The sequence below is a fragment of the Komagataeibacter diospyri genome, assembly GCF_006538165.1.
GTDB lineage: Bacteria > Pseudomonadota > Alphaproteobacteria > Acetobacterales > Acetobacteraceae > Komagataeibacter > Komagataeibacter diospyri.
This window is the reverse complement of sequence record NZ_BDLU01000063.1, coordinates 115,343-173,013: the sequence shown is the minus strand read 5'-3', so window position 1 is coordinate 173,013 and position 57,671 is coordinate 115,343. Positions and strand designations below refer to the sequence as shown.

At 62.8% G+C, this 57,671-nt stretch carries 44 protein-coding genes and 2 tRNA genes (1 of these 46 cut by a window edge); 7 read left to right on the top strand and 39 right to left on the bottom strand.

Annotated elements, in window-relative coordinates; all coding sequences use genetic code 11:
• Positions 1 to 11: 11 nt before the first annotated feature.
• Complete coding sequence (gorA, locus tag MSKU9_RS14720) at positions 12 to 1,412, bottom strand: glutathione-disulfide reductase (RefSeq protein WP_141262219.1); 1,401 nt, start codon at positions 1,410 to 1,412, stop codon at positions 12 to 14.
• Between the two features lie 135 nt (positions 1,413 to 1,547).
• Entirely contained in the window at positions 1,548 to 2,426 is an 879-nt protein-coding gene (locus MSKU9_RS14715; RefSeq protein WP_141262128.1) for a ferredoxin--NADP reductase, read from the bottom strand.
• A gap of 295 nt (positions 2,427 to 2,721) precedes the next feature.
• On the opposite strand from MSKU9_RS14715, the gene MSKU9_RS14710 reads away from it, so the two are divergent.
• Complete coding sequence (locus tag MSKU9_RS14710; RefSeq protein WP_141262127.1) at positions 2,722 to 5,169, top strand: helicase-related protein; 2,448 nt, start codon at positions 2,722 to 2,724, stop codon at positions 5,167 to 5,169.
• A gap of 108 nt (positions 5,170 to 5,277) precedes the next feature.
• On the opposite strand, the gene serS is transcribed toward MSKU9_RS14710, so the two are convergent.
• From serS to MSKU9_RS14670, 8 genes are all read right to left on the bottom strand, one after another.
• Positions 5,278 to 6,549: a serine--tRNA ligase gene (gene serS / locus MSKU9_RS14705; RefSeq protein WP_141262126.1), complete on the bottom strand. Its 1,272-nt coding sequence runs from the start codon at positions 6,547 to 6,549 to the stop codon at positions 5,278 to 5,280.
• On the bottom strand, positions 6,549 to 7,358 hold the full coding sequence (gene tatC / locus MSKU9_RS14700) for a twin-arginine translocase subunit TatC (protein ID WP_141302288.1): 810 nt from the start codon (positions 7,356 to 7,358) through the stop codon (positions 6,549 to 6,551). Before tatC ends, serS begins: the two co-directional genes overlap by 1 nt.
• Positions 7,359 to 7,365: 7 nt before the next feature.
• Positions 7,366 to 7,938 carry a Sec-independent protein translocase protein TatB gene (gene tatB, locus MSKU9_RS14695; RefSeq protein ID WP_141262125.1) on the bottom strand — a complete coding sequence of 191 codons (573 nt, stop codon included), beginning with the start codon at positions 7,936 to 7,938 and terminating at the stop codon, positions 7,366 to 7,368.
• Positions 7,939 to 8,028: 90 nt separating this feature from the next.
• Complete coding sequence (scpB, locus tag MSKU9_RS14690; RefSeq protein WP_141262124.1) at positions 8,029 to 8,691, bottom strand: SMC-Scp complex subunit ScpB; 663 nt, start codon at positions 8,689 to 8,691, stop codon at positions 8,029 to 8,031.
• Positions 8,691 to 9,533, bottom strand: a complete 843-nt coding sequence (locus MSKU9_RS14685) for a segregation and condensation protein A (protein ID WP_141262123.1) — start codon at positions 9,531 to 9,533, stop codon at positions 8,691 to 8,693. Before MSKU9_RS14685 ends, scpB begins: the two co-directional genes overlap by 1 nt.
• Positions 9,534 to 9,572: 39 nt before the next feature.
• Positions 9,573 to 10,547: an SPOR domain-containing protein gene (locus tag MSKU9_RS14680; RefSeq protein ID WP_141262122.1), complete on the bottom strand. Its 975-nt coding sequence runs from the start codon at positions 10,545 to 10,547 to the stop codon at positions 9,573 to 9,575.
• Positions 10,544 to 12,349: an arginine--tRNA ligase gene (gene argS, locus MSKU9_RS14675; protein WP_141262121.1), complete on the bottom strand. Its 1,806-nt coding sequence runs from the start codon at positions 12,347 to 12,349 to the stop codon at positions 10,544 to 10,546. The genes MSKU9_RS14680 and argS overlap by 4 nt, the downstream gene beginning before the upstream one ends.
• Positions 12,350 to 12,457: 108 nt before the next feature.
• A complete protein-coding gene (locus MSKU9_RS14670; protein ID WP_141262120.1) occupies positions 12,458 to 13,636 on the bottom strand; it encodes a deoxyguanosinetriphosphate triphosphohydrolase in 1,179 nt (392 codons plus the stop codon).
• A gap of 127 nt (positions 13,637 to 13,763) precedes the next feature.
• On the opposite strand from MSKU9_RS14670, the gene MSKU9_RS14665 reads away from it, so the two are divergent.
• Positions 13,764 to 14,129 carry a HesB/IscA family protein gene (locus MSKU9_RS14665; RefSeq protein WP_141262119.1) on the top strand — a complete coding sequence of 122 codons (366 nt, stop codon included), beginning with the start codon at positions 13,764 to 13,766 and terminating at the stop codon, positions 14,127 to 14,129.
• Complete coding sequence (locus tag MSKU9_RS14660) at positions 14,126 to 14,911, top strand: exodeoxyribonuclease III (RefSeq protein ID WP_141262118.1); 786 nt, start codon at positions 14,126 to 14,128, stop codon at positions 14,909 to 14,911. The genes MSKU9_RS14665 and MSKU9_RS14660 overlap by 4 nt, the downstream gene beginning before the upstream one ends.
• On the opposite strand, the gene MSKU9_RS14655 is transcribed toward MSKU9_RS14660, so the two are convergent.
• The 16 genes from MSKU9_RS14655 to MSKU9_RS14580 all read right to left on the bottom strand — a co-directional run bounded on the left by MSKU9_RS14655 (position 14,886) and on the right by MSKU9_RS14580 (position 38,685).
• Entirely contained in the window at positions 14,886 to 15,794 is a 909-nt protein-coding gene (locus MSKU9_RS14655) for an EipB family protein (protein ID WP_141262217.1), read from the bottom strand. The two genes, MSKU9_RS14660 and MSKU9_RS14655, sit on opposite strands and share 26 nt — an antisense overlap.
• Before the next feature lie 8 nt (positions 15,795 to 15,802).
• The gene (gene aspS / locus MSKU9_RS14650) at positions 15,803 to 17,599 is read right to left on the bottom strand and encodes an aspartate--tRNA ligase (RefSeq protein WP_141262117.1); all 1,797 of its coding nucleotides are present in this window, start codon (positions 17,597 to 17,599) and stop codon (positions 15,803 to 15,805) included.
• A gap of 134 nt (positions 17,600 to 17,733) precedes the next feature.
• Positions 17,734 to 18,825, bottom strand: a complete 1,092-nt coding sequence (gene mtnA, locus MSKU9_RS14645) for an S-methyl-5-thioribose-1-phosphate isomerase (protein WP_162851965.1) — start codon at positions 18,823 to 18,825, stop codon at positions 17,734 to 17,736.
• A 529-nt stretch (positions 18,826 to 19,354) separates the two neighbouring features.
• Positions 19,355 to 21,241: a molecular chaperone HtpG gene (gene htpG, locus MSKU9_RS14640; protein WP_141262115.1), complete on the bottom strand. Its 1,887-nt coding sequence runs from the start codon at positions 21,239 to 21,241 to the stop codon at positions 19,355 to 19,357.
• Positions 21,242 to 21,526: 285 nt separating this feature from the next.
• Positions 21,527 to 22,156, bottom strand: a complete 630-nt coding sequence (locus MSKU9_RS14635) for an NUDIX hydrolase (protein ID WP_141262114.1) — start codon at positions 22,154 to 22,156, stop codon at positions 21,527 to 21,529.
• Positions 22,153 to 22,611: a cupin domain-containing protein gene (locus tag MSKU9_RS14630; RefSeq protein ID WP_141262113.1), complete on the bottom strand. Its 459-nt coding sequence runs from the start codon at positions 22,609 to 22,611 to the stop codon at positions 22,153 to 22,155. The genes MSKU9_RS14635 and MSKU9_RS14630 overlap by 4 nt, the downstream gene beginning before the upstream one ends.
• A gap of 74 nt (positions 22,612 to 22,685) precedes the next feature.
• Positions 22,686 to 23,354, bottom strand: coding sequence for a hypothetical protein (locus tag MSKU9_RS14625; RefSeq protein WP_227002508.1), 669 nt, complete (start codon positions 23,352 to 23,354; stop codon positions 22,686 to 22,688).
• Positions 23,355 to 23,362: 8 nt separating this feature from the next.
• Positions 23,363 to 25,567, bottom strand: coding sequence for a beta-glucosidase (locus MSKU9_RS14620; RefSeq protein WP_141262112.1), 2,205 nt, complete (start codon positions 25,565 to 25,567; stop codon positions 23,363 to 23,365).
• Between the two features lie 222 nt (positions 25,568 to 25,789).
• The gene (gene bcsD / locus MSKU9_RS14615; protein ID WP_141262111.1) at positions 25,790 to 26,260 is read right to left on the bottom strand and encodes a cellulose biosynthesis protein BcsD; all 471 of its coding nucleotides are present in this window, start codon (positions 26,258 to 26,260) and stop codon (positions 25,790 to 25,792) included.
• Complete coding sequence (locus MSKU9_RS14610; protein WP_141262110.1) at positions 26,260 to 30,249, bottom strand: cellulose synthase subunit BcsC-related outer membrane protein; 3,990 nt, start codon at positions 30,247 to 30,249, stop codon at positions 26,260 to 26,262. The genes bcsD and MSKU9_RS14610 overlap by 1 nt, the downstream gene beginning before the upstream one ends.
• Positions 30,250 to 30,251: 2 nt before the next feature.
• Positions 30,252 to 32,666: a cellulose biosynthesis cyclic di-GMP-binding regulatory protein BcsB gene (locus MSKU9_RS14605; RefSeq protein ID WP_227001099.1), complete on the bottom strand. Its 2,415-nt coding sequence runs from the start codon at positions 32,664 to 32,666 to the stop codon at positions 30,252 to 30,254.
• Positions 32,653 to 34,890, bottom strand: a complete 2,238-nt coding sequence (gene bcsA, locus MSKU9_RS14600; RefSeq protein WP_141262109.1) for a UDP-forming cellulose synthase catalytic subunit — start codon at positions 34,888 to 34,890, stop codon at positions 32,653 to 32,655. The genes MSKU9_RS14605 and bcsA overlap by 14 nt, the downstream gene beginning before the upstream one ends.
• A 187-nt stretch (positions 34,891 to 35,077) precedes the next feature.
• Positions 35,078 to 36,052: an endoglucanase gene (locus tag MSKU9_RS18810; RefSeq protein WP_264371855.1), complete on the bottom strand. Its 975-nt coding sequence runs from the start codon at positions 36,050 to 36,052 to the stop codon at positions 35,078 to 35,080.
• A complete protein-coding gene (locus MSKU9_RS14590; RefSeq protein ID WP_141262108.1) occupies positions 36,049 to 37,128 on the bottom strand; it encodes a glycosyl hydrolase family 8 in 1,080 nt (359 codons plus the stop codon). The genes MSKU9_RS18810 and MSKU9_RS14590 overlap by 4 nt, the downstream gene beginning before the upstream one ends.
• Before the next feature lie 1,057 nt (positions 37,129 to 38,185).
• A tRNA-Glu gene (locus tag MSKU9_RS14585) sits at positions 38,186 to 38,261 on the bottom strand.
• 67 nt (positions 38,262 to 38,328) lie between these two features.
• Positions 38,329 to 38,685 (bottom strand): hypothetical protein, encoded by a 357-nt coding sequence (locus tag MSKU9_RS14580; protein WP_141262107.1) that lies wholly within the window; start codon positions 38,683 to 38,685, stop codon positions 38,329 to 38,331.
• Between the two features lie 48 nt (positions 38,686 to 38,733).
• On the opposite strand from MSKU9_RS14580, the gene MSKU9_RS14575 reads away from it, so the two are divergent.
• Together MSKU9_RS14575 and rpoH are read left to right on the top strand one after the other, a co-directional pair.
• Positions 38,734 to 39,705: an RluA family pseudouridine synthase gene (locus tag MSKU9_RS14575; protein WP_141262106.1), complete on the top strand. Its 972-nt coding sequence runs from the start codon at positions 38,734 to 38,736 to the stop codon at positions 39,703 to 39,705.
• A gap of 242 nt (positions 39,706 to 39,947) precedes the next feature.
• Complete coding sequence (gene rpoH, locus MSKU9_RS14570) at positions 39,948 to 40,850, top strand: RNA polymerase sigma factor RpoH (protein ID WP_141262105.1); 903 nt, start codon at positions 39,948 to 39,950, stop codon at positions 40,848 to 40,850.
• 175 nt (positions 40,851 to 41,025) lie between these two features.
• On the opposite strand, the gene MSKU9_RS14565 is transcribed toward rpoH, so the two are convergent.
• The 5 genes from MSKU9_RS14565 to argC all read right to left on the bottom strand — a co-directional run bounded on the left by MSKU9_RS14565 (position 41,026) and on the right by argC (position 45,960).
• Positions 41,026 to 42,315: an adenylosuccinate synthase gene (locus MSKU9_RS14565; RefSeq protein WP_141262104.1), complete on the bottom strand. Its 1,290-nt coding sequence runs from the start codon at positions 42,313 to 42,315 to the stop codon at positions 41,026 to 41,028.
• 85 nt (positions 42,316 to 42,400) lie between these two features.
• Positions 42,401 to 43,552 (bottom strand): ATP phosphoribosyltransferase regulatory subunit, encoded by a 1,152-nt coding sequence (locus MSKU9_RS14560; RefSeq protein WP_141262103.1) that lies wholly within the window; start codon positions 43,550 to 43,552, stop codon positions 42,401 to 42,403.
• Between the two features lie 77 nt (positions 43,553 to 43,629).
• Complete coding sequence (locus MSKU9_RS14555; RefSeq protein WP_162853827.1) at positions 43,630 to 44,811, bottom strand: phosphoserine transaminase; 1,182 nt, start codon at positions 44,809 to 44,811, stop codon at positions 43,630 to 43,632.
• A gap of 55 nt (positions 44,812 to 44,866) precedes the next feature.
• A tRNA-Leu gene (locus MSKU9_RS14550) sits at positions 44,867 to 44,950 on the bottom strand.
• A gap of 74 nt (positions 44,951 to 45,024) precedes the next feature.
• Positions 45,025 to 45,960, bottom strand: coding sequence for an N-acetyl-gamma-glutamyl-phosphate reductase (gene argC, locus MSKU9_RS14545; protein WP_141262101.1), 936 nt, complete (start codon positions 45,958 to 45,960; stop codon positions 45,025 to 45,027).
• Between the two features lie 97 nt (positions 45,961 to 46,057).
• Between argC and mazG the strand changes: the two genes are divergently transcribed.
• A complete protein-coding gene (gene mazG, locus MSKU9_RS14540) occupies positions 46,058 to 46,852 on the top strand; it encodes a nucleoside triphosphate pyrophosphohydrolase (protein WP_141262100.1) in 795 nt (264 codons plus the stop codon).
• Positions 46,853 to 46,957: 105 nt separating this feature from the next.
• Here the strand turns inward: mazG and MSKU9_RS14535 are convergent, their stop codons facing one another.
• The 8 genes from MSKU9_RS14535 to dusB all read right to left on the bottom strand — a co-directional run bounded on the left by MSKU9_RS14535 (position 46,958) and on the right by dusB (position 56,954).
• Complete coding sequence (locus tag MSKU9_RS14535) at positions 46,958 to 47,797, bottom strand: inositol monophosphatase family protein (protein ID WP_141262099.1); 840 nt, start codon at positions 47,795 to 47,797, stop codon at positions 46,958 to 46,960.
• 107 nt (positions 47,798 to 47,904) lie between these two features.
• Positions 47,905 to 49,215, bottom strand: a complete 1,311-nt coding sequence (gene hflX / locus MSKU9_RS14530; RefSeq protein ID WP_141262098.1) for a GTPase HflX — start codon at positions 49,213 to 49,215, stop codon at positions 47,905 to 47,907.
• On the bottom strand, positions 49,212 to 49,493 hold the full coding sequence (gene hfq / locus MSKU9_RS14525; RefSeq protein ID WP_141262097.1) for an RNA chaperone Hfq: 282 nt from the start codon (positions 49,491 to 49,493) through the stop codon (positions 49,212 to 49,214). Before hfq ends, hflX begins: the two co-directional genes overlap by 4 nt.
• A 125-nt stretch (positions 49,494 to 49,618) precedes the next feature.
• Positions 49,619 to 51,010 carry a nitrogen assimilation response regulator NtrX gene (gene ntrX, locus MSKU9_RS14520; protein ID WP_141262096.1) on the bottom strand — a complete coding sequence of 464 codons (1,392 nt, stop codon included), beginning with the start codon at positions 51,008 to 51,010 and terminating at the stop codon, positions 49,619 to 49,621.
• Positions 51,000 to 53,261: a sensor histidine kinase NtrY-like gene (locus tag MSKU9_RS14515; protein ID WP_370685936.1), complete on the bottom strand. Its 2,262-nt coding sequence runs from the start codon at positions 53,259 to 53,261 to the stop codon at positions 51,000 to 51,002. The genes ntrX and MSKU9_RS14515 overlap by 11 nt, the downstream gene beginning before the upstream one ends.
• Before the next feature lie 2 nt (positions 53,262 to 53,263).
• Positions 53,264 to 54,715 (bottom strand): nitrogen regulation protein NR(I), encoded by a 1,452-nt coding sequence (ntrC, locus tag MSKU9_RS14510; RefSeq protein ID WP_141262094.1) that lies wholly within the window; start codon positions 54,713 to 54,715, stop codon positions 53,264 to 53,266.
• 35 nt (positions 54,716 to 54,750) lie between these two features.
• Positions 54,751 to 55,890, bottom strand: coding sequence for a two-component system sensor histidine kinase NtrB (locus MSKU9_RS14505; protein WP_141262093.1), 1,140 nt, complete (start codon positions 55,888 to 55,890; stop codon positions 54,751 to 54,753).
• 2 nt (positions 55,891 to 55,892) lie between these two features.
• Entirely contained in the window at positions 55,893 to 56,954 is a 1,062-nt protein-coding gene (dusB, locus tag MSKU9_RS14500) for a tRNA dihydrouridine synthase DusB (protein WP_141262092.1), read from the bottom strand.
• 238 nt (positions 56,955 to 57,192) lie between these two features.
• Between dusB and ispF the strand changes: the two genes are divergently transcribed.
• Positions 57,193 to 57,671 carry the beginning of a 2-C-methyl-D-erythritol 2,4-cyclodiphosphate synthase gene (gene ispF, locus MSKU9_RS14495; RefSeq protein ID WP_141262213.1) on the top strand. Its footprint extends 691 nt past the window's final position, so only the first 479 of its 1,170 coding nucleotides appear in the window; its start codon is at positions 57,193 to 57,195; its stop codon lies beyond the right edge, outside the window.

Sequence of the window (57,671 nt, the reverse complement as noted above, 5' to 3'; positions counted from 1 at the left end):
CATGGGCCGTATCAGACCGGGTGATGCGGCGTGACACGCGTGCGGGTACGCATGGTCACGAATTCCTCAGCCGAGGACGGATGGATGCCGATGGTCCGGTCCCAGTCCCCCTTCTTCAGCCCCGCCGTCACGGCAATCGCCAGACCCTGCATGATCTCCGGCGCGTCATCACCCAGCATGTGCGCGCCTACAACCACCTGACTGGCCTTATCGACCACCAGCTTCATGAACGTACGCTGCTGGCGGCCACTGAGCGTATTGCGCATGGGGCGAAAGCGGCTGACATACACGTCCACATCGCCCTTATGCGCAGCCTCGGCTTCCGTCAGGCCGACACTGGCAAGGGCGGGGGTAAAGAACACCGCCTTCGGTGTCGTGCCATAGGACCACTGGCGCGCCGGTGCGCTGCCAAACAGACGGTCAGCCAGATTATGCCCTTCCGCGATGGCGACGGGGGTCAGGTTCAGCCGGTTGGTCACGTCACCAATGGCGTAAATGCCGGGCACGGTTGTCTGGCTGTCCTCATCGACAATGATGCGCCCGTTCTCCTCCATCGCCACACCAAGCTGCGTCAGGCCAAGGCCGGTGATCTTGGGATGACGGCCGGTGGCGAAGAAAACGCAGTCGGTGTCAATCCGGGTACCGTTATCAAGGGTGACGGTAAAGCTGCCATCCCCGCGCTTTTCAATTTCAGTGGGCGACGCGCTGACATGCTGGCGGATGCCACGCAGATCGATGGCGTCATGCAGGGCGTGGCGCAGGTCGCCATCAAAGCCACGCAGCGGCTGCTGCTGGCGATAGACCAGATCAACTTCCGAGCCGAGTCCACGGAATATCCCTGCAAACTCCACGCCAATATAACCGCCACCCACCATGCACACCCGCTGCGGGCGCCGTGTCAGGTGAAAGGCCTGATCGGATGATATGGCGTATTCCGCGCCGGGGATCCTGGGCGCCGTCGGCGTGGACCCTACGGCAATGACAATCCGGGCCGCAGTCACACGGCGCGGGGCTTCATGGGGAGCCAGCGGGGACGGGTCGATACGCAGGGTGTGCGCGTCCTCGATGGTGGCAAGGCCGGTAAACAGCGCAACACCCGCCTTTTCCAGCATCGAGACATACAGACCGTTCAGGCGCGTGATTTCGCGGTCCTTGGCTTCAATCAGTGCGGTCCAGTCATGCTGCCCGCGCTTCGTGTTCCAGCCGAAACCGTGGCTGTCATCCACCCAGTCGCCATATTCGCTGGCCTGGACCATCAGTTTCTTGGGCACGCAGCCAAGGTTGACGCAGGTCCCGCCCCAGTGGCGGCTTTCCGCCACGGCCACGCGCGCCCCATGGCTGGAGGCGATACGCGCACACCGCACGCCGCCCGAACCCGCGCCGATTACAAACAGATCGAAGTCATAACTCATGCCGGTTGTGCATCCTGCTTCCAGCCGGAAGGACGGCGACAGCATGCGTCATTCCGGCAGCACCCCGCCCTGACGCGGGGCGGGACCAATAAAAAAAGCCCCGACCATGCTTCCTATGGCCGGGGCGGGGCGGGATCAGCGTTCGGCGAACGCCTTTTCCACCACATAGGCGCCGGGGTTGGAGTTGTTCCCCTCGTCAAAGCCACGGTCCTGCAGCAGCTTTTCCGTATCGGCCAGCATTTCCGGCGAACCGCAGATCATGACGCGGTCATGTTCAGGATCCAGTTCGGGGATGTTCAGGTCCTTGAAGATCTTGCCCGTCTCGATCAGCTTGGTGATGCGGTCGGTAACGGCAAATTCCTCACGGGTCACGGCCGGGTAGTACAGCAGCTTGCCCTTCACGTCCTCGCCCAGGAACTCGTGTTCGGGCAGTTCGTGGCGGATGTGGTTGGAATAGGCCAGCTCACCCGAGATACGCACCGTATGGCTCAGGATCACGTGGTCGTAGCGTTCATAGCATTCCGGATCCTTGATCAGGCTCATGAAGGGTGCAAGCCCCGTACCCGTGGACAGGAAATACAGGTTGCGGCCCGGACGCAGGTTGTCCAGCAGCAGCGTGCCGACGGGTTTGCGGCCGATCAGCACCTTGTCGCCCACCTTTACATGACGCAGGCGCGAGGTCAGCGGACCATCGGGCACCGCGATCGACAGGAATTCAAGGTGGTCCTCGTAATTCGCGCTGGCAATGCTGTAGGCGCGCAGCAGCGGCTTGCCCTCGACCTCGATGCCGATCATCGTGAACTGGCCGTTCTCGAAGCGCAGCGCCGGGTCGCGCGTGGTGGTGAAGCTGAACAGCCGGTCTGTCCAGTGATGGACCGACAGGACGGTTTCCGCATTCAGGTGGCCATATTCCTTGGTCGGTTCGGCCAGGTGGAACACGCCTTCCTGCCCCTCGACCGGAGCAAGGCCGGTGAGCATGGTCTCGGCGGTTGGCACAATCAACGTATCTGACATCTGGTTATCATTCTCCCGGCTGGATATGACGCAGACACAGGATTCCCTGAAACATGCGCCCGGCCACAGCTACATAACTAAGGCGGGCATGTTTAGGCCATCCACAGCGTGGAATTCCAGCACAAAACTAACATATCACGCGCCACGGGGAACAGATTGACCGTAGAATGCCCATTCCGGGACGCGCTTGTCACGCCACACGCGTACGATACGGCGTTCTATTCAATGATTTCGGGCACGGATGCAAGTACGGAGTCCATTGTCGTCAGCGCGTGGATGACGCACATAGTCAGGTATGACTTCTGAATTCCCCGACCGGGCCGCCCCTGCCCTGCTGGCGCTGGACGCGGCGATCGCCGCAACCGGACTGCATGTTGAAACCCGCGAGCGCCCGAAGCTGGAGCGCGTGATCGCCCGCATGCTGGAACCCGGCGCCACGCACATAGATGACGCCGCCTTCCGCAGCGCCCTGTGTACCGTGCGGCGCAAGCCGTGGGGGTCGCGGCTTATGGACCTGACCCGCCGCGCGGGGCAGATATGGGTCACGCGCGCAGATACGGAAGCCGCCGCCGTGACGGTGGACGACCCCGAACCCGATGACGCCCGCCTTCTGTCAGCCCTGGCCCCCGTACTGCATGAAAAACTGCGCGCGCAGGGCGATACGCCGCGCGCCGCAGTGGAAAACGTCCGCGCCGACCTGTTTGACGGCACCGGCCGCACGCTGGCACCAGCCGAACTGCGCACCCTTGCCGTGGCGGTGGCCGATGCCTTCGCCCTGCCTGATGCGGATGCCTTCGCCGCCGGACTGGAACGCGAGGACGCAAGCCGCAAGGACCGCGATACCCAGATCGAGGATACGGCGCGCGCACGGCGGCGCGAGGAAGTGCTGCGCCTGCGTGAATGGGAAAAAAGCCTTGTTCCCTTCAGCGACGTACCCGGCCTGCTGCGCTGTTCGCACCGCGAGGCGCTGCGCTGGATCGCGGAAAACCGTCTGCCGGTCGCACGCCGCGTGCCGCAGGCGGATGGACAGGAACGGTGGGAATTCGACCCGACCGAACTTATGGCCCTGCGCCAGCAGTTACCCCAGTGGCGCAGGGAGGGACAGGAAACCCCGTCGCGCGCACCACTGGCCCCCGACCTGGGCAACCGCCGCGTGGGTAACGCTGTCATTGCACAGGTCGCCGCCCTTGACCGCTACGCCGCTCATTTCCGCACCGCACGCGCGCTCAACCGTCGTATCACGCTGGTGACGGGACCGACCAACAGCGGCAAGTCGCATACGGCACTGGATGCGCTGGCCCGTGCCGAAAGCGGGCTGGCGCTGGCGCCGCTACGGCTGCTGGCACATGAATTCCGCGAGTCGCTGACCGCGCGCGGCGTGCCGACATCGCTGGCCACGGGCGAAGAGCGCATCGAAGTGCCCGGTAGCCGCCATCTGGCCGCAACCGTGGAAATGTGCCCGCTGAACAACCCGGTCGATGTAGCCATAATCGATGAAGCCCAGATGCTGACCGACCCCGACCGTGGGGCGGCCTGGACTGCGGCCATCATGGGTGCCCCCGCGCGGCACCTGTTCATCCTTGGCGCGCCTGATTGCATTCCCATGGTGAAGCGCATTGCCGAACTGTGCGGTGACCCGGTGGATGAAATCCGGCTGGAACGCAAAAGCCCGCTGGTTGCCGCCGAACGTTCGGTCAGCCTGCATGAACTGCAGAAGCATGACGCGCTGATCGCCTTTTCCCGACGCGAGGTACTGGACCTGCGCGCGCTGCTACTGGCGCAGGGCAAGCGGGTGGCGGTGGTGTATGGCGCGCTCAGCCCCGAAGTCCGCCGGGCGGAAGCCCAGCGTTTCAATGATGGCGACGCCGACATCCTGATCGCGACCGACGCAATCGGCATGGGGCTGAACCTGACCATCCGCCGCGTGGTCTTTGCCGCCCTGCGCAAATATGACGGCAACCAGACGCGCGACCTCAACCCGCAGGAAGTCAAGCAGATCGGCGGTCGCGCCGGGCGTTACGGCAAGCATGAACAGGGTGTTGTGGCCGTGCTGGAAGGGGTCGGCAGCCCGTCCTTCATCCACGCCATGCTGGCTGCCCCCCCGCAGCCGATCGAGGACATGCGCCCGCAGGTGCAGCCCGATGCGGACATTGTTCAGGCCGTCGCGGCCGAAATCGGGTCCGACAGCCTGTTTGGCGTGCTGGTGCGCATTCGCCGCGCGGTGCTGCGCCGCGATGACCCGAATTACCGGCTGGCCAACATGGAACAGGCCTTCGCCATTGCAACCGCGCTGGAAGGTGTGTCGGATCTGACGCTGGCGCAGCGCTGGGTCTATGCCATGTGCCCGGTGGATGACCGCGACAATGGCATCCAGCGCCTTGTCCACTGGGCGGCAGACCATGCGGCGGGCAATGCCGTGCCACCACCGGGCACGGGCCGCCTGCCGCCGCCCGAACGGGCCGAGCGCACGGAACTGGAACGCGCGGAAAAACGCCACAAGCGGCTGGTGGCATGGCGATGGCTGGCGCTGCGCTTCCCCGAAGCTTACGTCAACCGTGAGGAAGCCGAGGCCACGACCGCCCGCCTGAATGACTGGATCGAAGACGTGCTGCGCCAGCAGAGCATCCGCGCCCGCACGCCGCGCACGTCCCCCTTCAGCCCTGATAACCGCGCCAGCCCGCCGGGCCGCCGCAACCGTGAGGCACCGACCAAGGGCAAACGCCCGCACCGCAAGCGACGTTAAGGGAAGACGCAAAGATAAAAGTTTCAGGTGCCGCCTTTTTCAAAAAAGGCGGCGTTATCTGAAGCTGTTTGAAAAAAGCTTCACCAAAAACTTCTTTATTCCAGACTCTCAGGCCGCGCGGATAACCTCGACGCCGCCCATATAGGGACGCAGCACATCGGGGATGGTGATGCTGCCGTCCTCGTTCTGGTAATTTTCCATAACTGCGATCAGTGTGCGGCCCACGGCCAGACCGGACCCGTTCAGGGTATGGACGAACGCGGGCCTGCCCTCTGCCGCGCGATAGCGGGCGTTCATGCGTCGCGCCTGAAAATCGCGCGTGGTGGAGCACGACGAGATTTCACGCCATGCCTTCTGCCCCGGCAGCCATGCCTCAAGGTCAAAGGTCTTTGCCGCGCCAAAGCCGGTATCCCCCGCGCATAGCAGCATGCGGCGATAGGGGATGCCCAGCTTTTCCAGCACCATTTCCGCGCAGCGGGTCATGCGTTCGTGCTCGGCATCGCTTTCCTCCGGCGTGGTGATGGACACCATCTCGACCTTCTGGAACTGGTGCTGGCGCAGCATGCCACGCGTGTCGCGGCCCGCCGCCCCGGCCTCGCTGCGGAAACACGATGACAGGGCGACAAGGCGGCGCGGCAGCACATTGCCCGGCAGGATCTGGCCCGCGACACTGGCGGTCAGCGGCACCTCCGCCGTGGGGATCAGCCAGCGGCCGTCCTCGGTACGGAAGGACTGGTCAGCAAATTTGGGCAGCTTGTCAGTGCCGTACATCGCCTCGTTATTGACCAGAACAGGGACTGCGGTTTCCTCATACCCGTTTTCACCCGTATGCAGGTCCAGCATGAACTGCCCCAGCGCGCGTTCCAGCCGCGCAAGCTGGCCATGCAGCACCACGAAACGCGCACCCGACAGGCGGGATGCGGTCTCGAAATCCATCATGCCCAGTGCCTCGCCCAGCTCGAAATGCTCACGCGGGGCAAAAGCGAATTCGCGCGGCGTACCGTTCTGGTGCACCTGCACGTTCGCATTTTCATCCGCCCCTGCGGGCACACTTTCGTCCAGACGGTTGGGCAGGCGTTCCAGCGTGCCGCGGATCTGCCCGTCCAGATCATCGGCGCGGGTCTGCAGTGCCTCCATCCGGGCCTTGGCGCTGATCACTTCGGCTTCCAGAGCCGAGCTGTCCGCCCCAGATTTGCGCATTGCCCCGATTTCCTTGGAAATCTGCTTCCGGCGCGCCTGCAGTTCCTGCAATGCGGTTTCAGCGGAGCGGCGGTCATGGTCCAGCAGCAGCAGCGCCTGCGCCACGGCAGGCTCCCCCCGCCGCTTCAGGTCGGCGTCAAAACCGTCAGGATCGGCGCGAAGGGCGCGCAGGTCGTGCATCAGGTAGTCTCCTCGGTGTCTTCAGGCAGATTGCGCGGCTCGACAAGGCGGGCGCAGAAAATGGAAATCTCGTACAGCCCGATCAGCGGCACGGCCAGGCCGGTCTGGGTAATCACGTCGGGCGGCGTCAGGATGGCGGCGGCCACGAACGCGCCGACATAGGCATAGCGCCGCACACGCGCCAGCCCCTTTGACGTGACCAGCCCCACCCGCGCCATAAGCGTCAGCACCACGGGCAGTTCGAACGCCATGCCGAACGCCAGGATCAGCTTCATCACCAGTGTCAGGTATTCCGACACCTTGGCCTGCAGCTCGATCTGCAGTCCGTCCTGCCCGTCCGCCGTCTGGAACGACAGGAAAAACTTCCATGCGGCGGGGAAGATGAAGTAGTACGCCAGCGCCGCTCCCATGGCGAACATGATGGGCGTTGCCACCAGAAACGGCGCAAAGGCCCGTTTTTCGCTGCGGTACAGCCCCGGCGCGATAAAGATCCACGCCTGTACCGCCATCATGGGAAATGACAGGCAGGCCGCACCGAAAAAGGCAACCTTCATGTAGGTAAAGAAGGCTTCGTACAGTGCAGTATAGATCAGGTGCGGCTGCTCCCCCTTCTGGCGCATGATGTCGCCCAGCGGCTTGGCCAGGAAGAAATAGATCTGTTCCGAATAATAGTAACAGACGGCAAAACACACCATGAACGTCACGATGGACCACAGCAGCCTGCGCCGCAGTTCCACCAGATGTTCCAGCAGCGGCATGGGCTGGTCGTTGATCGAATCCTGATTCAGGGTTTCGTCTCCTGCGTCCATCGCGTTCTTATTCCTGCCCATCGGCTGTAACGGAGACACGCTGCCCCCGGTGAATGACCCTGACCGGCGGCAGGAAGGCCGGGGGCGTAAGATTTGGCAGTTCCGCCGCGATGCGGCGTGCGATACGCGGCGGCAGGAAGTCGGGCGCACTGGCCAGTACCGCCTCGTCCGCCTCTTTCGGGGCCGTGCTGGACAGGGGGGGAATGTAATGGCGCGATGGCACCTGCTGTTCAGGCAGGGCGTCACCCGCAACGGGCGTTGCCGGGCGTGTGGCGGGAAGATCCCCCGTCAGCGTGGCGGGATCAAGCGAGCGGCGCAGCGTGCCATCCCCGTCAATCGCCTTCATCAGCTTGTCGCGCACGTTCAGCCGCTTGAGCTGGCCAAGCTGGTCACGGGCTTCGGTCAGATCCGCTTCCCGCACCATTTCGTCCACATGGGACTGGAATTCGGTGGCAAGACCGCGCGCCTTCTTGATCAGACCGGTCACCGTCCGGATGGCAATGGGCATGTCCTTTGGCCCGATCAGCAGCAGGCCCACCACCCCGATCAGGGCAAATTCAGACCACGCAAAATCGAACATGACCACTTTCCTCCACCACCACGCACGCGCGGCACACCCGCACGCAGCCGCGCGGCATCACATTTCGTCCGTGCACGCCCTGCACACCTATCACGACGCGGGCGGGTCAGGAACCTCGTCCGGAGCATCGGGCAGCATGCCGGTATCTGGCACATCCACCAGCAGTTCTTCCCGCCGGGGCAGGTCGCCCAGATCCTTCAGCCCGAAATGCCTCAGGAAACCCGATGACGTTCCCCACAGGATGGGCCGTCCCGGTACTTCCTTACGGCCCAACGGCATGATCAGTTCCGCCTCCAGCAGGGTATCCAGCACCTGCTGGCTCAGGCTGACGCCACGGATCTCCTCGATCTCGGCACGGGTGCAGGGCTGGTGATAGGCAATAATGGCCAGCGTTTCCATGGTCGAACGCGCCAGCCTGCGTGGGCGCGGCATGACACGGGTCAGCCGCGGGGCCAGGTCGGGCGCGGTCCGGAACTGCCAGCCCCCCGCCACTTCCACCAGCACGACACCGCGCCCCGCATACTGCGCCGCCAGTGCGGCCAGGGTGGCTGCGACATAAGCATCCCGATCGGCGGTATCATGCGGTATGCCACCCTGCCCGGCCAGCACTTCGCCAATGGCGCGCGTACTGAGCGGATCGGCGCGGGCAAAAATCAGGGCCTCCACCAGACGGAGCGAAAAATCACGCACTTCGATCATTGCGACGTCCGCGTCATCTTCGGGTAGCAGTCCGGGCTGCTGCGTCTCATTCATCAGGCCATGTCCCCTTCCGGTTCTGTCCCAGCATCGTCTGGCTGTCCCGTGCGTTCACGCAGCCATATACGGCCAAACTGTTCCGCCTGCTGGAGTTCGATCATCCCGCTGCGCGCCATTTCAAGGCTGGCCAGCAACGTTCCCGCAACGGCGGCGCGGCGGCCGGTCTGCACCATTGTTTCCGTCATGTCAGCCTGTGGCGGCAGGTCGGGCACGAACCCGTCCAGCCCGCACCAGTCCGCCTTCAGGTCATGCGTGCCCAGCATGCGCCGCAGCCGCGCCAGCGCGTCCTGCACCGTCCAGAACCGCAGCACGCGCGGCTGGTAGATGGATTTGCGCGCCCGCCTGCGCATGGCCGCCATGTACCCACGCATAAGCTGTGGCACATCGACCGCAAGGCCCGAACGATCGATTTCCACAAGGTTTTCCGCCTGTCCGCGTTCGAACACCTCCAGCCCCAGCTGCGGACGCGCGGCCAGCCAGCGGCCAAGCTGGACCATCCGCTCCAGCTCCAGCAGGCGTTCGTGCAGGAGGCTGGCCGCCTCCTCCGCATCGGTGGCCTGCTCATCATCCTCGGGCAGCAGCAGACGGGACTTGAGCCACGCCAGCCATGCCGCCATGACCAGCCAGTCTGCAGCCTGTTCCAGCCGCACGTCATGTGCCGCACGCACCACGGCCAGGTACTGATCCACCAGTTGCAGGATGGAAATGCGCCACAGATCCACCTTCTGCGCCCGCGCCAGTTCCAGCAGCAGGTCCATCGGCCCGTCAAACCCGTCCAGATGCACGATCGGGGCGTTGGTGGACGCGGAGGGAACGGGCGGGATGTCAGCCCCGCTCACCGTCCCCTCCGCAGCACGGAATCGCAGGCCATGGCTGAATCAGGAATGGACCAGCTCGCACGCCAGGCTTTTCGCCTTGGCCTTTTCACACAGGCTGACCGCCTGTGCCTTCGCCAGTCCCTTGACGCGCAGGCGGTAGAAGGTCTTGCCGCCGCGCTCCGCCTTCACCACGGTAGGCTGGTACGGCCCGAACACGTCGGGATAACGCGCACTGAGGCGGGTCCAGCTTTTCAGTGCCGCTTCCTGCGTATCAAGCGCGGCAAGCTGCACGCCATACGCCCCTGTCCCGGTGCTGAGCGCACGTGGCACGGGTGGTGGCAGGGCGGCAGGGGCTGCAGGCTGTTCCGGTGCCTCCGCCCGTGCCGGAGCGGCAGGCTGGGATGCGGGCGTGCTGGCAACTGCATCCGCCGCCGGTGGCGTGGCGGGGGCAGTAGCCGGTGACGCCTGTGCCGGGGCAGATGGCGGTTCCCCGTCACCCGCCACCTGTCCGTACTGGCGGGCCATGGCGTCAGGCTGCGGCTGTTCGGGCGGCGGGGACAGGCGCATCACGCCCCCATCGGCGGGCATGCCGTCGCCCGCGCCCAGTATCTGCATCCCGCCCGGATCTGCGGGCTTGACGCGCACCGGGCCGGGGGGCGGCCCCAGAACGGGAATGCCGCCCTGATGGTGACCGAACAGCGACCATCCGCCAATCGCCACCACCAGCACGCCGCCAAGACCCGCCGCGCCATAGACCAGTCTGCGCGTAAGCGGATCATCACCAAGCAGATTGCTGCCTGCCACGCGCGCCATCAGGGCCTTGATATCAAAACCACCACGGCGGCCACGCCGGGCACCCGCACCGATGTCATCTGCCGGTTCCATGGGTTTGCGGGCGCCCAGATCGGGATTGGAATCGGCCCCCATGCGTTCCCGCCCCGGGCCGGAGGGCGCGGAATAGGGATCGGGCGCGGGCGGGTTGTCGCCCCTGTTATCAGGGGGGACATTGGGGGGGGACGTGTTGTCAGGGCTCATCGCATCTCCTCGACCGGCTGTACGCCGAGCACTTTCATCCCCGATCGCAGCACGGTTGCCGTAGCCTCGACAAGGGCAAGCTTCATGCGGGTTGCGGCAATATCATCTTCCTGCAGGAAACGCAGGGTCGCATCATCACGTCCCCGGTTCCACAGCGCATGGAAATCCGACGCAAGTTCATTGAGATAGAAGGCGATACGGTGCGGTTCATGCGCCGCCGCCGCCGATTCGACCATGCGGGGCCACTGCGCCATACGCTGCAGCAGCGCCAGTTCCGCATCCGCCGTCAGGCCCGACAGGTCCACGCCCGCCAGTTCCGCAGGCGTGATGCCACCCGGTATTTTGCCATCATTGACCATCTCCGCCGCCGAACGCAGGACCGAACAGCAGCGCGCATGGGCGTACTGCACATAGAAGACGGGATTGTCCCGGCTCTGCGCCACGACCTGATCCAGATCGAATTCCATCTGCGCGTCGGCCTTGCGGGTCAGCATGGTAAAGCGCACGGCGTCACGCCCGACCTCATCAATCAGGTCGCGCAGGGTCACGAACGTCCCCGCACGCTTGGACATGCGCACCGGCTGCCCATCACGCACGATACGCACGATCTGGCACAAAAGCACGTCCAGAACCGGCCGCCCGTCTGTCGCCAGTGCCGCGACCGCCGCCTTCATGCGCGTAACATAACCGCCGTGGTCGGCCCCCCATACATCCACCAGCACATCCGCGCCCCGGCGGATCTTGTCGGCATGGTAGCCGATGTCGTTGGCGAAATAGGTGTTCGACCCGTCGGACTTGCGCAGCGGACGGTCCACGTCATCCCCGAATTCGCTGGATCGGAACAGCGTCTGCGGCCGGGCTTCCCAGTCATCAGGCAGCTTGCCCTTGGGCGGCTCCAGCACGCCTTCGTAAATCAGGCCCTTCTTTTCCAGCTGTGCGATGGCGTGATCGGTTTCACCATCAGCCAGGATCTTCGCCTCGCTGGTAAAGACATCATGATGCACGCCTAAAGCTGCCAGATCCTCACGGATCATGGCCATCATGGTATCGACCGCCTCCCGCTTCACAATATCCAGCCACACGGCGGGATCGGCGGGTTTCAGGCCGGGGGCAGCGAGTTTATCGGTAAATTTGCGGGCCAGCGCCTCACCGACCGGCACCAGATAGTCACCACCGTACTGGATCACGCCACCGGGCACGACAGAGGCGAATTCCTCCTCGGTCATGGTGGTGCCCAGCGCCTGCAGATAGCGCCAGTAGGTCGCCCATGCCAGCGCGATAACCTGCGCACCGGCGTCGTTGATGTAATATTCCTTCGTGACCTCGTAACCCGCCTTTATCAGCAGGTTGGCCAGCACGTCGCCCACCACGGCCCCACGGCAATGACCGACATGCATCGGGCCGGTGGGGTTGGCGGACACGTATTCCACATTCACCTTTACCCCGTTACCCGCGGTGCTGGTGCCATAATCCTCCCCCGTCGCAAGCACACTGTGCGCGACATCCTGCCACACGGCGGGGACCAGGCGCATGTTGACGAAACCGGGGCCGGCCACTTCCGCATGCGCGATACCGGGTACATCCGCCAGCGCCGTTACCAGTTCGCCCGCAATTTCAGCCGGGCGGCGGCGCGCGCCCCTGGAGACGACCAGCGCCGCATTGGTCGCAAGGTCGCCATGGGCCGGATCGCGGGTGGGCGTGACCTCCACCCGGTCCAGCAGCGCAGTCGGCAGGTCGGGGACGATCCGGCCCAGTGCTGCGCGCACATGCGTAAGGTAACGGACGAACAGACTGTCTGACATGCGGCACGGTTTCCCAACAAAAACGGTAAATGGGCCATCAGGCCCGGCAGAAAGGGCCTGCCGTGATACCAGAACGGCAGGCAATCGGATAAATGCAATGGGCGTGTTTCACCCCGGCGAGGACAGGTCCGTCAACCGTCGATATTCTTCCATCGCGCAACGATCGGTCATACCGGCGATATAATCCGCCACCACGCGGCATGCACCCGCCCTGTCGCCCCCATCCTGCGCCGCAAGGGCAGGCTCACGCGTGCCATCAGGCAGCAGTGTCAGGTTTTCCGACAGGATGGTGAAAATCGATTCGACCGTCAGCCGCGCCTTGCGTGTCATGCGGTTGACGCGCCAGTGACGGTACAGCCGCGCATACAGGAATTTGCGGATTTCCAGGTTGGCTGCAGCAATATCCGGGCTGTACGCCACCACGGGACGGGCCGCGTGGCGGATATCATCGGAACATTTCGGGGCAAGGCGTTCAAGGTTGCGCTGGGTCTGCCCGATCAGGTCCATGGCCAGCGTGTTGATGACCCGGCGGATGGTTTCATGCCGCAGGCGGGGATCGTTATTGCTGGCATGACAACCACTGAGGCGCTGGGCATTACGGGCATCGGCCAGCGCTTCACGCACGACGGGCAGGCTTTCCAGTTCCTCGATATGCAGCAGGCCCGCGCGCAGGCCATCATCAAGATCATGGGCATGGTAGGCGATATCATCCGACAGGGCCGCGACCTGTGCCTCTGCTGCGGCATAGCTGCCCAGTTCCAGGCCATGCCTGGCCGCATAATCGGCGACATAGGGCGTGGGATGATCCACCGGCCCGTTATGCTTGGTCAGCCCTTCGAGCATTTCCCATGTCAGGTTCAGGCCGTCAAAGGCGAAATACCGGCGTTCCAGCAGCGTCACCAGCCGCAGGGACTGCGTATTGTGGTCGAAACCACCCCACGGCTTCATGGCCGCCGACAGCGCTTCCTCCCCTGCATGGCCAAAGGGGGTATGGCCCAAGTCGTGGGCCAAGGCGAGACCTTCGGTCAGGTCTTCCTCCAGCCCCAGCCGGCGCGCGATGGACCGGGCGATCTGGGCCACTTCCAGCGAATGGGTCAGGCGGGTGCGGAAAAAATCGCCTTCGTGGTTGAGAAAAACCTGCGTCTTGTACTGCAGCGTGCGAAACCCCGCCGAATGCAGCACCCGGTCACGGTCACGCTGCCATGGGCTGCGGGTCGGGGCCTCGGCTTCGGGATAGAGCCTGCCACGGGCCGTGGCGGTCTGGACAGCATAGGGTGCAGTACTCATATAAGATCAGGATCCAGCCATGGATGGAACGGCACATGATGATACCGCCGCCCATCCATAACCCGCGCGCAGCCCGTGGCCAACATGATCCCATGACCCTGCGCGCCATTGATCATGGTGAAACCCGATGTCCATGCCCCCTGCCCCCGCCACCGAAAGCTTCCGCGTATCGGACGCGGCCGCCTGCCGCCTGCGTGAAATACTGGATGAACAGCCAGCAAGCCCTGGGGGCGAACCCGCGCTGCGGGTATCGGTCGAGGCCGGGGGGTGCAACGGCTTCCAGTACAAATTCGCGCTGGATGGTGAAAGCCGGCCCGATGATATCGTCATCCCAGCGGGAACGGTCCGTGTCGTGGTCGATCCGGCCAGCATGGACCTGCTGTCGGGGGCCGAACTGCATTTTGATGACAGCCTGATGGGCGCGCACTTTACCGTGCGCAATCCCAATGCCGCGTCATCATGCGGATGTGGCACGAGCTTTTCGGTCGAATGATGAAATTCGCTACCTGGAACGTCAATTCCATCCGCCAGCGTCAGGACCATGTGCTGGACTATCTGGCCCGCGAACAGCCCGATGTGCTGGCGCTGCAGGAAATCAAGTGCCAGACCGAGGTCTTTCCCGTCGATGTGTTCAGGGCTGCGGGCTATGACAGCGTCGTGGTCGGGCAGAAAAGCTATAACGGCGTCGCCATCCTGACCCGCCACCCGCATGAGGTCACGCACACCGCCCTGCCCGGCTGGGAAACCGATCCGGCACAGGCACGCTATGTCGAGATCCGCAGTTGCGGGCTGGTATTTGGCAACCTGTATCTGCCCAACGGCAATTCCGGCGGTTCTGCTGGCTACGACTCCAAGCTGGCATTCATGGAGGCACTGGTGCTGCATGCACGTGGCATGCTGCAGGCGGGGCAGGATTTCGTCCTGCTGGGTGATTACAACGTCTGCCCCACTGATGAAGACTGCGCCCCCGGCGCACTGTCCCCCGATGACGCGCTGGTCCGCCCGCAAAGCCGCGCCGCCTTCCGCCGCCTGTTATGGCTTGGCCTGACCGATGCGCTGCGTGCGCTGCACCCGGTGGGCCGGTTCTATACATTCTGGGATTATCAGGCAGCCGCGTGGCAACGTGACAGCGGGCTGCGCATTGACCATGCCCTGCTCTCCCCCCGCGTGGCCGAACGGTTACTGACCACCCTGCCCGCACGTGATGAGCGGGGCAGGCCGCAGCCATCCGACCATGTGCCGCTGGCGGTTACGCTGGCGGATGCGACGGACTGACACCCCCATGCCCGCGTACCCCACCGGGTACCGGGCAATGGTCGGGCGCTGGCAGCAGCCGGAATTCGCGTAACGTGCCCGACATCCGGAACTGCCCGAAATTCATATCCACCCGGTCGGCCACGCCATTGCTGAAATAGCGCATCCCCGTTTCAAACACGGGGGTCATATCGCGGGTAGTGGTATTGTAATAGGCGATATGCACCCGCTGTGCCGCAAGCGGAACAAGGGCAGGAAACGTGGTCACGACCGGAGGCGCATCATGCCCCAGAAACAGCACGTATGTACCAAGCGCCCCCGTATCCACCGTACCATCGAACAGATAAGGGGCAATCGGCCCCTGCCCGTCCTGCCCCGCCTGAATGACCGCCGCCGTATGGGCCACGGGAAACAGCGTGCCCGCAGGCAGCGTCACGTCATGTACTGCGGGGTTGGTGTAATGTGCCTGTCCCCCGGTAGGACGCATATGCGCCTCCCCCGCGATACGGGGGGCGGGATGGCCGTTTTCCGTCTGGTCGGCGCGAAAGACCAGGGACGAGCCGTCCTTTTCCTCCAGCACGGCGTAATCCGAATCACTGACTGATTCCGCCCCGTCACGGCCCACGGTGCGAAGACGGAGCTGCTGCTGCGTGGACCATGCCGAACACATATCGGACAGGACGAAGGTCAGCTTTCCCTCCGCCGTGACGACATCGCCACCGTTGACCGCCACCAGCGTCAGGTCATAGACCGCGCGGTGGGCGGCCATGACGGGTGCTGCCTGTACGGGTGTGGTGCGCCACAGGCACGCCAGCGTCATGCCCACCATCATGCAACACCGTCCCACCGGTACCCCGTACTGCACGGCACGGGGTATCAGGCAGGCAAGTGCATCGGCTGGCATCACGCCACTCAGTTCTTGGTCTGACCGGGCTTGGGGCGTGGCAGGTCGAGGGCAAGGGACAGTTCCTTCAGCCGCTGCAGCTCGACCGGGGCGGGTGCCCCCATCATCAGGTCCTCGCCCTGCTGGTTGAGCGGGAACAGGATCACCTCACGGATGTTCGGCTCATCAGCCAGCAGCATCACGATACGATCCACACCCGGCGCCGAACCACCATGCGGCGGCGCGCCATAGCGGAAGGCATTGAGCATGCCACCAAAACGGGCCTCGACCTCGCTGGCCGGGTAGCCCGCGATTTCGAACGCACGGATCATCACGTCGGGCTGGTGGTTACGGATCGCGCCCGAGGACAGTTCGATGCCGTTACACACGATATCGTACTGGTAGGCCTTGATGGTCAGCGGGTCCTGATTCTGCAGCGCGTCCATACCACCCTGCGGCATGGAGAACGGGTTGTGGGAGAAATCGATCTCGCCCGTTTCCTCGTTGCGCTCGTACATCGGGAAATCCGTGATCCAGCAGAAGCGGAAGGCGTTCTGTTCGATCAGGTCCAGTTCAGTCGCAACGCGCGTGCGCACCGCACCGGAGAACTTGACCATCTCATCACCCTTGCCCGCCACGAAGAACACGGCATCCCCGGCCTTCAGGCCGGTCCTGGCACGGATGGCCTCAATGCGCTCGGCTTCAAGGTTCTTGGCGATCGGGCCCTTGCCGCCCTCTTCGGCGAAGATGATGTAGCCAAGGCCACCGGCGCCGGATTCGCGCGCCCAGTTGTTCAGCTTGTCAAAGAATGCACGCGGGCGGTCGCCCGCACCGGGGGCCGGAATGGCACGGATCTGGCCACCATCGGCTGCGATGCGCGCAAACAGGCCAAAGCCGGAACCGGCGAAGGCTTCGGTCACGTCCGACAGCCTGAGCGGGTTGCGCAGGTCGGGTTTGTCACTGCCATAGACTTCCATGGCCGTGGCGTAGGGAATGCGCTCGAACGGCCCTTCGCTGACAATGCGGCCACCGCCGAATTCGCGGAACACGCCTTCCATCACCGGCTCAAGGGTCGCGAACACGTCTTCCTGTGTCGCGAACGCCATTTCGAAATCAAGCTGATAGAACTCACCCGGTGAGCGGTCCGCCCGGGCGGCTTCGTCACGGAAGCACGGTGCGATCTGGAAATAGCGGTCGAAGCCCGCCACCATCGCAAGCTGCTTGAACTGCTGCGGGGCCTGCGGCAGGGCGTAGAACCTGCCCGGATGCATACGTGCGGGCACGAGGAAGTCACGCGCCCCTTCGGGCGAGGATGCGGTCAGGATCGGGGTCTGGAATTCCACAAAGCCCAGATCCGTCATCCGCTTGCGCAGGCTGGCGATTACCTGCGCGCGCAGCATGATGTTGCGATGCACCTTCTCACGACGCAGGTCGATATAGCGGTAGGTCAGGCGCAGGTCCTCGGGGTAGTGCTCGTTGCCCGCCACCTGCAGTGGCAGCACGTCGGCGCAGGACTGGACCTCGATCTCTCGCGCGCGCAATTCGATCTCACCCGTGGGCAGGTTCGGGTTCTTGGTCGCGCCATCACGCAGCACGACTTCGCCCGTGACCGTCAGCACGCTTTCCACGCGCACGCGTTCCGCCGTTTCCAGCACGGGGGAGCCTGCGGGAATCACGATCTGCGTCATGCCGAAATGGTCGCGCAGGTCAATGAACAGCAGGCCGCCATGATCGCGCTTGGAATGTACCCATCCGGAAAGGCGGGCCGTCTGCCCGGCGTCCGCAGCCCGCAGGGCCGCACAGCTATGGGTACGATAGGGATGCATGATCTTGTCCTGATTCTACCAGATTTGGGGGGATGCGCCCCATGGGGCCACACCCGGTTGCAGGCGCGACAAAGCCAATCCCGCCCACGCCTGTCAAGGTTATAGGTGGCAGCCCCGGCCTGCGGGGCCGTACCTTACACGTATTCGGGGAACAGGTCGCACAGCCCGTCCGCCGTGGCGGGGCAACGCCCACGTTCGGTAATCAGTCCGGTCACAAGACGTGCCGGGGTCACGTCAAACGCCGGGTTGGCGGCCGCACTGCCATCGGGCACAAGCTGCACGCTGGTCACGCTGCCTGCTTCGTCGCGCCCCTGGATATGGGTGACTTCACGCCCGCTGCGTTCCTCGATGGGGATTTCCTTCACGCCATCGTTGATGGTCCAATCGATGGTGGTGGACGGCAGCGCCACCCAGAAGGGCACGCCATTGTCATGAGCCGCCAGCGCCTTGAGGTACGTGCCGATCTTGTTGGCCACATCACCCGTGCGGGTCACGCGGTCGGTCCCCACGATCACCATATCCACCTGACCATGCTGCATCAGGTGCCCGCCTGCATTATCGGCAATGACGGTGTGCCTGACACCGTGGCGGCCCAGTTCCCATGCGGTCAGCGACGCACCCTGGTTGCGCGGGCGGGTTTCATCCACCCACACATGCACGTCAATGCCCCGGTCATGCGCCATATAGATCGGCGCAAGTGCGGTGCCCCAGTCCACTGTCGCGATCCAGCCCGCGTTGCAGTGGGTCATGATGTTGACCGGACCGGGGCGACGGGCAGCGATTTCTTCGATCAGCTCAAGGCCCTGCCGGCCAATGGCTTCATTCTGGATCACGTCTTCATCACAGATACGCCCGGCTTCGTCATACGCCGCCGCCACGCGGTCCGCAGGCGCGGTGGTGCGCAGGCGGGTCAGCATACGCCGGATCGCCCAGCCAAGGTTGACCGCCGTGGGCCGTGTGGCCGCAAGCAACGCCGCGTCACGTTCCATGGCTGCATCGCTGCTGTCCTGACGCAGGGCCAGCGCCAGCCCATAAGCCGCGACAGCACCAATCAGCGGCGCGCCGCGCACCTGCATGGTGCGGATGGCATGCGCCACCTGATCGCGTTCGGTCAGGCGCAGGATATCAAGCGACCATGGCAGGCGAGTCTGGTCAAAGATACGGACCGACCAGCCATCATCCGTGTCCACCCATACGCTGCGATAAGAGACGTTATCAATTTTCATATAATACTTGCCGCCATCGAAAAACCAGAACACACAAAAGGGCGCGTAGGGAAGCATCCGGCCGACAGGCATTCAAGCCCCCCTGGACCCGAATACTTCATGAACCGGTAATATGGGCCTTTCGTACCACCGTGGCAGCATGGCCCCGTCCCTGCATGACACCATCATACAGGCAGTCCGCACAGTATTCCACACCGGAACCATATGCCAGACCATGTATGCAGACCCGGTCCCATGCACCGGAAAGGGGACAGAAATAACGCCCGCACAGTAACGCTTAGAAGAAACACAGCCATTTCATGCCGGGCAGACAGGCGAAATCGTGCAAATCGTAAAGAAATTCTGGTGAAGCTTTTCCCAAACAAGCGTCAAAGAACGCCGCCTTTTTGTGAATAAAGAGGACACCTGAAAATTTTATTTTTATTTATCAATACGTTGCTTTCAAACAGTCTTCAAAACCAAAAAAAATCCCGCCATGCGCGATGCATGGCGGGATTTTTTACCAGTCAGGCTGACGGGACCGGAATACTCAGCCCTGCGGCCCGTCCGACAGCGGCAGGCGGGTCAGGATCATAGTCAGGCGCTGGGCAAAGCCAGTCGGGTCCTTCGGACTTTCGCCGTCCTGGATACGGGCCATATCCATAAGCGTCAGGGCAATGTCCTGCACCGGGTCGCCATTCTTCACCCGGGTTGCAAGATCCGCTATCAGCGGATGGCCGGGATTGACCTGCAGCACGGGTGCTGTGTCAGGCACCTGCTGGCCGCTGCGCTTCATCAGGCGAAGCATCTGCAGATCCGGACCGGACTCGGGAGCCGCCAGCACCACGGCGCTGTTGACCAGACGGTTGGTGCCCTTCACATCCGATACCGCGTCACCCAGGGCTTCCTTCAGCGCTGGGATGACGACATCCAGCGCATCCTTTTCAGCCTGCGTTTCCTCCGGCGCACCGAACTTTTCCAGATCAGTGTGGAACTGGCTGATATTACGCAGGGGCGTGTCCTTGTACACACCCAGACGTTCGGGCCAGAAGGAATCCACTGGATCGGACAGCAGCAGCACCTCGATGCCACGGGCGCGGAAACCTTCAAGCTGCGGCGAGGACGGCAGCATTTCCGTGCGGTCGCCGGTCAGGTAGTAGATGGCTTCCTGCTCGGGCTTCTTGCGCTCAAGGTAGGCGTCCAGCGTGGTCCAGCCGTCCTGCGTGCTGGAACGGAAACGCGCGATGGCGGCCAGTTCCGTGCGGTGTTCGGCATCGTCCCATATGCCTTCCTTGAAGGTCGGGCCGAAATTGTCCCAGAACTTCTCGAAATCCGCCTCGTCCTTGCTGCGGGTCCTGAGTTCGGAGATCACGCGGTTGGTCACGGCCTTGCGGATGCGCGCCAGCACCGGCGTCGCCTGCAGCATTTCACGCGATACGTTCAGCGGCAGGTCTTCGGTATCCACCACGCCGGTGACAAAGCGCAGCCATGGCGGCAGCAGCCCGGCATCATCGGTAATGAACATGCGGCGGACATGCAGGCGGATCTGGCTTTCACGCACCGGTTCGGCGAATTCAAACGGCTTGCTGCCGGGGATGAACAGCAGGGCAGAGAATTCCAGCATTCCTTCGGCATGCCAGTGCAGCGTTGCCCATGGCGTGTCGAAGTTGTGGCTGACGTGGCGATAGAATTCGTTCAGCTGTTCTTCATCAATCTCGCCACGCGGCTTGCGCCACAGCGCCGTGCCCTTGTTGGCGGATGTTTCCTCGCCATCATCCTTGACAATGGTGATGGGCCACGAGATGTGATCCGCCCATTTGCGCACGATGTTCTCAAGCTGCCATGAATCAAGAAAGTCGTTCGCATCTTCCTTGATATGCATGATGATGTCGGTACCCGGCCTGTCACGGGTGGCCGGGCTGATCGTATAGTTGCCCTTGCCAGTGGAAGACCAGCACCACGCTTCGTCGCTGCCCGCGCGGCGCGAGATCACGTCCACCCGGTCCGCCACCATGAAGGCGGCATAGAAGCCCACGCCGAACTGCCCGATCAGGCTGGGCTTGTCCTCAGGCCTGGCATTGGCCAGTTCCTCGCCAAAGGCACGGGTGCCTGAACGCGCGATGGTGCCAAGATTGCGGGCCAGTTCTTCCTTGCTCATGCCCGCGCCATCATCGCTTATGGTCAGCAGGCGGGCGTCCTTGTCGGGATTGATGCGGATCTTGGCATCATCGGGCAGCGCACGGGCACCATCGGTCAGGGCCTCGAAACGCCGCTTGTCAGTCGCGTCTGCCGCGTTGGCGACAAGTTCGCGCAGGAAGATCTCGCGTTCGGAATAAAGCGCATGCACCACAAGGTCGAGCAGGCGGCCGACCTCGGCGCTGAATTCATGCTGTTCGCCCGTGGCTTCGGGTGAAGTTGTCGTTGTGTTTTCTGTCATTGCCGGTCCTTCGTTCGTGAAAATGCCGTCTGGTTTCAATTTGTAATGGATATGGAAATCTTCGTGGCGTTTTCAATGGCCTGCGGGCAGAGGTGCTCCAGGACCATTTCAGAATTCCGCCCCGAAAAGGCTGTCTGAAAAGTCAGCCGTGGAAACATCAGGCAATCAAAGGAAGTTTCTGATAACGCTTTTCCCGGAAAGCTTCAGGGAACGCCGTCTTGCAGGAAAAAGGCGCAGCTCAAAACTTTCTCATTCCCTATCAATCCGTTGTCTGGAAACACGCTTTCAATCAAAATCCGTTGGCAGGGCCGGATCATGGACATGGTCGAACATGCGCGCGATCTGGTGGGGCAGGACGCGGCCCATGGACAGGTCCGCAGGGATTTCATCAGGGCCGAACCAGCCGATTTCGGATGTCTCGACACTGGTTTGTGCCTGCCCGCCGGTCAGTTCACATATGAAATAAAGCGTGTAACAGGAAAACGGCGCGGGTGGATGGCCCTGCCGGTCCCGGTCCCATACAGCGGCAAGCCGGGTCACGCGGACATCATACCCACTTTCCTCACGCACTTCCTTGACCACGTTTTCCACCGGGCTGAGATTCACGTCCGCCCAGCCACCGGGCAGGGTCCACCGATCATGGTCCAGCACTTCGCGCACCAGCAGAATCCGCTGACGGTCGTCAAACACGGCAGCCCGCACCACGATTTTTGGCGTGGCGTAGCCGTCCTGCTGGCTGAACAGGCCCAGCACGCGTTCCATGTCGACGCTGCTGCCTGCGGCCATCATGTCAGCCGCGATCTGCCTTATGCTTTCATAACGTTCACGGTCGAACGGACTTTCGGCATAGGTCAGGCCACTCTGGGCCAATGCCTGCAGGTCGCGCGCCCAGGTCAGCCATCTGGGGAACGTCATGATGCCTCTCCTTCTGGCGACCAGCCCGGCGGGGCCATCTCGAAATGACTGAAAACGAAGGCCGGTGCGACCTGACAGCCCATCAGGCTCCATGCCCCCAGCGGGAATGCCGCCTGCCATGCGCCTGCCGGCACAACAGCCTGCGTCACCTGTCCCTGCTCCGGCAGCGGTCCAATGGTCACGCGTTCAACCGGGCCGCCTGCATGGTGGGCGATCTCCAGCATCAGCGGGCTGCCACCCTGCCAGCACCAGATTTCTGCTGCATCGACCCGGTGCCAGTGCGAACGCTCCCCTTCAGCCAGCAGGAACTGTATGGTCGAGACCGCGCCACGCGGACCATCAGCGGGGGTGTCGCGCCAGATCTCGCGGTAGCTGCCACCTTCGGGGTGGGGTCGCAGGCCAAGCACCTGCCGCACGTTCCGTGCGGGCGTGCTGGGATCACGCAGGTCGATCATGATGATTTTCTCTTGCTCCGGTCATGTGGCCATGCACCGCAGTAGCGTCCCTTCCCCCAGGCCGCAATGCAAGGCTAGTGCGCGTAATCCGCATCCGCCATCGGCATGAAAGCGAGGGTCTGGTCGGTATAGGTCTCCACCACCTCGCTAAAAGGCTGGCCATGCGTATCGCGCAGCACCGCGCGCTGGCGCACGATTGCGGCTGGCGGCGTAATCACGCCCCCTGCGCCCTGCGGGCCACCCGGCCATGGGGACCACAACCGGGTAAATTCCAGCCGGTCGCGGGAAAAATGCAGGGGTGCGACCACATGCCCGAATGCGGCATCGGTCCCATCCAGTGCTGTATTCATATCTGCTGTCAGCCGGTCGGGCACATACCAGTTGTCGGCAACCGACAGCACATGCGTCCCGCAGACAAGCTGCACCTGCCGGTGCCGGATGGGCTGCGTGGTGCTGGCCCCAAGGTCGGCCCGCACACGTTCGGGCACGGGATCCGGGGCCGCCAGTGTCATCTTGCGCGCAACCACTACCGGCCTGTCGGCCATGTGATGGGTGGCGCACCAGTATTCCAGCGCCAGCGTCGCGCTGGGATGGGTCAGCAGCGTGATTTCCAGTTGCTGGACCGCCAGCAGCACACGGGCGCGATCAAGCGGGGTATCGGGCAGGCCGGCCGCCAGACAGGAACCGGAAGCAGGCAGCACGACCGCCCCCAGCACGCCCATGGCCCGCACGATATCCTTCACCGGGTAACTCAGGGTGCCAGCGTGCGGCCAGACAGATGCACGCTCACCTGCTGGCTGTCATCCATGGCCGAATGACCCAGCCAGACCCGGAACCGGCCCGAGGGAATGTCCCAGCGGTCATGCTTGCCATCAAAATGGGCCAGCAGGCGCGGATCAACCTGCACCGAAACCTGACGGCTTTCACCCGGCGCCAGCTTGACGCGCTGCCAGCCCGCCAGCCTGCGCGCGCCACCATCGGGCAGCCCGACATAAACCTGCGGCACATCCACGCCCGGACGCGTGCCGGTATTACGCACGTTGAACGTCACCGTCAGTTGCTTGTGGTGATACCCCGCCACCAGCCCGTCGGTTGCGAAAGTGGTGTAGGTCAGGCCATAGCCGAACGGGTAGAGCGGCTTGAGGTGATTGCGGTCGAACCAGCGGTAACCGACATCGCTGCCTTCGTCGTAAACCAGCTCCTGATCGGTGTGGAACTGCATCTCGAACACGTTATTGGCGTTCACACCCGCGATATCGGGATGGGCCAGTTGGGATTCAGCCTGCGGGAAGGTCATGGTCAGATGGCCCGAGGGTGCGACCTTGCCAAACAGCAGCCGGGCGATGGCGGTCCCGCCGCCGGAACCGGGGAACCATGCCTCCAGCACGCCCGCAACACTGCCGTTCCACGGCATCAGCACCGGATCGCCGGTTTCCATGACCACGACGGTGCGCGGATTGGCGGCGGCGACGGCAGCGATCAGCGCATCGGCATTGCCGTCAAGGTGCATGTTCGGCGCATCCATCCCCTCAAAGGTAAACTGTGTTGCATACACGACGGCGACATCGGCCGCGCGGGCGGCACGGACGGCAGCGGCGATATTCGTGCCCGGATCATAGGTGATATGGGCGGCCGGTGCTTCGGCCCGCATGGCCTTGAGCGGGGAAGACGGGAAGTAGACCGGATCGCCCGGCCAGTCCTTCTTGCCCGGTCCCTTGACCACCTCGCCCCCGATGGGATCGACCTGGCTGGACCCACCGCCCGAAATCACGCCCACATCCGCATGGCCGCCAATGACCGCAATGCGCGCGGTGGGGGCCAGCGGCAGGATATTGCCCTCGTTACGCAGCAGGACCGCCCCCTCCTCCTCATCACGCTGGGCGACAAGGGTATCGGTCACGACATCCAGCGGGGCGCGCACGGGCGGATGGTCAACCAGCCCCTGCGCGAACAGGGAGCGGACGATACGCTGCGCCATGTCGTCAATACGCGACTGCGGCACGCGACCGGCCTTCACATCAGCTGCCAGCAGCGTGCGGAAATAGGGCCGTGCATCAGCATGGTCACCCGCGGATTCCTGATCAAGGCCAGCCAGCGCCGCACGGGCGGAGGAATGGGTCGCCCCCCAGTCGGACATGACAAAACCGGGATAATGCCAGTCCTGCTTCAGCGTCTTTGTCAGCAGGTACGGGCTTTCGCACGCATACAGGTCATTGACGCGGTTATAGGCACACATGACGGAACCGGGATGTCCCGTTTCGATCGCGATCTCGAACCCCAGCAGGTCGCTTTCGCGCATGGCGACAGGGTCGATATCGGCGCTCATGGTCATGCGCGATGTCTCAAGATCATTCATCGCGTAATGCTTTAGGGTGGAAATCACATGCTGTGACTGCACACCGGCAATGGTGCTGCCAACCATGCGACCGGTCTGCAGCGGATCCTCGCCCGCATATTCGAAATTGCGGCCACCACGCGGGTCACGGGTCAGGTCGGCCCCACCACCCAGCAGGACGTTAAAACCCTGCTGCCATGCTTCACGACCAATCATGGCGCCTGCCTGACGCGCCATGTCCATGTCCCACGAACTGGCGGTGGACAGACCCGATGGCAGGGAAACCGCCGCACCGTCCTTACGGATATGGGCCGGGTTACGCACGCCAAGCCCCGCATCCGAAATCTGCAGGTCAGGCAGGCCTGACCCGGCAGGCGCACGCAGGTAAGCCGCCGAACCAAGGCCACCCGGCGGGGCAACGCTGCCGTTGAACCCGCCGCCATCCACGCTGAACAGCAGGGACATCTTGTCTTCCAGGCTCATATGCGCGAGCACCTGCCGCGCCTTTTCATCCGCCGGGTCGGTCGAACCGTGCGCGGCATGGGCATGGGGGGCGCCATGCGCCACCATCATGCCGCACGCCACGGCAGACAGCAGGGATATCTTGCGGGACAGTTTCATGCGGCAGGCTCCTCCTTGATGATAAGGGCAGCAGTGATGCGGGCCAGACCGCCCATCCGCCTGCTGCGGCAATATTACTGAAACACTCCACCTTTAATCCGCATGATCTAGCGCAAGGCTGGACTGGAAATTGGAGCGACAGGTGTAAAAAAACCCCACCAGCAGGCCATATACATGCCTGCGGGCGGGGTTTTTGGAAACAGAACAGCCGGGGGGGCCGGATCAGTTGCTGTTGCTGCGGGTGCGCATATATAGGATGATGGTCTGGCTCGGGACGGAATTCAGGTCTTCCGCATCGATATCGCGGCTGACGACATAATCACCGAACGCACCGGGCTGCGACGTGATCCAGCGGCCGTACAGCCCTTCCAGCACCGGGGCCAGCCATGTGCCTGACGGCTCACCCGCGCTGCCAACCTGCGGCAGGTCTTCATGCACGATGCGCATGGCCTGTTCTTCCGCCAGCAGTTCCAGCTTCACATAGCCCCAGTTGATCATGCCCAGCAGGGCATTCAGTTCGATCTGCAACTGGTGAATGGTGTTGCACAGGGGCGGCTGCAGGCGACCAGCCATTCCGCGGCCGACCTCCCGCAACAGGTCATTTCTGACCTCGATCCCGGCCTGATCGTCAATTTCCCATGACAGGGCCTGCAAGAAAAGCGAGAAGTCCGGTTTTGCGTTGAAAGTTGTCATTACTGGTCCATAATAAGATAGTGTGCGGAAATCATGGCGCCGCTTTCAGTCCAGTTACCGGCCTTCTGCCAGCGCCCCGACAGATCAAGACGAAGATTGTGGGTAAATCGGTACCCTACCCTAGCATTGAAGCCACCCGTAAGACTAGCAATACTATCCCCGGGATAGTAGGCGCTGTTGACCGTTTCCTGTGAGAGATAATCAGAGCTTGTCGCGTTCGTCACGTAATTATTGGCCACATACTGCGCCCCCGACTGCAGCAACGAAGACGTGGGGAAGAACGGTGACGAATGTTCGTGGAAGACCTGATAGCCAACGGAAGCGTTCACGTCCCAGTCAAGCCGCTTGTGCTGACCGGCATAACGGATCGGAACGGTGGCTGCGTAATAGGACTGCGGCGAGAAGTAGCCGCCCTGTCCGTAGGTATAGAAATCCTGGTTGTTCGCATAACCGAAGTAGGTCAGGCTGACACCGATCCGCACCAGCATGTTGGCATTGTGCCACACCAGCGTATTGACGCCGATGCCCGCTTCACGCTCGTTATTGCTCCGCGTGTTCTTGCCGGTCTGGATTGCGTAGCCACCACCACCATACACGATGGTGTTGCCCAGCGTTGCCTCAACCTGCCCATGGAAGTGGTTGGTGACGACACCACCCCATTCCTGGCTCCACTGTGACGCCAGTTCCTTGCCGTACAGGCTACGGGCATAACGCCCGATGGCGGAATAATAGTTCGGGTCACGCAGGCCGCCATAGGACAGGACACTGTTGGTAATCGAACGCCGTTCGGCACTGACACGGAACGTGACCGGACCAACACGCGGCGAGAACTCGACCCCGCCCAGCACATTGGTGATGGGGAAGCCGATCGGTGACGCACCGACATCCGCCCGCACCCAGCTATTGCCAAACTGGACATCAGGCGCGAAGCCTGCTTCGCCCTGCCCGCCCTGTATCGCCTGGGTCTTGTAGCGGGTGGTGGAGTTCTGGTTCTGCCGGTTCATGTAAGTGGCGTACTGGTTCCACGCCTTTACCGCCATGTCGGTGCCATAGCGGGGCACGTCATAGACAGAATCACTATCAAGATCACCTGACCAGATCATGGTTGGCGTGATCGAGAACGTCAGGCTGGACTCACCCGCCTGCAGCGGCAGGCGGCCCACGATGGGAATATTGGCTTCCGTCAGGCGGCCCATGCCGTGTTCACCCGAACGCGACCGGAACCCGAGGCCCCCGTCGATGGATGGGGCAAGGTTTTCACGCAGCGTGTTGATCTGCCCGGAAATGGAGGACAGCATCTGGTCCGATGCCTCGGGCGAGGTCGCTTCCATGCTGTAGGACCCACCGGTGACCGGCGCGCCCAGTTCCGTCTGCCGACCATAACCATGGTGCCGGAAAGGATTGCTGGAAGGCGGCGCAAGCGCGTCCTGCTCGGCCCCGGCCGCACCGGCGCCCGCCGCCATACGGGAACCCTCAACCTGCTGCAGGCGAAGGTCATAGGCCCGGCGCAGGTCCGCAATGGTCCGGTGGCCATGTCCGTCAGCCTGATCAGCCACGGCCATGCCCAGCCACGCACGGGCATCCATCGGGCTTTCCTGCACGCCATCCATCGCCAGACGGGTCGCCAGGCTCTTGCGCCCGCTATTGACCGCAGCCTGCACCGCCGCCTGACGGGCATCAAGGTCCTGCGGATTGTGGCGCAGCACCGCAAGGTCGATCTCCAGCGCCTTGCTCGCCTTGCCTTCACCATTGTACAGCCGGGCCAGCGCGAGTTTGGGGGAAGTCGCCTCCGGATCTGCGCGCAGCGCGGGGGCCAGATGATCGTAAGCCTGCGCCTGATCGCCACGCTGGTTCAGCAGGTCGGACTGGGCCACGGAAATACCCATGCGCAGCTGCTGCAGGGTCTGCTGCTGTTCAGGCAGCATCGCATTGCCCGTCCCGTTCCCGCTGCCATCGCCCAGGGGCGCAAGCAGACGGGCGGCAGCGACCGGATTGCTGATCTTCATGTATTCGGTGGCATAGGCCAGACGCTGCTCGGTCGACAGGTCGATCGTGCGTGTCGAGGCGATACGCAGCGCCATGCGGGCATGGACCATGTCGCCACGCTGGCGAAACAGGTCGGCCACGGCCACACCGCGCGCGCCCGTCGGGTCCGGCGGGGACAGGGCCTCACGGATCAGGGGTACCGGGTTGGGCACCATCGACAGGCGACTGGCCAGATCTTCCTTGATCTGCATTTCCTCGGCAATGGAACGGATGGCCGGAGAATAGTCCTCGGGCGACATGCCGGACAGCAGGCGGCGGGTCGCCGCATCATTGCCTGCGCCATAAGTATACAGGATGCCTGCCTGCCGGTCCTGTGCCGTAACCGGGTTGGCCAGAATCGGCTGCATGACACGGCCGGCTTCCGCCACGTCACCCTGCTGCTGCAGGGCGTTGGCAAGATTGATGCGCACCCACGGGTCGCGCGGTGCCTGTGTCATGGCTTCACGCAGGATGGAGACCTTACGTGCCGAATCCGACGTATGCGAGGCTGCGGCCATCAGGCCCGTCACCTCGATCTCGCCCACCTGTTCGGCATATTGCGGCCCGACGCGTGAAAGCAACTGGCGGGCTTCCGCCGTATTGCCCTGCGCCATGTCCACCCGCGCCAGTCCCATCAGGGCCAGCGGGCTGTTGGGGTCGCGCGCCAGAACGGAACGGTATGACTGCTCGGACGCATCAATCTGCCCGGTCGTGCGCTGCAGGTCCGCCAGCATCAGCGTCGCACCGGTGAACTGCCCCGGCTGGCGCGCCAGGGACGTCAGCCGCTGCTTGGCTTCGGTATATTCATGCGCCGCGATCATCTGGCGCACGGCGGCATAGTCACCACTGATTTCCATACCCGCCAGCGCGGGACGCCAGCGGTCAGCCGTCTTGGGGTCGGCTGCCATCGCTTCCTGGAAATAACGGCGTGCTTCCGCCGCGTCGCCCTGACGCATGCTGACCAGCCCCATGCCGCCCAGTGAATCCGCATCATGCGAATTGACCTGCAATGCGGACTGGAAGGACTGCTCGGCTGCGGAAAGACGCCCGGCGTTCAGCTGCTGGTAGCCTGCCTGACGTGCAAGACCCGCCTTGTCCGGCGGACCGCCGGGCGGGTGAAGCATGTGTTCCTTCAGCGCCGCATCATCGGGATGCGCCGCCAGCCACTGCTGCATGAGCGGCTGCGTCTCAGGGGTAACCGGCAGCCAGCTCAGTGTCTGTCGATAGGACTGGGTTGCAGCCGCGGCTTCGACCGGGGCCTGACTGCGGAACCCCTGCAGATCCTTCAGTCGCGCCAAGCCTTCCATACGGGTCGGGGTATTGTATGTCAGTGCCTGCGCGAAGGCGAGCTGGGCACGGTAATCCTGCGGATTGGCTGCCACAACACTGGCCAGTCCCGCCCGTGCCTGATCCCAGTCGGCCGGCACGCCAGCCATTGTCTGGTAATATTCCACCGCCAGCGAATGGGGAGGCTTTCCACCATTGAACAGCTTCTGGTACCCCGCCACAGCCTGCGCGTTATGGCCTGAAGCCGCGAGCGAGCGGACCTGTGACAGGTCGGAAGTGGAGATGGAACGCTCATGCAGCAGGTCGGTCAGGCTGTTCGCGGCCGCACTGTTGGGTGCGACCTGCTGCAGGTGACGCAGGGTATCAGCGGCGGCTTCACGGTTGCCCATGGCCGTCTGGTATTCACCCTGAACCTCCAGCACGTCCGGAGAGTCGGGCGCAATCCGCTGCGCGTTCTGCAATGCCTGCCGGGCATTGTCATACTGCTGCTGCTGCAACCAGAAACGTGCCTGCTGCAGCAGGATCTGCCGGGGGGCTGCGGCCCCACCGGTAGCCTGCGCGCCAGTCATGGCCGTTGATGCCTGCTGCGCGCGGGCTACCGGCACAGCCATCATCACACCCATGCAACTGCTGGCAAGAAGGCCGGCAGAAAGTGAAAAGACGTATCGCCTACTCATGATCACGATTTCTGCCTTTCTTCCTGCAACTGCCGGCGACGGTACATCGCGTGGCGGAACAGTGCACGAACCAGGACAGCCACCACCAGCAGACAGCCGAACAGGCCGACCACAACCACACGGATGGGATGATTGTGCATATACCAGTCAGGCATGAGCCACATCGGCAGCGTGCCAACCGTATAAAGCGGTGAGCTGCGGTAGGATGTCAGGTCGTCGCCATGCGCCAGAACAAGGTCACCCTGCACCTTCGCCTGATTTTTACGCTGCCCCAGGATCTGGACCAGATTATCCAGCCCCTGCCCATCAGCCGACAGCAGGGCCAGCACCGTACGACCGGAAGCCAGCGGTGATTCTGCTTCCACCATCGCGCCGACACCGCCGCTCAGGGTGGTTTCGACCTCGGTCGGACGGGTGCTGCTTATGACCGACATCGGATCCTGGAAGATGTTCCACACCCCGCTGAGGGTAGAACGCAGCCCCATGTGCAGCCGCCCGTCCGAAATCTGGTAAGCCGAGTTGGCCAGCAGCGAGGAGACTTCCCCACTGTTCGACAGGGTGGACAGGACAATCAGGTTCCGGTCCGCCACATCGCTTACATGGTCAGCCGACACGATATCGACACCCGATACGGGATACCAGGTCGTCGCCCCCATGAAACCCATGAGGTCGAGATAGGCGCTGACCACCGTGCCATTGGGATGATCCGGCAGCACCACGGCCGAACGCGACAGATCGGCATAGGTGGTGAACGGATACCCCGCACTGGCCATGTAAGCCAGGTTGGGCATGCGTGTGATGTGATAGGCGTTGGACAGGTCGATGGTTGAATCCGGATCAACCGACATGTGGATCAGGCTTGGCCCGGGACGGCAGCCTGGCTGTGTCAGGGGCGCTGCGTCAAAATAGAACTGCAGCTGATCCTGACCGAACACCATCCACGGCGGAATGGTCAGCGTATGCTGTTCCACGCCAGCGTTCTGGCTGCCCACGCCAACACGACGCAGCAGCTGGTCGACTGCGGAACTCTGCTCGCGCAGTGAATAGGACTGCAGATAGGTATTGTTGATACCGACATCCAGATGTGACCGCGCGACATCCAGGATCGGCCCATCCGGCGCACGGAAGCGCACATTCAGCTTGTACGGCCGGTCACGCCACGTATACAGGTCGGGGGACACGCGGAAGGGCACCGACAGGACACCCGGCGTATAGCCTTCCCCCTGCAATGCGCTGACAGGCACCAGTTCACCCAGCCGGACCGGACGGGTGGTGGGGATGAAGGACGGCGCGTCATTTGCGACGCGTGGTGCGACGTCAATCGGCGCCACGTCCATGCGGCTGGCGACCGGCAGGGCGCTGGAACCAAAACCGACCCCCTTGCTTGCGGTGATGACTTCGTCGCGGTCACGGCCCGTCACCAGCAGCAGCGTGCCATTGGGGTCGGACGGATTGGCGACCTCCATAAGGGTTGGCCCACTGATCGAAGGTCGTCCCAATGCGGCAGGCAGTTCATCCGCCACACCGACCACAATGGCGTTGCCCGTCTGGGGAATGGTGGAGAATACGGGGAAATTGACCCCACGGTAGTCGGTCTGCTGCCCGAACCACGACGCGATGATGCCGGATGCCTTGAGCACCTCGGGATCAAATGTCTGTGCAAGGACAAACGGAATGACCACTTTCTGCCTTACAGTCTTGTCAAAGAAAGGCTGCGGCAGCCGGGCCAGCTGGCGCCGGGGGGGAAGCGGTATGGTTGTGATCTGCAGTTGCGAATGTTCGGACACGCTGGCCCACTGCAGCCCGTTGGACGGGTCCGCGCATCCCTTCGACCCGGCGGCAAAGCTGAAATTCAGGCGGTTGCCGCTGACAAAGAAGATGGGATTGACGTCAAATGACAACGGACCAAATGCCGGATGCGACGGGTCAGGGCGCAAGGTACCGATATACTGTTCATTCAGCGTGATCGTAACCGCACTGTTGTCAGGCTGGAGGTTGGGCGACATCGCACCCGAGACCACCAGCCGTGCCGACGTTACCAGCTGGTCCGCCGGTATACCGAACTGCAGCCCCTGCAGCGGGGCCGCGCCGCGCATGGTCAATGCGCTTTGCGCACCCAGTTCCTTCAGGGAATAGGTATGAACGGTCGCAACATCGGAACCGGCACCTGCCGCATTTTCGGCATTGTCCAGTATCGCATCCGCGTTATTGGCCGCGTCCGCCGGGGTGGAGGCGGCAGCATTACTTCCCGTCTGTGCCTGGGGCTGCGCCACAGGGGTAGACGCAGGTAAGGGGGGCAGGTCACTACCCGCAGGCGGGGGCGCAGGCGCCCTGGATGCAATCGGGGCAGCCTGTGCTCCCGTTGCAAAGACCAGTAGCGCGATCAGGGACACCATTTTCATATCACGAGGCCGCACGACTGATCTTTCCTTCCTGTTTCTGACCACCCTGACTGGTTGTTGGCTCCCTACGCTCAACCGGCAGTGCAATTGGTTTTTTCTTGGGGCGACTATGGGCAATCATCTGACCCTTCCTGCGGAACAGTGCCTTGATGCTGAGGATCAGACTCCACAGGCTTCGTAACGGCCGGTCATCCTCATAATTATTCCACTGCAGCCAGGCATCAGCACGCCCGAACACGAACCGGACCACGGCTGCTTCAACCTGAATGTTATTGATCGACCATGTGAACACGGCCTTGCCCCGGGCACTACGGATCATGGTGGCCGGAAGGTTCACCTCCTCGCCATCCAGTACCGCATGGATCACGACCTGTACAGGCTGGTCCGGGGTAACATCGCGCCAGGGCATGTGGATCGCCACACCACCCATGGAAACGTCCTCGGTAATGCCGTGGCTTGAATTGCCTTCGTAATCATAAACCGTAACGGGAATCTGGGCTTCAATACGGTGACTGTGGCGGATCTGCTTGGTTTCACGACCCACGGCAATGGCCGCCAGCAGTATGATCAGGCTGATCATCGACCAGATGCAGTTCAGCGCGTAAGCACGTTCCGAAATAATGTCCAGATGCTGAAAAATCAGCGCATATGCCCCGCGCAGCAGGCCAAGGGCCATGATGCAGGCGAAGATGATGTTCGGATAGGTGGCGCCAAGATCGAATTCCTCGTGCTCCAGAACACCACCTTTTTCCGTCACGTTGAACTTGCCCTTGGAGGGGAACATCATCGTTACGATGGTCACACGCACCAGGAACAACGCCATGACGGTTTCGTACACTTCACTCCAGAACGAATAACGCCAGCCCTTGTTGACTTTCGCCGCCGTCGCGATGGAATGGAACATATGCGGAATGGCGTAGGCCAGCACCGCCAGCGGGGACGCGGCGATGATGTTCTGGTTGAAGAACAGGAAGGCCAGCGGGGACGCAAGGAAGATGACGCGGGGAATGGCGAAGAAGAACGACGTCATGGCCGACAGGTAACACAGCCGCTGCCCCAGTTTCAGTCCCGGTCCCATCATCGGATTGTCGACACGGAAAATCTGGATCATGCCACGGGCCCAGCGCATACGCTGACCGATATGCGTGACAAGGCGTTCAGTCGCCAGACCACTGGCCAGCGGAATGCGCAGGTAGGCGGTTGACCATCCCTTGCGCTGCATGCGCAGCGCGGTATGGGCATCTTCCGTCACGGTTTCTGTTGCAAAGCCGCCGATTTCCTCAATCGCCTTACGCCGCAGGATGGCGCACGAACCGCAGAAAAAGGTCGCATCCCAGAAGTCGTTACCGTCCTGAATAACACCGTAGAACAGGTTGCCTTCCGGCGGGGTACGGTACCCCACGGCCAGGTTACGCTGGAACGGGTCAGGGGAATAGAAGTGATGCGGGGTCTGCATCAGGGCGATCTTCGGATCCTCGACCATCCAGCCCATCGCGATCTGCAGGAACGCACGCGTCGGGATATGGTCACAGTCCAGGATGAGGATGTAATCGCCTGTCGTATGCTTGATGGCGTAGTTGAGGTTGCCGGCCTTGGCATGCGCGTTATCGGGACGGGCGATATAGCGCGCGCCGCATTCTTCGGCAAAGCGGGCGAATTCCTCACGCTTGCCGTCATCCAGAATGTAGACGTTTACCTTGTCGGGTGGCCAGTCGATACCCAGCGCACCCAGAACCGTCAGGCGTACGATCCCCAGCGATTCATCGTAGGTCGGGATAAAGATATCAACAGTGGGCCAGTCATCCGGGTTAGGTGACATCGGCAACGGGGCGCGATGAAGGGGTGAAATCGTCTGGAAATAACTGAGGAACAGCATGTACAGCGCATACAGTTCCGCCAGCAGCAGGGTAACGCCCAGTCCGCCCTGTATCCAGGTATCGAAGTCCAGCGTTTCTGTCAGGCGCCATGTCAGGTACCGCAGCGATACCAGCGCCGAAAGCACTTCAAGAAAGACCTGGGTACGGCGGCTTTTACGCCGGCCGACGATGAAAAATACCGCAATACATATTAATGCCACAATCAACTGTTCATTTATCGACAGCGTGACGGTAGTGGCAGCGAGCAGGGCAAAAATCCCCACAGCCCCAACTATGTAACTGGCACCGCGCGGTGCCAGTATCTTATTGGAAAAACGGCCGAACCGACTTTCCGCAGGCGCTGACGACTGAACCTCTGACATCAATAACTCGTCCGGTTAATAAATACTGATAAAACAGATAGTTACGTTCAAAAGAAAACCGTCAGACGCATCTGGTCCGTCATGTCGCCTTTCTGCCCGCGTGGCCTGCGGGTCATACGGGGATCATCCCCATTCCTTTTTGCCATCACGGGCTGGCCTGCCATCATGTCCAGCCCGCCAATGCAGCTTAGGATTCCCCGTTTTCTTCTTCGCGCTTGCGCAGCAGGGCTTCACGCAGGCTTGGCTTGGGGATCAGACGATCCGTGGCCCGGCCTCCCAGAGTCATGAAAACTTCCGTAAGCGTCGGGGAGTTGTCCGTCGGGGCCGGGGACCGTCCCGTACTGTTGTTCCATGAATTCTTGTCTAATTTGGTCATCGTGGTCACCTTGGAAACAGGTTTGGGAACAGGCGGTGATGTCGGCACCGGGGTGGATTGGAACAACCGGGCCATCTGGGTCAGGTCGCCTGCCTTGGCAAAGAAAAATCCAGGCCCTGTCGGGCGCTGTCCACGACGCTGCTGCGCCTTGGGTACAGGGGCCCAGTCATCTGTCGCGGTGACCACCGGTTCGGACGCTTCAACCGCGAAGGGCGCGGACTGCACCGGTGCCGGGCGTGGCGGCACGGGGGCAGCAGGCGCTTCGGTAAACGGCGGCAGGCCACGTCGCTCCTGACCACCCGACTGCACGACATCCGCTGCCGAAGCAACAGGATTCGGCCGAGGCGCAGGCCGCACCACGGTTTCCGGCGGCGGAGGGGGCGGAGCCACGGTCTCAGCCACGGGGGGCTGGGGCGCATGCACGACTTCCGACGCCATTGGCGGTGGCGGCGCGGGCGGCGCAGAAAGTATTTCGGGGGATGCTACGACTGGCGGGGCCACAGGCTCCGGCTCCGGTTCCGGCTCGGCGGCGGGAACGTGCGGTTCCGGTTCGGCATACTGATCTTCAGTGTAGGCATGAACGTCGTGCGCGTCTTCATGAACGGACTCTTCCGGGTCTTCCACGGGCATATCCCGCACGACAGGGCGGAAGGAATGGTAATGAAACCCCTCCCCGCTCAGACCGTAACCAGCCGTAAGCATGCGGGACACATCCTGTGGATTGTCCATGTCCACAGTCGGGCGAGGCGCCTGTGCTCCTGCCACTTCCTTATCGGCTGAACTCACATCCCACCTCCCTCGGCACGGGCGATATAGACCAGCAATGTAAGCGCTGCGGAATAGTAATCCGGCGCATTATCCAGCGTAGGCAGTTCCCCTGCCGATGCCAGACCCGAACACGACGCGACGGCCAGATAGCCGGGCGGTGCATTATAGGGCGACCGCGAACCATTTGTCAGGTCAATCCAGCCCGGCAGCGCCGATGCGCCAAAATGGTTCCAGAAACGCGTGAAGTCAGCCAGAAGCTCCGGTGACAGCATATGCGCCCAATACAGGTAGAGCGGCACGCGAATCGCATCAAAGGAGAAACGCGGCGGCCAGCCCTTGGCTATGGAAAAGGCACCGGTCTGTCGATTGATTGACAGCCAGTCCGGCGGAAGCTTCCATTGCCCGAATCGTCCCTTGCCGATAATGCGCAGGCCATTTTCCATTACGGTCTGCCACCGCGGATCGGCCGACAGCTCAAACGCCTGCATGAGCGAGGGCATGACGTAATAGGAAAGGTTGAGAGTGACCGCATCCTTGGTGACGAATCCGGTCGCACCGGGCAGCAGCACCTCATAGGGGCCGACCTTCATGGTCATGAGCTTCAGCACATCGGCATAAATGGCCATAGCGTCCTGAATATAGTCGGCCCGCTTCCAAAGCCTGCCGGCCCGTGCCAGGCCAAGCGCAATCAGCAGATCGCCATCGGTAGCGTTGTTCTTGTCCGCGACCGGCGGGTTATGCCCGTCCAGGTAGCGCCAGGAAAACAGGGCATCGGTCTTGTGCTGGAGATTGGTGCGCGCCCACACCCATATCGCCTCGAATGCCGCCTGATCGCCAGCGGTGGCGGCGAAAAGCATGCCATAGCCCTGCCCCTCGCTGTGGGATTCGCCGCTGTTGCCGGTATCAACGATACGGCCATCAGGATGGAAATATTTGCTGCGGAAAATGGCCCACTGCTGATTCACTGCCGTGCCGTCACCTGCTTCAGCCGCTGAAATAAAAGGAATGCTGCCTGCTGCCGCCATGACGGACAGAAAGGAGCGACGCCCCATCCCGGATACATGCTTCTGCAGCTTCATAAAATCCAACAGCATTGATCACCACACACTTCAGAAATCCGAACCGATGCAACCACAGGCAGGAACTGGTGTTCAATTCCATACCCGGTCGCACCCATGACGCCTTAATCGCAAACTCCCCTATCCTGCAAGCCGGACATGGCCGTGACGAGACAGACTTTATTACGGAAGAGAAGCATAACGTCTTACCTCCCGGTGGTGAAACAGTCACCAGCGCCCTTACGGACCGGAAAGGTGAGAAAGTTGCATTTTTATCACGTCAGGCCCGCGAGCTCCCCAAAAAATCCCGTTGATTATTCCAGAAAAAATCAAAAAGAGAGATATGGAAAACGATCGGGTTCCAATATGCTGCCATCCGTCCGGAAATTAAAAGATGGAAAATATTTTTAAATTTCAGGGCAAATTGACCTGGATCAATGTTTTTCACGCAAACTGCATAGGCACCGATATAAGATGCCTTTATTATATATTAATATGAAAAACATCACCATGCCATAGATTGATTGCCCTTCTGATAAAAAATAACTGTCGAAATACTGTAATACATTGGGAAAAGCCGCCTTACGGCGGGCTTTCATTCAACACTCATGGGCATGAAGCCCATTGTGGATAATATGCATTGGTAGCGCCACATCCCGATCCGTCGGGGCAGGCCATAAGACCCTTGTCTGCGAATACACGCAGACAGACAATATTCACGCCGAACATTTCATATACTGAACGGATAATTCATTTATATTTTGCATAACACCATGCCTTTCCCAGAAGACAGTCCTGCAAATGATGAAGAAGTTTTTCGGTGAAGTTTTTTTGAAAAAACGGCGCTGAAAAATAAACATTATTTATCAACACGATATTCAAAACAGGTTCATGACATACGGCCAGAGTCCGCTGCCCGTGCCTGATTTACAAAAATGATGACGTTCCCTGCCTGTGGCCGCGCGCCATATGCACTTTATCATGCCGCGATGATATGGCGGAGCCAGCCTGCATGCGGACTACTGGATGTCCGTCATCATCCGGCCACGCAGGCAGGTTGCCCATTGCATAACGAAAAACCGTGGGAAATATCTGGCGTCCCGTACGGGATTCGAACCCGTGTTGCCGCCGTGAGAGGGCGGTGTCCTAGGCCTCTAGACGAACGGGACAAAGGCCGGTGCCGCGTTCTATGCGATCACCCGTGGGGATGCAAGGAAAGAATTGTGGCCCATCCCATCAGGGGCGGCCAACCACCAGTCGGGCCACGATACGTCGGCCTGCCGGGTCCCACACCACCACACGGTCCGCACCACCACCACTCAGCACCACCGCCAGCAGCCCATCAGGGCGGGCCGTCACCGCCTGCACATGTGTGCCCGGCGCTTCATCCATCACCAGATCCCCCGGCACGCCTGGCCCTGCAACGACCGGCGCAGCTACCGTTACCATCCCGGCCACTGCAGCGGTCGGGGCGGGCACCGGGTGCATCATGCGATGCACCAGCACGCCCACCAGCGCCAGCGAGCCTATGAACAGCAGAACCCCCATGCCGATCACCGCCGCAAGCAGCGCCCGCGATCCCTGTTTTTCCATTATGTGCTTTCCGTTCCCGAATACCGTTTTTTCCGATAGACACATGCCATGAGTGACACTGCCCCCCCACCCCCCGTCATCGCCACCGCCGATGACGCAGGCCAGCGCACGGACCGCTTCATGGCCAATGCGGTCGAAAGCCTTTCGCGCTCACGCGTCAAGTCGCTTATGGAAAGCGGGCACCTGTTGCGCAATGGCAGCCCGCTGCGTGATCCGGCGGAACCCGTGCGGGCAGGCATGTGTTATGAAATTCACATCCCCCCCGCAATCCCCACCACGCCACAGGGGCAGGATATCGCACTGGACATATTATATGAGGACCGCGACCTGATCGTGCTGGACAAACCTGCGGGCATGGTTGTCCACCCCGCCCCGGGCAATGAGGACGGTACCCTGGTCAACGCCCTGCTGGCCCACTGCGGCGAAGGGCTGACCGGAATCGGGGGCGAAAGGCGGCCGGGAATCGTCCACCGGCTGGACAAGGACACATCGGGCATCATGGTGGCGGCCAAGACCGAAATGGCGCATCAGGCACTTTCCCTCGCCTTTGCCGAACGCAGGATCGACCGGGCTTACCAGGCCGTCTGCTGGGGCATCCCCTCGCCTGCCAACGGCTCGTTCGATGGCGCGATCGGACGTGACCGACGCGATCGCAAGCGCATGGCGGTGATTGCCAACGGCGGTGGCAAGGTGGCGCTGACCCATTACCGGGTGCTGGACACGTTCCATGGCGGCCTGGCCCATGTGGAATGCAAACTTGCGACCGGGCGCACTCACCAGATCAGGGTACATTTCGCCCATGCCGGGCACGCGCTGGTGGGCGACCCTGTCTATCTGCGCCGGATTCCGGCCGCTGCCCGTGGCCTGCCGCCCGCAGCGAAAGAGGCGGCACTGGATTTTCCCCGTCAGGCGCTTCACGCCCGCAGGCTGGGATTCGTTCATCCCCGCACAGGCGAGCAGATGCTGTTCGAGACCGCTCCACCGGAAGACTTCCGTCACCTGCTGTCCAGTATTGCCTGATTTGCAGGCATATTCATTGACACAATGGGGCGAAATGCCTATGTTCGGTGATTGTTCGCCGGGGCCGACGCCCCCAGGCTAACTGGACGTCCTGTATAAAACTGCCCATGACGGGGGTCATATACAGGGACGTGAGATGTCCAGTCGTGCGTCTAGCAGAGAGACGATGCAACCCTTCCGGTCACGGTTACGTTAGACCGGGTTAAAGCTGTCCCGTCCCTCTGGAACAGGAGTCCGTTACAATGGCCTCTTCTGCTTCTGCCCTTATTTCCGGTCCCGAAAACAACCTGTCCAAATACCTTCGGGATATCCGCAAGTTTCCCATGCTCTCCCCCGAGGAGGAGCTTCGTCTGTCGCGCCGCTGGAAGGACAAGGGCGACACCGAAGCCGCGCATAAGCTTGTCACCTCCCACCTGCGTCTCGTCGCCAAGATCGCCATGGGCTATCGCGGTTACGGCCTGCCGGTGGGCGAACTGATCAGCGAAGGCAATATCGGGATGATGCAGGCGGTCCGCCGGTTCGACCCCGACCGTGGCTTCCGTCTGGCGACATATGCCATGTGGTGGATCCGTGCCGCGATACAGGAATACATCCTGCATAGCTGGTCACTGGTGAAGATCGGCACAACCGCTGCACAGAAAAAACTGTTCTTCAACCTGCGTCGCCTCAAGGGGCAGATGCAGGCCATTGATGATGGTGACCTGCAGCCCGAACAGGTCAACAAGATCGCCCAGTCCCTCGGCGTGCCCGAACAGGACGTGGTGAACATGAACCGCAGGCTTGCCGCCCCCGACCATAGCCTGAATGCGCCGCTGCGTATGGATGGCGAGGGGGAATGGCAGGACTGGCTGGTTGATGACAACGACAACCAGGAAGAAACCCTTGCCCAGAGCGAGGAATATTCCGGCAGGCAGGCACTTCTGGCCAATGCCATGAAGTCACTGAACGACCGTGAACGTCATATCCTGACCGAACGGCGGCTCAAGGACGAACCGGCGACGCTGGAAGAACTGTCCCATGTCTACAACATCTCGCGCGAGCGCGTGCGCCAGATCGAGGTCCGTGCCTTTGAAAAAGTGCAGACCGCGATGAAGGCGGAAGTCGCCACCCGCCGCGCGAAACACGAGGCACAGCCCGAAGCCTGACCACCTGACCATCTTTTCCCGATAAAAAAGCCCCGCACGCTTCTGGCGTTGCGGGGCTTTTTTTGTCTGTGACGGCCATAATAAAGAAGTTTCTGGTGCAGCTTTTTCAAAAAGCTTCAAAGAACGCCGCCTTTTTTCAAAAAGGCGGCGCCCAGAAACTTTCATGACCTTTCGATCAGTCCTCGAACGGATCACGCATCAGGATGGTGTCATCACGTTCGGGGCTGGTGGACAGCAGGGTCACAGGTGCTTCAACCAGTTCCTCAATCCGACGGACATACTTGATGGCCTGCGCGGGCAGTTCGGCCCAGGAGCGCGCGCCCTTGGTGCTGTCCTTCCAGCCTTCCATCGTCTCGAATACCGGGCGGATACGCTGCTGCGCGCCGGGGGCTGACGGGAAGGACGTAATCTTCCTGCCATCCAGTTCGTAACCGACGCAGATACTGATTTCGTCCAGACCGTCAAGCACATCCAGCTTGGTCAGTGCCAGGCCGTTCACGCCACCCACGCGCACCGCACGGCGCACCAGCACGGCGTCAAACCAGCCACAGCGGCGGGGGCGGCCCGTCACGGTACCGAATTCATGCCCGCGCTCACCCAGCGTACGGCCCATCTGGTCATGCAGTTCGCTGGGGAACGGCCCCTCACCCACGCGCGTGGTGTAGGCCTTGGCGATACCCAGCACGAAACCGATGCTGGTGGGCCCCACACCAGCACCCGTACCCGCATTGGCCGCGACAGTGTTGGAACTGGTCACGAACGGGTAGGTACCGTGGTCCACGTCCAGCATCACGGCCTGCGCGCCCTCGAACAGGATGCGCGAACCACTGCGGCGGCTGTCATCCAGCAGGTCCCATACCGGGGCCATGAAGGGCAGCACACGGGGCGCTACGCCGTTGAGGAAGTCCAGCAGTTCCTGCTTGGTAAACGTATCCGCGCCAAGACCCTTCAGCAAGGTGTTGTGGTGCAGCAGCAGTTCGTCCAGCTTCCAGTCCAGCGTTTCCGGTTCGGCCAGATCACACAGGCGGATGGCGCGACGGGCCACCTTGTCTTCATACGCCGGGCCGATGCCACGGCCCGTGGTGCCGATCTTGCGCTCGCCGCGCGCGGCTTCACGCGCACGGTCCAGCGCGCCATGCACGGGCAGGATCAGAGGCGCGTTTTCAGCAATCTTCAGCGTCTCGGGCGTGACCTTCAGGCCCTGCGCCGTTACGCGATCGATTTCCTTCAGCAGCGCTTCGGGATCAACCACCACGCCATTGCCGATTACGCCCATCTTGCCACGCACCAGGCCGGACGGCAGCAGGGACAGCTTGTAGGTCTGCTCGCCCACAACCAGCGTATGGCCCGCATTGTGGCCACCCTGGAAACGCACGACCACGTCGGCCCGGCTGGCCAGCCAGTCCACAATTTTTCCCTTGCCCTCGTCACCCCACTGGGTGCCGATCACGGTGACGTTGGACATTTCATGCTCCTTGATATGCTGACCGACCGGAACACAGGCAACCAGCCGGAAAAAACCCTGTTATTTTAAACGACTAACAAAAACTTCAGATGCCATCCACCGGCATGGGCTGACCATCAACCACCACCAGCGCGCAGGACAGGCGTTGCGCCTCGGCCCGCGCATCACCTTCATCGCCCAGCGCGCTGACGGTGGCATAGCCCCCCGCACGCAGGCTGGCGCCCACCTCTGGCACTGTCCCCCACGGCAGGAACACACGTGTCCGGCATGGCAGCGGCGGGGCCGCGCGCAGGATAATGTCTGGCCGCAGGGTCAACCCGCAGGCCGGTTCATCATTATTGGACAGGTAACGGCCGCCCCGACCCAGTTCTTCGCGCTGGCCTGCGGCATATACGCTGACGCATACGCCGGTATGGTACTGCCAGCCACGGAATTCCACCGGGTCCACTGTCAGGCGGATGCCCGGTACACGCGCCTCGATCGCGGCGACCGTGGCCGCCAGCCGGGCGCTGTGAACGCGTACTGCGGGCGGCAGATCCACCGCCGCCAGTTCCGCAAGCGCCCCATGGGCCGGACCGGCCGCATGCAGCAGGCGGATCAGCACCGGGGCCAGATCGCCGCCATGACGTTCCACGGCGGCAGCATCCTTGCGATCCAGCGCGCGCATCAGCATCCCGCGCACATGCGCATCAAAGCCCCCGGCATCCACCAGCGCAGTGGTCAGCGCGGGCATGGTCAGGTCAAAGGACACGCCCTGCACCCGCAACGTGGCAAGACATTCGGCTGCAAGCGCCACGATTTCCGCATCTGCTTCCGGCTGGTCAGGACCAATCAGTTCCACCCCGGCCTGCGAGATCTGGCGTTCGCCATCGCCCCGGTTACTGTCCATGAGGATACACGGCCCGGCATAGGCCAGACGCAGGGGACGCGGCACATCGGGCAGCCGTGTTGCGGCAATGCGCGCGATCTGGGGCGTCATGTCGGGACGCAGCGCCATCATGCGCCGCGTGTCAGGATCCATCAGGCGAAAGGTCTGTTCCGCCACGGCAGCACCCGAACCCGATAGCAGCGTTTCCTCGAATTCCAGCAGCGGTGGCGTTACGCGATCATACCCATGGGCCGCGAAAACGCGCATCAGCGTCTCAACCCCCGCCGCCTCGGCCTCGGCCTCGGGGGGGAGCCTGTCCACGAAGCCTGCGGGCAGCAGCGCGGGGTTGAACGGCGGATCATCAGTCATATCGGGGGCCTATCGTGCTGCATCATGCCCGCAGTGACAGCCGGGGCATGATGGATCAGACATGGAAAGCGGAAAGATCAGACGTGCTGGGCGCGCACCTGCTCATAAGCCCAGTCCAGCCACGGCAGAACCGCGCGCAGGTCAGCGGATTCAACCGTGGCCCCACCCCACAGCCGCAGGCCCGGCGGCGCGTCGCGGTAGCTGCCCACGTCCATCGCCACCCTTTCCTTGCCCAGCAGGGATACGATCTTCTTGGCCGCCGCCGTCTGGCCCGCGTGGTCCAGAGCAGTAAACCACGGGGCGACAATACGCAGGCAGATGGCCGTGCTGGAACGATGCGCAGGGTCGGGGGCAAGAAACCGCGCCCACTCGGACCGTGCTTCCCACTCGGCAATGACGGCAAGGTTGGCTTCGCTGCGCGCGACAAGCCCTTTCAGGCCACCGACGCTTTCTGCCCATTTCAGGCCATCCAGCGCATCTTCCACGCACAGCATGGACGGCGTGTTGATCGTGTCGCCACGGAAGATACCGTCAATCAGGCCCTTGCTGTTGGTCAGGCGGAAAATCTTGGGCAATGCGCGGGGAGCAGGCGTGGACACCAGCCGTTCCACCGCACGCGGCGACAGGGCCAGCATGCCGTGGGCCGCTTCACCACCCAGTACTTTCTGCCATGACCATGTGACCACATCCAGCTTCTCCCACGGCAGGTCCATGGCAAAGGCGGCGGATGTCGCGTCACATATCACCAGCCCGTCGCGCAGCATGGGAATGGTGGCGTCATATGGCAGGCGCGCACCCGATGTCGTGCCGTTCCATGTCAGCACCACGTCGCGTGCCCAGTCCACCTGCGACAGGTCGGGAATTTCACCGTAATCGGCCTTCAGCACGCGGGCATCGGGCAGTTTCAGCTGGGCTATGATGTCGTTGGCCCATGTGGCGGAAAAGCTTTCGAATGCCAGCACGTCCACCGGGCGGGTGCCAAGGATGGACCACAGCACCATTTCAACAGCACCCGTATCGGACGCGGGCACGATGCCCAGCACCCAGTCATCCGGCATGCCAAGGATGGCTTTGGAGCGGGTAATGACCTCGTTCAGCCGTGCGCGCCCTTCGGTCGAACGATGCGAACGCCCCACCAGCGCATCCGACAGGGCATGGAGCGACCAGCCCGGGCGCTTGGCGCAGGGACCGGAAGAAAAGCACGGATTGGCAGGCCGTACGGACGGCTTTGCAGTAAGGGCTTCAGGCAAGGGAGACATCGTCCTGTTCGCGGCACGGGCAAAGGGACAGCAACACCGGGGCGGTGCGCCAGACTGGTGCGAGAGGGGGGATTCGAACCCCCATGCCTTTCGGCGGTCGATTTTGAGTCGACTACGTCTACCGTTCCGTCACTCTCGCATACAGGCAGCCCGCCCTGTGTGGGACGGAATACCACGGCAATCAGTCCAGGGACGTCTTGCGGACCCGCTATATCACACGGGCGGCGGCGGTTCCAGCCCAAGCATCAGCGCCACATTCTGCAGTGCGGCGCCCGATGCGCCCTTGCCCAGATTGTCCAGCCGCGCGGTCAGCACGGCCTGCCGCAGTGCGTCATCGCCATGCACGCGCAGTTCCATCCGGTCAGTACCCGCCAGCGTATCCGCCACCAGTCTGGCGCACGGATCAGCCACGGTGATGCGGTCCGAACCCCTGTAATGCGCGACCAGCGCCGCATGCAGGTCCGCAATCATGACCCTGCCGGGCAGGCGGTCCAGATGCAGCGGTACGGATACGATCATCCCCTGCGGAAAATGCCCGACCGACGGGACAAAGACCGGCTGCTGCGCCAGACCGGCATATAGCCGCATTTCCGGCATATGCTTGTGGCCAAGACCCAGCCCGTACAGTTCAAACGCCGGGCCGCCGTCACGCTCATGCGCCTCGATCATGCCGCGGCCGCCACCGCTATAGCCACTGACGGCATTCACGCACACAGGGTAATCGGCCGGCACCAGCCCCGCCCTGACCAGCGGACGCAGCAGGCCGATAAGCCCGGTGGGATAACAGCCGGGGTTGGAAACACGGGCGGCGGCCCGGATGGCGGCAGGCTGTGTCGCATCCATTTCGGGAAAGCCGTAAACCCATGTCGGGTCGGCGCGGAACACGGTGCTGGCATCCAGTATGCGTGGCGCGTCGCTGCCCATGGCGTCGGCCATGGCCACGGCTTCCTTCGCCGCCGCATCAGGCAGGCACAGGATGACGACATCGACCGCCGCCATCATCTCCCGCCGGGCATCGGGGTCCTTGCGGCGGGCGGGATCGATGGAACGCACCGTGACGGGCAGGTGGCGCAGGCGATGGCGGATGCCCAGTCCCGTCGTGCCCGCTTCGCCATCGATAAAGACCGTTGCCTGTCCGTTGCTGCTCATGTTCGGTATGTCCTGATAAAAACTTCCCGCCTCGGGATGCGCGATCTATACAAAACCTGTGCCCGACCGCAATACAAACAGGCAGGACTTCCCACCCATGCACGATGCTTCTTCCGCCCTTGTCCGCCTGCTGGACATCATGGCCCGCCTGCGTGACCCGCAGACCGGCTGCCCGTGGGACCGGGAACAGGATTTCGCCTCCATCGCGCCCTACAGTATTGAAGAGGCGTATGAAGTCGCGGATACCATCGCACGTGAAGACTGGGACGGCCTGCCTGACGAACTCGGCGATCTTCTGCTGCAGGTCGTCTATCACGCGCAGATGGCCGATGAAAAAGGCATGTTCGACTTCGCTACCGTAGCGCGCATGATTGGCGACAAGATGGTCCGCCGCCACCCCCATGTCTTTGGCGACGCCCCGGCGGAAGCGGGCCAGTGGGAAACGGGCAAGGCGCAGGAACGGATGGCGCGCAACCGGGGTGGCACGCTGGATGACGTGCCGGTGGGCCTGCCCGCCCTGCTGCGCGCGCGCAAGCTGTCCGCGCGCGCGGCCCGCACCGGTTTCGACTGGGATACGGTGGGCGAGGTCGCGGCGAAGGTGGATGAGGAACTGGACGAACTGAAGATCGAACTGGAAAGCGGCGACCGGGCAAAAATATTTGATGAACTGGGCGATGTGCTGTTCACGCTGGCAACACTGGCACGCAAGCTGGACATGGACCCCGAAGCCTGCCTGCGTCAGGCCAATGCCAAGTTCACCCGCCGCTTTACCGCTGTCGAGCACGACCTCGCCGCCCGTGGCCTTGCACTGACGGACGTTGATGTCAAAACCATGGAAGAAGGCTGGCAGGCCGTCAAACGCCGTGAACGCGCAGCACAGCCACAGGACTGAACCGGCGCAAGCCACCAAAGGTTTCTGGTGAAGCTTTTTCAAAAAGCTTCAGGAAACGCCGCCTTTTAAAAAAAGACCGCACCCGAAAACTTTTACTTTTCCGATTCATGCAGCGGGAGTCAGCAGCAGATCACGCAGCGCCTGCCAGCTTGCCCTGTCCGGCGCATACAGCAGACCACCACTGCGGTCCGTGACACGGTAAGGCGAGCCGTCAAAATGCGCGCTGTAGCCGCCTGCTTCCGCATGGATCAGCCACCCCGCCAGATGGTCCCATGGCAGCGTGCGGTTGAACAGCAGGAAGTGACACCGCCCATCAACCAGCATCAGGTATTCATGGGCGGCACACCGGAAATCCCATGATCCGGCAACTTTCGGCAGATTATGCGTCACCACGTCACGCACGGGTGCGGGCAGATAACGCCATGACGCATTGCCCGACATATCCCGCGCGGGCACGGGGGCTGCCACATGCAGCCTGCGTTTGGTGCCCTTGCCGTCATGCAGCCATGCCCCCTGACCACGCGCGGCCAGAACAGCGATGTCACATACGGGATCGACAATGGCCCCGCCAATCACATCCCCCCGCGACACGGCGGATACCATGACGCCAAACAGCGGCACGCCTGCCGCGTAATTGGCGGTGCCATCAATCGGGTCGATCACGAAGGCAAGGTCCGCTGCCGCCAGACCGTCCAGCAGGGTGGGATCGGCCGCGACCGCTTCCTCCCCCAATACATGGGCATCGGGCCATGCGGCCCGCAGGGCGGCGGTCAGGTCACGTTCGGTCGCCTCATCGGCCACGGTCACGATATCCAGCGGCCCGCTCTTGGCACGGATGTCAGCACGGTCAAGGCAGCGGAAGGACGGCATGACGTGGCGCGATGCCGCACCCCGCATCATGTCCACCACATTGTGCATGTCCACCAGTGTGATCCGTGCCGTCATTGCCGCCCTCCGCTACGCGTGTCCGTCCTTCACTGCTGCCCATCCATGCGCCGGTGAAGACATATTTTCCACCCCGCCTGCGGTCACAGGACAGTCAGCATACAGGCCTAATCAAGCAGGCAGGTCACAATACGACCAAACTGCATCTCGAACCGCGCGCGGTTGGCAGGCGACAGGCGCACGGTCATTTCCACGCCGTCCTCCCCGTCCTCACGCTGCGTGACCTCGCCATGTTCATACAGCCAGGCCATCGCCGCCCCTTCGACCAGCGGCACTCGGTAGGCGACGACTTCCATCGCCCGCGTCATGCGTTCGTCGATCGCAGCCAGCAGGTCAGGCAGGCCGTCTCCTGTAATGGCGGAAATGACCACATTGCCCGGCCGTGCGCCCACCGCGTCACGCCCCCCCACCAGATCGGCCTTGTTCAGCACCTCGATCACACGGGACTGCCAGTCCTGTTCGATGGTGCCATTGCGGGCCATGCCTTCCAGCACCTCGATCACGTCACTGCGCTGCGATGCGCTGTCGGGATGCGAGACATCGCGCACGTGCAGGATGATGTCGGCTTCCGCCACTTCTTCCAGCGTCGCGCGGAAGGCCGCGATCAGTTCGGTCGGCAAGTCGCTGATGAACCCCACCGTATCGGACAGGATCACCCGCCGCCCCGATGGCAGCTGGATGCCGCGCATGGTGGGGTCAAGTGTGGCGAACAACTGGTCCTGCGCATACACACTGGCCCCGGTCAGTGCATTGAACAGGGTGGATTTGCCTGCATTGGTGTAGCCAACCAGCGCCACGATGGGAAACGGCACACGACGGCGCGCCTGACGGTGCAGGCCACGGGTGCGCCGGACCTGTTCCAGTTCGCGCTTCAGCCGCACGATCCGGTCACCGATCATCCGGCGGTCGGCCTCGATCTGGGTTTCGCCGGGACCGCCAAGGAAGCCGAAGCCACCTCTCTGGCGTTCAAGGTGGGTCCATGTGCGCACAAGACGGCTGCGCTGGTATTCCAGATGGGCCAGTTCAACCTGCAGCGTGCCCTCACGCGTGGCCGCGCGTTCGCCAAAAATATCAAGGATCAGCGCGGTCCGGTCGATCACCTTGCAGCCCAGCGCGCGTTCGAGGTTACGCTGCTGCACCGGGGTCAGGCGGGAATCGATGATGACAACAGTGATGTTGTCCGCCTTGACCGTTTCCTTGAGCGAATCCACCTGTCCGCCACCCAGCAGGGTCGCCGGCCTGCGCGCACGCAGCAGCAGCACCGCCTGGCACACGACCACCAGACCGATGGACGCGGCAAGGCCTACCGCTTCTTCCAGACGGGCTTCGGCCGCGCGGGCATCATCGTGCCGGTCGGGGCGCTCCCATGGCAGGATGACGGCAGCGCGCGTGGCGGACGGTGGCTGCGCCACCGTCACGACGGGCTGCCATCCGTGGCTGCACGCTCCTCTGTGCCATCCTCGGCTGGCGGTTCGAACAGGCTGACCGGGGTGGCCGGCATGACCGTGCTGATCGCGTGCTTGTAGACAAGCTGCGTGTGCCCGTCACGGCGCAGCAGGACGGAGAAGTTGTCAAACCAGGTGATGATTCCCTGAAGCTTGACGCCATTGACCAGGAAAATGGTAACCGGCGTTTTCGACCGGCGAACGTGGTTGAGGAACACGTCCTGGACATTCTGTGAAGGTTCTTTTGCCACGGCAGGGCCTTACTTGTTGCTTGTTGGGCGGAATCACACGGCACAGTCGCGTGTCATGCTACGGCGTTGCCACCGTCCGTATCACAGTTCGTTGTCTAGCAGTCATGGGCTGCGTGGGCAAAAGCTCATCCGGTGTTACGATCCTCGGACGTGACACCAAGCTGCTTCAGCTTTCGATGCAGGGCACTGCGCTCCATCCCCACAAAGCCCGCAGTACGACTGATGTTCCCCCCGAAACGCAGCAGCTGCGCCTGCAGGTACTGGGTCTCGAACAGATCACGGGCCTCACGCAGCGGCAGGCTCATCACATCCTCGTCAGAATCGAACTTGAGCAGCGCGGGCGCCCCATCCCCCACGGTGGAAGGCAGCATGTCGGCGCGGATCGGATCCGAACTGTTACCCGGCATCATGATCAGCAGGCGTTCCATGAGGTTGCGCAGTTCACGCACATTGCCCGGCCATTCATAGCTCTGTAACGCCGCAATCGCATCACCTGACAGTTCACGCAGCGGCAGGCCGGCATTTTCGGCCGCACGGTCAAGGAACATGCGGGCCAGTTCGGGTATGTCCTCGCGCCGTTCACGCAGGCTGGGAATGCGCAGCGGCACGACCGCAAGGCGGTAGTACAGATCCTCCCGGAAGCGCCCCATCGCGATTTCGGACTGCAGGTCGCGGTTGGTGGTGGCCAGCACGCGCACATCCACCTTGACCCGCCGCGCGCCACCAAGGCGTTCGAAGGTCTGGTCCTGCAGCGCACGCACGATCTTGCCCTGCGTTTCCAGCGGCATGTCGGAGACTTCGTCCAGAACCAGCGTGCCGCCATGCGCACGTTCCAGCACCCCGGTACGGCGGCCCGTGCCGTCATCCCCGCCTTCGATGCCGAACAGTTCCTCCTCGAACCGACCGGGGGCAAGGGTGGCGCAGTTGAGCGCGATGAACGGCCCTTCCGCCCGGCGGGAACTGGCATGGATCATCCGCGCCGCCACTTCCTTGCCCGTACCCGCAGCACCTGAAATCAGCACGCGCGACCCGGTGGGGGCCACACGGTCGATCTGGTTGCGCACGGCGGTAATGGCCGCACTTCGTCCCTCCAGCACCGTGCCTGAACCTGCGCGCAGGCGCAGTTCGGCATTTTCGCGTGCAAGGCGGGATGCCTCCAGCGCGCGGCGCACCACGACCAGCAGACGGTCGGCCTGGAAGGGTTTTTCGATAAAGTCATACGCACCGTGCTGCAGGGCGGCGACAGCGGTTTCGATCGTGCCATGTCCCGAGATCATGATGACCGGGATGGACGGCTCCTCCTTATGGAGGACATTCAGGATTCCCAGACCATCCAGCCGTGAACCCTGCAGCCATACATCCAGCACCACCAGCGAGGGCCGACGTTCCCGGAAGGCCGCAATGGCGGAATCGGAATCCGCCGCCAGCCGCGTCTCGTATCCCTCATCAGCCAGAATACCCTCGATAAGGAGCCGTATATCCGGCTCGTCATCGACGATCAGGATTTCATGCCCCATGGTCGTCCTTTATCGGCAAAATCAATGTCGACACAGCTCCCCTGCTCCCGGCGCGATCCGCAAGCCCGATGCTACCGCCATGATCCTCAAGAATCTTCTTGACGATCGCAAGGCCAAGTCCGGTTCCCTTGGGCTTGTGGGTCACATATGGCTCGGTCAACCGGGCGCGGTCCTCGACCGGCAACCCGATTCCATCATCCTCAACGCTCAGGATGACGTTCGGATCATCCTGCTTCAATGTAATACGGATCGTGCCGATCACGCCATCCCCGCCAGCCGCCCCGACTTCCGGACGCATGGCAATGGCGTCCGCCGCGTTCTGTAAAAGGTTGGTCAGCGCCTGCCCCACCAGCCTGCGGTCGCACCGGACCAGCGGGCCACGGTCGGGCAGGTGGACCTCATACAGGATTTCCGGGTGCGCGTTGCGCTGCAGGATCAGCGCCTCGCGCACGATACGCGACAGGTCCTCCATGCGCATGACCGGCTGCGGCATACGGGCAAAGGCGGAAAATTCATCCACCATGCGCCCGATATCCCCCACATGGCGGATGATGGTATCCACACACTGGGCAAATGTGTCGGGGTCGGATGATATCTCGCGCAGGAAGCGGCGCTTGAGCCGTTCGGCGGCAAGCTGGATGGGGGTAAGCGGGTTCTTGATTTCATGCGCGATGCGGCGGGCGACATCGGCCCACGCCGCCTTGCGCTGCGCAACCTGCAGGGCAGTTATGTCGTCAAAGGTGACGACATAGCCATCCGCGAAATCACCGGTCACCGTGCTCTGCATTTCCGCGCCGATTCGCACCAGCAGGGTACAGGCGCGCCCACCGGCCAGCACCTGCACCTCGCCCGTCAGTTCACGTCCACCCTGCTGGGCGATGCGTTCCAGCATGGTACCGAGTTCCGGCACCACTTCGGTCAGCGGACGCCCGACACTGGCCGCCATGTCACGCTGCAGCAGGACGCTGGCGGCACGGTTGGGCAGTTCGATCATGCCGTGCGAATCCAGCCCGATGACGCCCGCCGAAACCCCCGACAGCACGGCTTCGGTAAACCTGCGGCGTTCATTGATCTGGTTGGTGGCGTTGACCAGTTCCGCGCGCTGGGTCGCAAGCTGCGTTGTCATGCGGTTGAAGGCGCGTGACAGGCTGGAGACCTCGTCATCGCGCTCGCCCTCGGGCACGTTGCTGTCCAGATTGCCCTTGCTGACGCGTTCGGACGCCAGGATCAGCAGCCCCAGCGGACGCACGATCTGGTTGGCCAGCATGAGACCGATCAGGATCGCCGCCCCCAGCACCAGCACGGCCACAAGGGCGAAGATCAGCACGAAGGTGAACTGGATCTTGGCCCGGTTGCCGTTCAGGCGCTTGTAATCGGCCACCACCTGTTCGGTGCGGTGCATGTGTTCAAGGATATCGGGGTCCACCGGCCGTGCGATCATGAGCATGAGCGGCGGCGTATCCCCCAGGGTCACGACCGCACGGACGGTCTTTTCATCGGGCGAATCAAGGATCGCGATTTCGTTCGTCCGCGCCATGAGCGTTGCGGCGGGTGGCGGCAGGTCCTTCAGGTTGGCCGCCCGCCCCATCAGGCCGCCTGACGCCACGACGGTATTGGTGAACGGGTCATACACCACCGCCACGTCCAGACCGCGCAACGTGGCCTGCGAATCCAGCACCTGCGCCAGCGCGTCGGGATCATGCAAAAGGTCGCCCCCCGACCCGGACAGCCCGTTCTGCGCGCTGACAAGGTAGTTGGCCAGCGAGAACGCCTCGGTGCGGATATTGGCGTTATGTTCCTGCAGGTAGCCGCGTGATGTCTCCAGCGCCTCGTTCAGGGCGGTATTCACCCGGTCACTGAACCAGATCTGGATGCCGTAGTGAAAGAACACGGCGGCGAACGTGCCCACCACGATGGTCGGCGCCACCGCGACAATGCCAAACAGCGTGACCAGCCGCACATGCAGCCGTGCGCCTGCCAGCCCGCTGCGGCGTTCGGCCAGCACACGCCCGACCTTTTCCGTAAGCGAGGTCGCCAGCAGCAGCAGCACGAGAAAGTTCAGGATAAAGACCAGCGCCTGGATCTGCGGGTGATGGGCCAGCGACTTGCCACCCGACAGCACCACGAAGGTCGCGACCCCCAGCACCAGCGCCAGCAGCACCAGCACCAGCGCCACGTTGCGCCGCACCAGCATGTCCAGCCCCCGTCGGGCCAGCCGGTAGGCCATGCCGGGGCGTTGTGTCGCGTTCATGCTCACGCGCCGCCGCGCACGACCGGAATATCCAGGTCCCTGATTTTCTTGCGCAGCGTATTGCGGTTCAGCCCCAGCATGGCCGCGGCCCGGATCTGGTTCCCCCGCGTGGCTGCCAGCGTCATGGTAATCAGCGGGCGTTCGACCTCGGCAATGACCTTGTCGTAAATATCGCTCAGCGGCATCCCGTCCTGCCCGGATGCCAGAAAGCGGCGCAGGTGCCGTTCCACCGCCTCGGCCAGTGTCTCGGCAGTGCCGCCGCCCGCGCTTTCCCCTGGTGCTGCCGTATTGCTGGCCTCGGCCAGTTCGGCTGCGATGATGTCAGCGCCTATGCTTTCCTGTGGATGGAGTGCCGTGATGCGCCGCATGAGGTTTTCAAGCTCACGCACATTGCCTGGCCAGCGATAGGCCTGCAGCTGTGCCATCGCCTCGTCATCCAGTACGCGCACACTGCCGGCACCTTCGACGTTTTCATTCAGGAAATGCCGCGCCAGCAGGGGAATGTCCTCCACCCGTTCACGCAGGGGCGGCAGACGCATGGGCACCACGTTCAGGCGATAGTACAGGTCCTCGCGGAAGGTACCGGCCCGGATCGCCTGCCGCAGGTCACGGTGGGTGGCCGCTATGATGCGCACATTGGCGCGGATGGGCGTGGTGCCGCCCACGGTCGTGAACTCCCCATCCTGCAATACGCGCAGGAGGCGGGTCTGGGCTTCAGGCGGCATATCCCCGATTTCATCAAGGAACAGCGTGCCTCCCGCCGCCTGTTCAAACCGCCCGGCAACCCGGCTGGTCGCCCCGGTAAAGGCGCCGCGTTCGTGCCCGAACAGTTCGCTTTCGATCAGGTTGCGCGGGATGGCGGCCATGTTGATGGCGACAAACGGTCCGGTACGCCTGCGCCCGTAATCATGCAGGGCGCGGGCCACCAGTTCCTTGCCTGTGCCGCTTTCACCGTTGATCATCACCGTCAGGTCCGATGTCGTAAGGCGGGCAATGATGCGGTAGATGTCCTGCATCACCACCGACCGCCCGATCAGCGACATCTGTTCATCCGGCTGCGGCGGGGCCAGCGGCTGCACGGGGGTGGCGGGAGTGGCCAGCGCGCGGGCGACCACCGCCAGCACTTCCTTGAGGTCAAAGGGCTTGGGCAGATATTCGAACGCGCCGCGCTGGGTCGCCTTGACCGCCGTCATCAACGTGGACTGCGCACTCATGACCACAACGCGCAGGTCGGGGCGGATGCGGCGGATGCGCGGGATCAGGTCCAGCCCGTTTTCATCGGGCATGACAACATCGGTGATGACGAGGTCGCCCTCGCCTTCCTCCACCCACTGCCACAGGGTGGACGCCTGGGCGGTGGTGCGGACCTGATAGCCCCCACGCCCCAGCGCCTGGCTCAGCACCGTACGAATGGAGCGGTCATCATCAGCAACAAGAATGGTCGGCAGCGACATACGCTATAAATCTCTCAGGTCCAGTGGGGGGAACATCATGGTGTGTCCCGGCCCTCGGTCACGACAGGCAGGTGCAGCAGGACCTCGGTGCGGCCGGGCTGGCTTTCCACCTCGATCACGCCACCATGGTCGCCCACGATCTTGCCAGCCAGCGCCAGCCCCAGCCCGCTGCCCGTGGTCTTGGTTGTCAGGAAGGGTTCGAACAGGTGCGGGCGGATGTTTTCGGGAATGCCTGGACCGTTATCGCGCACCGACACCAGCAGCGGCAGCTGCACGCGCTGGCTGCCCGCCCCGGTGGAAACCCATATGCCGGGACGGTAGCTGGTGGTCAGGGTGATTTCGGGCGGGGCCGCGTCATCGGGATTTGCATGCAGGGCTTCGGCCGCGTTCTTGACCAGGTTAAGCAGCACCTGCACCAGCTGGTCACGGTTGCCCCATACCGGCGGCAGCGAAGGGTCATACACCTCGTGAAAGCGGATATCGGCGGCAAAGCCCTGCTGCGCCAGCCTGCGCACATGTTCCAGCACGCGGTGGATGTTCACGGGTCGACGGTCGATCGGCCGGTCGCTGAACATGTCCATCCGGTCCACAAGGTCACGGATGCGGTTGACCTCGTCCTGGATCAGGACCGCAAGCTCACGATCGGATTCGCCCACCGATGTTTCCAGCAGCTGGGCCGCCCCCCGGATACCCGATAGCGGGTTTTTGACCTCATGGGCCAGGATGGCCGCCATACCCGCGACACTGCGGGCGGCGGAGCGGAAGGTCAGCTGCCGGTCCAGCACGCGCACGGCTGAAAAATCATGGAAGGTCAGCACGACCGAACCGGGTTCTTCCATGACCGGCGCGCCCTGCACCGTCACCCCGTCATGGCGCAGGCGGGGGCTTTCCAGCGTGACTTCGTGTTCAACCACCGTATGGTCCTGCGCGCGGACCTGTTCCATCAGCAGAAACAGCGGACTGTCACCGGGCAGGATATCGGTCAGCCGCATCTGAACCAGATGCGCGCGCGACATGCCGAAAAACGGTTCCGCCGCGCTGTTTACATACCCGATGGCGTTATCCGCCCGCACAACCATGACCGGCAGCGCCAGCGAGTCGAGGATCACGCGCCCGTTGCCCATCACGTTATCGGGCGCGCACGGCACATGGGAAACAGGGGAAAGCGGACCCATCCTCATGCCGCCTGTGCCGCGGCCCTTTCCGCCCCTACGGTGGACGGGCGCGGCCCGCGCACATTGCCCGCTTCGATCTGGCGATCATAGAATTCATGGATCATGCCAATGGCCGCATCCACCGTATCGACCCGGTTGACTGCTGCGCGGAAACCCGCGGAATCCGGCAGGCCCGCCGAGTACCACGACACATGCTTGCGCGCGAGGCGCAGGCCAGGATGGGCGCCAAAATGGTCGATCATCATGCCGTAATGTTCCAGCACGATGGCTTTTTCCGCCGCAAGGTCGGGTTCGGGCACGTGTTCGCCATGCATGAGCGCGCGCGCAACCTGCGCCAGGAACCATGGACGGCCATAGCAGCCACGCCCGATCATGACGCCGCGCGCGCCAGAACGTTCCAGCGCCACGCGGGCATCTTCCACCGTCAGGATGTCGCCATTGACGATAACCGGCAGGTCCACCGCATCCACCACGTTACGGACGAAATGCCAGTCCGCCGTGCCGTTATAGAACTGCTGCCGGGTGCGGCCATGGACCGTCACCATGCGTATGCCCGATTCCTGTGCAATCCGCGCAAGTCTGGGGGCGTTCAGGCTGTTGTGGTCCCAGCCCATGCGCATCTTCAGTGTCACGGGCACATCCACCGCGCGGACCACCCCTTCCAGCAGGCGGGCGGCCTGTACCTCGTCGCGCATCAGCGCGGAGCCGGCCAGTTGCCCCACCGCCACTTTTTTCACCGGGCAGCCGAAATTGATGTCGATGATGTCCGCCCCGCGATCGACCGCAATCCGCGCGGCCTGCCCCATGGCGTCGGGGTCGCAGCCCGCCAGCTGCACGGAATTGGGGCCGTCATCCGCAACTTCAGCCATGCGCAGTGTGTTCTCGTTCTCCCGCACCATGGCCCATGACGCGATCATTTCGGACACGACCAGCCCCGCCCCCAGCCTGCGCGCCAGCCTGCGGAACGGCAGGTCGGTCACCCCGGCCATGGGCGCCAGAATGACGGGCGCCTGAAGGACGACCCCACCCCCCAGATCAATGGGCGACAGTAGCTGAGACGACATGAACCACGCTTCCCCGCCGAAAACCCCAGCCGCGCCCGATGGCGGCAGAAAGGCATGCCGGCTGCAATATCCACCAATAATGCTTATGATTTAGGCAGAATACCCTCTCCCGCCGCCCCGTGCAATCAGGTTCGGTGCATTGGGGAAACATTTTCGTGCAGGCCAATGCACCCGCGCGGGCAGTCAGTCCACGCTCAGTGCTTGACGCGCGGGCCACATGGCCGCATTGCTCCGCATCATGCGTGTTGCAGCCATCCTTCTCGCCGCGGGTCAGGGCAGCCGGTACAGCGCCCAGACCGCGACACCCCTCGCCAAGCAGTATGTCACGCTCGGCGGGCGACCCGTCATCCGCCATGCGGCGGATGCCCTTGCTCCTCATGTCGGCATGATCCAGCCCGTGGGCGATCCCGCCCTGCTGGCCAGTGCGCTGGAGGGGTTCGCCCCCACCGACTGCACGGTCCTGCCGATTGTTCCGGGCGGGGCCACGCGACAGGCCAGCGTCAGCGCCGGTCTGGACGCCCTTGACCGCCTGCCTGAAAACGCGCGTCCCGAACTGGTGCTGATCCATGACGGCGCGCGCCCCTACGTCCCGGCCGAGGTGACGCAGGGCGTGATCGCGGCACTGGAAAAGCACCCGGGCGTAATCCCCGCCGTGCCGGTGGCCGACACCATCAAGCGTGCGAAGGACGGAATCATTACCGATACCGTGCCCCGCAC

What these genes read in the sequence shown, in the direction of transcription:
- gorA (WP_141262219.1), bottom strand. Translation starts at nt 1,412, where the DNA reads ATGAGTTATGACTTCGATCTGTTTGTAATCGGCGCGGGTTCGGGCGGC.
- MSKU9_RS14715 (WP_141262128.1), bottom strand. Translation starts at nt 2,426, where the DNA reads ATGTCAGATACGTTGATTGTGCCAACCGCCGAGACCATGCTCACCGGC.
- MSKU9_RS14710 (WP_141262127.1), top strand. Translation starts at nt 2,722, where the DNA reads ATGACTTCTGAATTCCCCGACCGGGCCGCCCCTGCCCTGCTGGCGCTG.
- serS (WP_141262126.1), bottom strand. Translation starts at nt 6,549, where the DNA reads ATGCACGACCTGCGCGCCCTTCGCGCCGATCCTGACGGTTTTGACGCC.
- tatC (WP_141302288.1), bottom strand. Translation starts at nt 7,358, where the DNA reads ATGGACGCAGGAGACGAAACCCTGAATCAGGATTCGATCAACGACCAG.
- tatB (WP_141262125.1), bottom strand. Translation starts at nt 7,938, where the DNA reads ATGTTCGATTTTGCGTGGTCTGAATTTGCCCTGATCGGGGTGGTGGGC.
- scpB (WP_141262124.1), bottom strand. Translation starts at nt 8,691, where the DNA reads ATGAATGAGACGCAGCAGCCCGGACTGCTACCCGAAGATGACGCGGAC.
- MSKU9_RS14680 (WP_141262122.1), bottom strand. Translation starts at nt 10,547, where the DNA reads ATGAGCCCTGACAACACGTCCCCCCCCAATGTCCCCCCTGATAACAGG.
- argS (WP_141262121.1), bottom strand. Translation starts at nt 12,349, where the DNA reads ATGTCAGACAGTCTGTTCGTCCGTTACCTTACGCATGTGCGCGCAGCA.
- MSKU9_RS14670 (WP_141262120.1), bottom strand. Translation starts at nt 13,636, where the DNA reads ATGAGTACTGCACCCTATGCTGTCCAGACCGCCACGGCCCGTGGCAGG.
- MSKU9_RS14665 (WP_141262119.1), top strand. Translation starts at nt 13,764, where the DNA reads ATGTCCATGCCCCCTGCCCCCGCCACCGAAAGCTTCCGCGTATCGGAC.
- MSKU9_RS14660 (WP_141262118.1), top strand. Translation starts at nt 14,126, where the DNA reads ATGATGAAATTCGCTACCTGGAACGTCAATTCCATCCGCCAGCGTCAG.
- MSKU9_RS14655 (WP_141262217.1), bottom strand. Translation starts at nt 15,794, where the DNA reads ATGCCAGCCGATGCACTTGCCTGCCTGATACCCCGTGCCGTGCAGTAC.
- aspS (WP_141262117.1), bottom strand. Translation starts at nt 17,599, where the DNA reads ATGCATCCCTATCGTACCCATAGCTGTGCGGCCCTGCGGGCTGCGGAC.
- mtnA (WP_162851965.1), bottom strand. Translation starts at nt 18,825, where the DNA reads ATGAAAATTGATAACGTCTCTTATCGCAGCGTATGGGTGGACACGGAT.
- htpG (WP_141262115.1), bottom strand. Translation starts at nt 21,241, where the DNA reads ATGACAGAAAACACAACGACAACTTCACCCGAAGCCACGGGCGAACAG.
- MSKU9_RS14635 (WP_141262114.1), bottom strand. Translation starts at nt 22,156, where the DNA reads ATGACGTTCCCCAGATGGCTGACCTGGGCGCGCGACCTGCAGGCATTG.
- MSKU9_RS14630 (WP_141262113.1), bottom strand. Translation starts at nt 22,611, where the DNA reads ATGATCGACCTGCGTGATCCCAGCACGCCCGCACGGAACGTGCGGCAG.
- MSKU9_RS14620 (WP_141262112.1), bottom strand. Translation starts at nt 25,567, where the DNA reads ATGAAACTGTCCCGCAAGATATCCCTGCTGTCTGCCGTGGCGTGCGGC.
- bcsD (WP_141262111.1), bottom strand. Translation starts at nt 26,260, where the DNA reads ATGACAACTTTCAACGCAAAACCGGACTTCTCGCTTTTCTTGCAGGCC.
- MSKU9_RS14610 (WP_141262110.1), bottom strand. Translation starts at nt 30,249, where the DNA reads ATGAGTAGGCGATACGTCTTTTCACTTTCTGCCGGCCTTCTTGCCAGC.
- bcsA (WP_141262109.1), bottom strand. Translation starts at nt 34,890, where the DNA reads ATGTCAGAGGTTCAGTCGTCAGCGCCTGCGGAAAGTCGGTTCGGCCGT.
- MSKU9_RS14590 (WP_141262108.1), bottom strand. Translation starts at nt 37,128, where the DNA reads ATGCTGTTGGATTTTATGAAGCTGCAGAAGCATGTATCCGGGATGGGG.
- MSKU9_RS14580 (WP_141262107.1), bottom strand. Translation starts at nt 38,685, where the DNA reads ATGGAAAAACAGGGATCGCGGGCGCTGCTTGCGGCGGTGATCGGCATG.
- MSKU9_RS14575 (WP_141262106.1), top strand. Translation starts at nt 38,734, where the DNA reads ATGAGTGACACTGCCCCCCCACCCCCCGTCATCGCCACCGCCGATGAC.
- rpoH (WP_141262105.1), top strand. Translation starts at nt 39,948, where the DNA reads ATGGCCTCTTCTGCTTCTGCCCTTATTTCCGGTCCCGAAAACAACCTG.
- MSKU9_RS14565 (WP_141262104.1), bottom strand. Translation starts at nt 42,315, where the DNA reads ATGTCCAACGTCACCGTGATCGGCACCCAGTGGGGTGACGAGGGCAAG.
- MSKU9_RS14560 (WP_141262103.1), bottom strand. Translation starts at nt 43,552, where the DNA reads ATGACTGATGATCCGCCGTTCAACCCCGCGCTGCTGCCCGCAGGCTTC.
- MSKU9_RS14555 (WP_162853827.1), bottom strand. Translation starts at nt 44,811, where the DNA reads ATGTCTCCCTTGCCTGAAGCCCTTACTGCAAAGCCGTCCGTACGGCCT.
- argC (WP_141262101.1), bottom strand. Translation starts at nt 45,960, where the DNA reads ATGAGCAGCAACGGACAGGCAACGGTCTTTATCGATGGCGAAGCGGGC.
- mazG (WP_141262100.1), top strand. Translation starts at nt 46,058, where the DNA reads ATGCACGATGCTTCTTCCGCCCTTGTCCGCCTGCTGGACATCATGGCC.
- MSKU9_RS14535 (WP_141262099.1), bottom strand. Translation starts at nt 47,797, where the DNA reads ATGACGGCACGGATCACACTGGTGGACATGCACAATGTGGTGGACATG.
- ntrX (WP_141262096.1), bottom strand. Translation starts at nt 51,010, where the DNA reads ATGGGGCATGAAATCCTGATCGTCGATGACGAGCCGGATATACGGCTC.
- MSKU9_RS14515 (WP_370685936.1), bottom strand. Translation starts at nt 53,261, where the DNA reads ATGAACGCGACACAACGCCCCGGCATGGCCTACCGGCTGGCCCGACGG.
- ntrC (WP_141262094.1), bottom strand. Translation starts at nt 54,715, where the DNA reads ATGTCGCTGCCGACCATTCTTGTTGCTGATGATGACCGCTCCATTCGT.
- MSKU9_RS14505 (WP_141262093.1), bottom strand. Translation starts at nt 55,890, where the DNA reads ATGGGTCCGCTTTCCCCTGTTTCCCATGTGCCGTGCGCGCCCGATAAC.
- dusB (WP_141262092.1), bottom strand. Translation starts at nt 56,954, where the DNA reads ATGTCGTCTCAGCTACTGTCGCCCATTGATCTGGGGGGTGGGGTCGTC.